Below are 57671 nucleotides of genomic sequence, written 5' to 3'. Positions count from 1 at the left end.
GTGGAGGGCCTTAGTACCAGCCACCCAGGGCTGGTAGAGGCGCTGTCGTCCGAGGGCGCCACGATCCTGGTGGGGGAGCGGGCCGCTGCGGTACCGGGACTGCTCACCGCCGTGGATACCCTGGCCAGGGCCACCAGTGCCCGGCTGGCCTGGGTCCCGCGTCGTTCCGGCGAGCGTGGTGGTGTGGAGGCAGGCCTGCTGCCGGGCCTGCTGCCCGGGGGCAGGCCCGTGGACGACACCGCTGCCCGGGCGCAGGTGGAGCAGGCGTGGGGCCTGGAGCAGGGCCACCACCTTCCCTGTGCACCAGGGCGTGACACCAGAGCCATCCTGTCCGCCTTGGAGGACGGCAGCCTCAAGGGCGCTGTCGTCGGTGGCGTGGACCTGCGGGACCTGCCCGACCCCGGTCTGGCTGACAGGGGCCTGAGCGGTGCTGGCTTCCTGGTGCAGCTGGAGGTGCGTCGCACCGAGGTCAGCAGGTACGCCGACGTCGTCCTCCCCGTCGCGCCGGCCGTGGAGAAGAACGGGACCTTTGTCAACTGGGAGGGGCGGGTGCGTCCCTTCGGCCAGGCCCACGTCTCTCGCGCGCGTACCGACCGCCAGGTCCTGGGCATGCTGGCTGCGGAGATGGGCTCGGACCTGGGCGTGGACAGCCTGGAGGCTGTCCACGCCACCTACGCCGAGCTGGGGCTGTGGGACGGGGTACGGCCTGACACTGTCAGCGTCCCTGAAACCCAGGGGCGGCCGGGGGACGGCGCCTCCCGCTCCTCCTCGGCGTCGTCGGCTCCCGCCGCCGTGGACGCTGCGGACCAGGTCTCAGCAGACGTGGCGCCAGGCAACGCCCTGCCTGCGGTGCTGGCCACGCACAAGCCCATGCTGGACGCCGGGCGCCTCCTGGAGGGCGAGCCCTTCCTGGCTGCCACCGCCATGCGCCCGGTGGCACGCGTGGGGGCAGATCTTGCTGCCGGGCTGGGGCTGGTCGGTGGCGAGCCTGTCACGGTCTCCACGGAGGCGGGGGCGGTCACGCTGCCGGCTGTCGTGGGTGGTGTGGCTGACGGCTCCGTGTGGCTGCCGGAGTGCTCAGCAGGCTCTGTCGTACACCAGACCCTGGCGGCAGGGCACGGTTCCTACGTGAGCGTCTCAACCAGTGCGGAGGTCCCCAGGTGACTACGACCCAGTTCCTCGCGACTGCCACCCAGCCGGGTGCCGGAGGCGTGGCCGCCGACTTCTCTCAGGAGACCTGGTGGCTCACCGTCATCAAGGCGGTCTTCATCGTCGCTTTCCTCATCCTCAGCGTCCTCATGGTCCTGTGGGTGGAACGGCGTGGGCTCGGCCGGATGCAGACCCGGCTGGGTCCCAACGTCAACGGCCCCTTCGGGCTGCTCCAGGCGGTCGCTGACGCGGGCAAGCTGATCCTGAAGGAGGACTTCTGGCTGCGGGGGGCCGAGAGAGCCATCTACCTCCTGGCTCCCGTCATTGCCGCGTTCAGCGCCTTCATGGTCTACGCGGTCATCCCCTTCGGACCCCAGGTGAGCATCCTCGGCCACACCACCCCCTTGCAGCTGACCGACTTCCCCGCTTCCGTCCTCTACATCCTGGCTATCACCGCCTTCGGGGTCTACGGCATCATCCTGGGGGGGTGGTCTGCCCACTCCACCTACCCCCTGTTCGGGGCTGTGCGCAGTGCCGCCCAGGTCATCTCCTACGAGCTGAGCATGAGCCTGTCTATCCTCACTGTCTTCCTGGTCTCGGGGACGATGTCCACCTCCGGTATCGTCTCCGCGCAGGAGAGGGTCTGGTGGGCGGTGGCCATGCTCCCCAGCTTTGTCATCTACGTGATCTCGATGGTCGGAGAGGTCAACCGTCTCCCCTTTGACCTGCCAGAGGCGGAGGGTGAGCTCGTGGCCGGGCACATGGTGGAGTACTCCTCCATGAAGTTCGCCTGGTACTTCCTGGCGGAGTACATCAACATGTTCAACGTCTCGGCGGTGTGCGTCACCCTGTTCCTGGGAGGCTGGAGGTCGGTGCTCCTGGCCAGCTTCTGGGAGGGGGCCAACAGCGGGTGGTGGCCCATGCTCTGGTTCGTTGCCAAGGTGTGGGTGGTCATGTTCTTTATGATCTGGACCCGTGGAACCCTGGTGCGCATCCGCTACGACCAGTTCATGAGGCTGGGCTGGAAGGTCCTCATCCCGGTGTCCCTGGCCTGGTTCGTGCTCGTAGCCGTGGTCCAGGCCTACCGCACCTTCTCCGGCGTCTCGGTGCAGTCGCTGCTGCTGGTGCTCGCCGTCGTCTTCCTCGTGGCCATGGTGGTTCTCTTCCTGCTGCCTGACAGCCAGGAGCAGGACGGGACTGAGGAGCCGCAGCTCATCGGTGCGCGTACCGGGGATGACAGCGACCTGGCCGAGGTGACTGTCCCCGGGGAGGAGCACCTGGCCTTTGTCGGCGGCTACCCTGTGCCGCCCCTGCCCGGCCAGCACCTTCCGCCATCCCCGCGAGCCCGGCGTGGCAGGGTGCGGGACCAGGACGGCCACCTCTCCTCGCACCGATCCTCCCAGGACGCAGCGGCACTGCCGTCGTCCACCACCAACCTCACGGCCGACGCCCAGGAGGGACCTGATGACTGACCAGCCCACCGCCCCTCGCGGCCCCTCCGGCCCGCAGTCCCAGGGCGGCTCCGACCACGACCGGTGGCAGCGTGACGCCCCCTCCCTCCTGGCACGGGTCTTTGCTCCCGTCGCCGGGTACGGGGTCACGATCTCCTCCATGTTCCGCCCGGTCGTCACCGAGCAGTACCCCCGTGAGCCGGCCCAGGTCATGCCCCGCTTCCACGGGCGCCACCGGCTCAACCGCTACGACGACGGCTTGGAGAAGTGCATTGGCTGCGAGCTGTGCGCCTGGGCCTGCCCGGCCGACGCCATCTACGTGGAGGCGGCCTCCAACGAGCCGGGGGCCCAGTACTCGCCGGGAGAGCGCTACGGGCGCGTCTACCAGATCAACTACCTGCGCTGCATCTTCTGCGGCATGTGTATCGAAGCCTGCCCGACGCGTGCTCTGACCATGTCCACCGACTTCGACGAGCTTGTCGGCCCCACTCGCACCGGCCTCATCTACGACAAGGACGACCTCCTGGCTCCCGTGCCCGCAGGCGCCGTGGCACCTCCGCACCCGATGGTGGAGGGGACCGAGGACGGCGACTACTACCGGGGCGCGGTCACCGGTCCCACCCAGGCGCAGATCGACTGGGTGAGACAGGCCCGCCCCCAGGACCCCACCCTGTCCACTGCCCGCCCGGTCGCCGGTGACGGTCCTGGCAGCGGGTCCGACGTGGCCAGGGAGGCCGCGCGATGAGCCTCCTTCCCGTCCTAGCCCTGGTCCTGGCAGCTGCCGTGCCGTCTGCCGCCTCGTCCCTCGTGTCGTCCCTGGCGTCGTCTATCACCGCCGTCACCGCCTCTGTCACGGTGCCTTCCTTTGTCTCAGCCGCAGTACCTACCGCCCTGAGCGAGGCTGGCACCCTGTCGGTAGGGGAGAGCGTCCTGCTTGTCGTGGTCGCCCTGGTCACGGTGGCCTGCGGCCTGGGGGTGCTCACCGCCAGGCGTGCCGTGGTGGCGGCTGTCAACATGATCGGCATCATGATCTCTCTGGCCGTCCTCTACATCGCCAACGAGGCGCCCTTCCTGGGCATGACCCAGGTGGTGGTCTACACAGGGGCGGTCATGACCCTGGTCCTGTTCGTCATCATGCTGGTGGGCGTGGGCGGGGAGGAGCCTGTGGCGGGTGCCGGGGGCTCCTACCAGCTCCCTCTCATCGGCCTGCTGGGCCTGGGGCTGGCGACCCTCCTGGCTGCCGTCCTGCACCGTTCCCCCCTCCCGGCTGCGACGGGCCTGCAGGGTGGAGACGCCTCTACTCCGGACCGGATCGCCGAGGTCCTCCTCGGGGACCACGTGGTGACCATGGAGCTGACGGGGATCCTCCTGGTTGTCGCTGCCGTGGGCGCCCTGACGCTGACGCACCGCCAGCGGGTCCGTGCCCGACGCGGCCAGGCCGAGATAGCCGAGGAGAAGATGCGGGCCTACGCCGCCACCGGGGCGCACCCGGGGCAGAAGCCGGTCCCGGGTGTCTACGCCTCGACCAATACCGTGGCCGCCCCGGCGCTGGGTGCTGACGGTCAGGAGGTGACTGAGTCCGTGCCGCGCGTCCTACGGGCCCGTGGCCAGGGCATGGAGCTGTCGGAGGTCTCCCCTGAGATGGGGGTGGCCCAGCGCGCGGGAGAGGTTCTTGAACGCCAGGCCGGCTCCCGGACCACAGGGAAGGAGGCCGCAGGCGGCTCTGGCGACGGCTCAGCAGTGGGTCGGTCCGGGATGTCCTCTATGCCGGGCCAGGCCCCGCCTGTCGTCGAGCAGCCGGTGGCACCCTCACCTGTGCTGCGTGACACCTCGCAAAGCCCAGCATCCGGGCAGGAGGCGGCCGAGGGTGCTGAGGCCGCTGAGGAGGACACCGAGGAGAAGGAGAAGGGGGACCAGTGACTCTTCCTATCGCTGCCTACATCGTCCTGGCCTGCGTCCTGTTCACCCTGGGTGCGCTGACCGTGCTGCTGCGGCGCAACGCGATCATCGAGCTCATGGGTGTCGAGCTCATGCTCAACGCCGTCAACCTCGTCCTGGTGACCTTCTCCCGTCTTCACGGCGACCTCACCGGCCAGGTCTTCGCCTTCTTCGTCATGGTCGTGGCTGCGGCGGAGGTCGTAGTGGGCCTGAGCATCGTCGTGTCCATCTTCCGTACCCGCAGGTCCACGTCGGTTGACGACGTCAACCTGCTCAAGAGCTGACAGGGCTGAGAGGACTGACATGACTGTTGCGACCGGTATCGCCTCCGCGGCGTCCTCGGCTGCCTGCGTCCCCGTGCCCCCCCGGGTCCTTACCCCGGTCTCTCCGGTGCTGGCGGCGGACACGGTGGCCGTGGCCCAGCCGGCCACCGGCCTGGCTGGGCTGGCCTGGCTTCTCGTCGCCGTGCCGGCGGCTAGCGCCGCGGTGCTCCTGCTGGCAGGACGGCGCAGTGACTCCTGGGGCCACTGGCTGGGTCTTCTGGCCTCGTTGGTATCCGCTTGCCTGGGACTGGGGCTCCTGGCCCAGGTCCTGGCCCTGCCCTCCCAGGAGCGTGTCCTCAGTGTGAGCCTGTGGCACTGGTTCTCCTCCGCGGACCTGTCCGTGGACGTCGGGCTGCGGGTGGACCCCCTGTCCCTGACCTTTGTGGTGCTGGTGACCTTTGTGGGCTTCCTGATCCACCTCTACTCCGTGGCCTACATGGGTCACGACCGCGACCGGCGCCGGTTCTTCGCCTACCTCAACCTGTTTGTCGCCGCGATGCTGACGCTGGTGCTCGGCGACAGCTACGTCGTCGTGTTCGTCGGCTGGGAGGGCGTGGGACTGGCCTCCTACCTGCTCATCGGCTTCTGGAACACCGCAGAGGCGGACGCCCCCCGTGCCCAGCGGGAGAAGGCCGTGGACAACGCTGTTGCCGCAAAGAAGGCCTTCGTCATGAACCGTGTCGGCGACCTGGGCCTGCTGCTGGCCATGATGGCCCTGGTGTCGCAGGTAGGCTCGGTCGCCTTCGACACCGTCCTGCCTGCCGCAGCCCGAGGAGAGGTCTCGTCCGGGTGGCTGACGGCGATCGGTCTGTTCCTCCTCCTGGCTGCCTGCGGCAAGTCGGCCCAGTTCCCGCTCCAGGCCTGGCTGGGCGACGCCATGGCCGGCCCTACGCCGGTCTCCGCCCTCATTCACGCTGCCACCATGGTCACCGCGGGGGTCTACCTTATGGTCCGCTCCGGGCCGATCCTGGAGGGGGCGCCGCAGGTGCAGGTGGCCGTAGCCGCTGTCGGCGCCCTCACCCTGGTGCTGGGAGCCGTCATCGGCTGCGCCAAGGACGACATGAAGAAGGTCCTGGCGGCCTCCACGATGAGCCAGATCGGCTACATGATGCTGGGGGCAGGCCTGGGACCCGCCGGCTACGCCGTCGCCGTCTTCCACCTGTTGACCCACGGCTTCTTCAAGGCGCAGCTCTTCCTGGGTGCCGGCAGCGTCATGCACGCCATGGGCGACCAGGTGGACATGCGGCGCTTTGGCGCCTTGTACCGGGTTATGCGGGTCACCTGGGTGACGATGGGTATCGGCTGGCTCGCCATCCTGGGAGTTCCTCCCTTCTCAGGCTTCTGGTCCAAGGACAGGATCATTGAGGCCGCCTTTACCGGGGAGGGTGCTCAGCCCTGGGTCCTGGGGACGGTCGCACTGCTGGGCGCGGGCCTGACCGCCTTCTACATGTCCCGCCTCTTCTTCATGATCTTCCACGGCAAGGCCCGGTGGACCACGAGCAGCGACCTGGAGGGAGAGGTCCACCCTCATGAGTCCGGATGGCTCATGACCCTCCCGCTTATCGTCCTGTCGGTCTTCTCCCTGGGCCTGGGAGGACTGCTCAGCCAGGGGGAGGCCTTCACCACCTGGCTGGAACCGGTCACCGGGCACGTGGACCACTCCGCCCACGAGCCGGTCCTTCCTGTGACGCTCATCATGGGAGGTACTCTGGCGCTGGTGCTCCTGGGGGCGCTGGTCGCCTGGGTCATGTACGCGCGCCGTGAGGTGCCCACCGTGGTCCAGCCGGGCAGCGTCCTGGTGGAGGCGGCACGCCACGACATGTACCAGGACGCCCTCAACGAGGCCGTGGCGATGCGCCCGGGCCAGGGGCTCGTCGCGGCCACGCGGGCCGCCGAGCGCTACGTCGTCGATGGGGCCGTGGAGGGGGCCGCCGTCACCGCCTCGGCCGCGGGCAGCCTTCTCCGGCGTACCGAGTCCGGGTACGTGCGCTCCTACGCCGGGTACATGCTGGGCGGGACCGTCCTTGCCCTGGCCGCCGTCCTGGCAAGCAGGCTCTGAGAGGACACCGCCACATGCAGACTCTTCCCGCAACGCTGCCCGTCCTGACCATCATGGCGGTCCTGCCCCTGGCAGGCGCTGCCCTCCTGTGGCTCCTGCCTCCTCTGCGCCGCTACGCCCGCCTCCTGGGCCTGGCCGTGTCCCTGGCCGTGCTCGCGGTGGGGGTGTGGGCGCTGAGCATGTTCGACCTGTCCCAGGCGGGGACGGTCCAGCTGGCGCAGACCACCCCCTGGATTCCCTCCTTCGGTGCCTACTGGGCTCTTGGTGTCAACGGTCTGGGCCTGTCCATGCTCCTTCTGGGCGCCGTCTTGGTACCGGTGGTGCTGCTGGCCTCCTGGAAGGAGGTCCCCCAGGAGCGTCAGGCCCTTCTCACTGGCCTGGTCCTGGCCCTGGAGGCCTTCGTGGTGGTCATCTTCAGCGCACGTGACCTGTTCCTCTTCTACGTCTGCTTCGAGGCGATGCTGGTACCGGTTTACTTCCTCATCGGGTGCCTGGGCGGACCAGGGCGTCAGCGCGCAGCCCTGAAGTTCCTCCTGTACTCCCTGGCGGGGGGCCTGGTCATGCTCCTGGGCGTAGTCATGCTGGCTATCTACACCTCCGAGAACCAGGTCGGCTTCCTCATCGACACCATGGCGGGCAATCTGACCCTGTCCCCGACCATGTCCCGTTGGCTGTTCCTCAGCTTCTTTATCGCCTTCGCTGTCAAGGCACCCATGGTCCCCCTGCACACCTGGCTGCCTGATGCCGCCGAGCAGGCCACACCCGGCACCTCTGTCCTTCTCATCGGTGTGCTGGACAAGATCGGCACCTACGGGATGGTCACCCTGGTCCTGCCCCTGTTTCCTGAGGCCTCCCGATGGGCCTCCCCGGTCGTGGTGGTGCTGGCCCTGGTCTCAATCATCTATGGCGGCCTGGCCGCTGTCGCCCAGGACAACCTCTACCGCCTCATCTCCTACACCTCTGTCAGCCACTTCGGGTTCATGGTGCTGGGTATCTTCAGCGGGAGCCAGGTGGCCGCCACCGGGGCCATGGTCTACATGGTCGCCCACGGCCTGAGCATCGCCGGCCTCTACCTGGTGACCGGCTTTGTCGCCCGGCGCACCGGGACCGTCAACATCTCCGAGCTCGGCGGGCTAGCCCGTGTGATGCCAGTGGCGGCGGGGACCTTCCTGGTCTCCGGGCTGGCCTCGATCGCCCTGCCGGGACTGTCCGGCTTCGTCCCGGAGTGGATGGTGCTGACCGGGACCTTCTCCGTGTCGGTGCCCCTGGGGGTGGTAGCGGTGACCGGTGTCGTCATCGCGGCCGTCTACGTCCTGCTGCCCTACCAGCGGGTCTTCACTGGCGCCCCCTCCCCGGACAGGACGGGGCTGGGGGACCTGGAGGGCCGTGAGAGGCTGGTGCTGGTTCCGGTCGTGGGGGCCATGCTGGCCCTGGGCCTGGTCCCGGCACCGCTGACCGACCTCCTCGACGACGTCGGGGAGCAGGCCAGCACGGCCGTGAGCCAGCCGACGGCGCAGGTCACGGCCTCCGCGGGGCAGCAGCCCCTGCACGAACACGCACCGCTGCCCGAGCCACGGAAGGGAGCCTGACGTGACCTTCACCGGTCCTGTAATCGGCTGGGGAGCCCTGACCCCGGTCCTCATCGTCCTTGGCGGCGGGGTCCTGGGGGTCCTGGTGGAGGCGTTCGTGCCACGCCGCGCCCGCCTGGCCACCCAGACCCTGCTCAGCGTGGCGGCTGTCCTGGCCTCCGGGGCTGCTTTGACCCTGCGCTTCGAGCAGATGAACCTCCAAGGTCCCTCCCGCACCGCGGCCGGGCTCCTTGAGGACCCCTTTGCCCTGTCCAGTCAGGCGGTTCTGCTGGTCATCGGGTTCCTGTCCGTCCTGGTCATGGCTGACCGCACCGAGGTCGGTGACGGTGCCTTCGCCGCCCAGGCAGCGGATCGTCCCGGTAGCGCCGAGGAGTCAGAGTCCCTGCACGCGGGCTGGACCACGACCGAGGTCTTTCCGCTGGCCCTGCTCTCGCTGGGCGGGATGATGCTCTTCGGGGCCAGCAGCGACCTCATCACCCTGTTCGTCGTCCTGGAGATGGTCTCCCTGCCGCTGTACATCATGGCGGCCACGGCCCGGCACCGCCGTCTGCTGAGCCAGGAGGCGGCGCTGAAGTACTTCGTCCTGGGCGCCTTCGCCTCTGCCTTCCTGCTGCTGGGGGCCGCCTTTCTCTACGGGCTATCCGGCGCCGTGGACTACGAGACGATCGCCCTAGCCGCCCAGGGCGAGGCGGGTGCACAGGAGGGGTGGCTGCTCCTGGCCGGACTGGTTCTGGTCTGTGTGGGCCTGCTGTTCAAGATCGCGGCTGTGCCCTTTCACGCCTGGAGCCCCGACGTCTACCAGGGTGCACCGACACCGGTTACCGGATTTATGGCCGCCGGGGTCAAGGCGGCGGCCTTCTTCGCGCTGCTGCGCTTCTTCTACATGGTGGTGGGTCCGCTGAGCGCACAGCTGGCCCCCTTCCTGTGGACGGTTGCAGTAGCCACGATGGTCCTAGGGACCGTGGTCGGTGTCGTCCAGAAGGACGTCAAGCGCATGCTCGCCTACTCGGCCGTCGCCCACGCCGGGTTCATGCTGATCGCTGTCATTACCGACAATCCTCTGGTTGTCGCGCCGCTGACCTTCTACGCCCTGACCTACGGGGTGTCCACCGTGGGTATCTTTGGCCTCATCTCCCTGGTGCGCACACGTCATGACGGTGCGGTGGGTGCCGAGGCCAGCGACCTGGACTCTTTCAGGGGACTCGCCCGGCGCAGCCCGTGGGCTGCCGGGGCGATGACGGTCTTCCTCCTGTCCTTCGCCGGAATTCCTCTCACCGCCGGGTTCATGGCCAAGTTCTACCTCTTCGCCGCAGGTGTCCTGGGCGGGGGCACCTGGCTGGTCGTCGTGGGCGTGGCCTGCTCAGCCGTCTCGGCCTTCTTCTACGCGCGTCTTGTCGTGCTCATGTTCTTCCACGCGCCCCGGGGGGAGGACGGGCAGGACACGGTCGTGGTGGACAGCCAGGGGATGGTGACCACGGCGGTGACCGTGTCCGTGGTGGTCACGGTGCTGCTGGGCGTGTTCCCGCAGGCAGCGTTCGGACTCTTCGCCTAGGCGGCTATGCTCCTGCTGTGATCGGATCGATGCCCCTGAGCGCCCCCCAGCTGGAGGGACGTATCACCCCGGCCCTGGAGGCTGTCGAGAACCGCCTCCTAGAGGTAGTCACCAGTGCAGACGAGACGATCAACCCGCCTACCTCCCACCTGGCGGAGGCGGGGGGCAAACGTCTGCGGCCGGTACTGACCCTCCTCACCGCACAGCTGGGGGATCCTGGGCTGGCGGCGGGTGACGAGGTCCGCGACGCAGGCGTCGCCGTGGAGCTGACCCATATCGCTACCCTCTACCACGACGACGTCATGGACGAGGCGCCGCTGCGACGGGGCGCCCCCAGCGCTCAGACGGTGTGGGGCAACTCTGCCGCGATCCTGACCGGGGACGTGCTGGTGGCGCGTGCCTCCCAGCTTGTGGCCGGCCTGGGACCGCGGGCGGTGCTCGCCCACGCCAAGACCTTTGAGCGCCTGTGCATGGGACAGCTCCATGAGACCCTGCCCCGCCCCGCCGGCACCGACCCGGTGGAGCACTACGTCCAGGTCCTGGCCGACAAGACCGGCTCCCTCATCGCTGTCTCCGCCCGCTACGGTGCCATGCTCACCCGCGCCGGCAGGCGCACCGAGCACGTGGTGGAGGCCTTCGGTGAGAAGATCGGGGTGGCCTTCCAGCTGGCTGACGACGTCATTGACATCATCAGCGACTCGGAGACGACCGGCAAGACCCCGGGAACGGACCTGCGCGAGGGCGTGGACACGATGCCCGTGCTGCTCCTGCGCCAGGCGCTGGCCGCAGGCGAGCTCGATGCCGCCGGGCAGTCGATCCTGTCCACCCTGTCCACCGCCGACCTGGGTGACGACACGGTGCTGGCCGACGTCGTCATGCGTCTGCGCAGCCACCCGGTCCTTGAGCGCACACGGAGCATGGCGATGGAGTGGGCCAGGGACGCCGTGGAGGTCCTGGGCGGGCTGCACGACGCCGTCCTGGAGGGCACCAGGCAGCGACTGGCTGCCGGCCAGGTCACCGACCCCCGCGCCGTGGAGGCTGCCGTGGCTGACGCCCAGGAGCGGGTCCGCCATGTGCGCGACAGCATGGAGCAGTTTGCCCGGCTCCTGGTGGACCGAGCCGCCTAGCATCCTCACCGGTATCGTCAGCGGCGACTATCGGCGGCGACTATCGGCAGCGACCGTCGACAGCACTGCCGGTCCCGCCGCCTGCTCTCTCCCTGGTGGACCCGGCCTCCGGAGGCGGCTCGACTGCCTATGCGCCTGTGGCACTGGCCGTGTCGGGCTGCAGGCCGTGTGACGGGGACCTGTCCGGGTAAGGCTGTCCTGAGCTCGGGTCAGTCCCTACACTAGGGAGGCCTCCGAGCCGTCTCGCGGTACCGCCCTCGTGACACGTTCGACGTGTTTGTGCAGCCCCTGACCTGGCGCAAGGACAGGAAAGACAGGTCTGTGCCCCGGGTACCTGCCCCAGGACGGTGAGGACCCTGGCCCCGTCCCACCTGACAGGAAACCGACATTGACGACACCGACGACACCGACTCCACGCCCATTCTCCGTTGCCGTTATCGGCGCAGGCCCCGCCGGGATCTACGCCTCAGACATTCTTGTCAAGTCTGGGCTGGACGTGTCCATCGACCTGTTCGAGCGTCTCCCCGCGCCCTACGGCCTCGTGCGCTACGGGGTCGCCCCGGACCACCCCCGGATCAAACAGATCATCGTGGCGCTCTACAAGATTCTTCAACGCGGCGACATCCGCCTGATCGGCAACGTGGAGGTCGGCAGGGACGTCTCCGTGGCTGAGCTGCACGAGCACTACGACGCCCTGATCTTCGCCACCGGGGCCGACACTGACGCCCCTCTGGACATTCCGGGCGTGGAGGCTCCTGAGTGCTACGGGGGCGCGGACTTCGTCTCCTGGTACGACGGGCACCCGGACCACCCCCGGACCTGGGACCTCAGTGCCACGGAGGTTGCGGTCATTGGGGTGGGTAACGTCGCCCTGGACATCTCCCGGGTGCTGGCCAAGCACCCGGCAGACCTCATGACCACCGAGATCCCGGAGAACGTGGCTGAGGTCCTCCGGGAGGCGCCGACCACGGACGTCCATGTCTTTGGGCGCCGTGGCCCGGCCCAGGTCAAGTTCACCCCCCTGGAGCTGCGGGAGCTGGGGAAGCAGCCCGGCGTCGATGTCCTCGTCGACGAGGAGGACTTCGAGTACGACGAGGGCTCCCAGGCTGCCCTGGCCGCCTCCAACCAGCAGCGCCAGGTGGTCAAGGCGCTGGAGGGCTACGCGATGCAGGAGCCGGAGGACCTCACTGCCCCCCACCGGATCCACATCCACCTCTTCCAGGCTCCCACTGAGGTTCTTACCGACGAGGCCGGGCACGTGACCGGTCTGCGTACCGAGCGCACTCGCCTGACCGGGGACGGCAGCGTCGTGGGAACCGGCGAGTTCCGGGACTGGCCGGTCCAGGCGGTCTACCGGGCCGTGGGCTACGCGGGCTCCCCGGTGGAGGGACTGCCCTTCGACCGCGAGCGCCACGTGCTGCCCAACGAGGGTGGACGGGTCATCGCAGAGGACGGCCAGCCGCTCGCCGGTGTCTACGCCACCGGGTGGATCCGTCGCGGGCCGGTGGGTCTTATTGGCTCCACCAAGTCTGACGCCCAGGAGACTGTCGCCAACCTGGTGGCCGATGCCCGGGCCGGGCTTCTCCACGCGACCGCGCAGGAGGACTCCCAGGTCGGCCACGACGCCCTGGTCGCCCTCTTGGAGGAGCGCGGCGTGCCCTATACCACGTGGGAGGGGTGGGAACTGCTGGACGCCTATGAGCGCGAGCTTGGCAGTGCCTGGGGTGAGGTCGAGGGCGGCCGGGGCCCGCGCGAGCGCGTCAAGGTGGTCTCTCGAGAGGCTATGACCGCGGTCTCGCGCTCCACGGAGGCCCCTGACGACCTGATCGGCCAGCCGGAGGCTGACCGTGTACCTCACCGCGTCGCCCACCGTCTCCAGGACAACGTAGAATCGGCTACCTGACCGCGCACCGGCCGCCTGGCGGCCGGTGCGCGGTCAGGACGCGTCATCCAGCCGCGCTGGCCGCAGGGGCCGGGTGTCGGCTGCCCCCCGCTGACGGAAGGCAGGCCCATGCGAGTCGGTATCCCCACTGAGGTCAAGGACAACGAGTTTCGCGTCGCGATCACTCCGGCCGGTGTCCACGCGCTGGTCCAGCGCGGGCACGAGGTCCGTGTCCAGACGGGTGCGGGCCTGGGATCGGCGATCGCGGACCAGGACTACGCTGCGGCAGGGGCGGTCCTGGTAGAGGGGGCTGCGCGGGTGTGGGCGGAGTCGGACCTGGTCCTCAAGGTCAAGGAGCCGGTGGCGTGCGAGTACGAGCACATGCGTCCCGGGCAGGTGCTCTTCACCTACCTTCACCTGGCCGCTGACCGACGGCTGACCGAGGAGCTCCTGTCTCGCGAGATCACCTCCGTCGCCTACGAGACGGTCGAGACTGACGACGGCTCCCTGCCGCTCCTGGCCCCCATGTCCGAGATCGCCGGGCGCCTGGCTGCCCAGGTCGGTGCGGACCAGCTGCTGCGGCCCAGCGGGGGCTCCGGGGTGCTCCTGGGCGGTGCCTCGGGGGTGCGTCGGGGACGGGTAGCGGTCCTGGGAGGTGGGACCGCAGGCCTGTGCGCGGCCCAGGTCAGCCACGGCATGGGTGCCGACGTCACCGTCTTCGACATCAGCCCGACCAGGATGCGCTACATCGAGGAGGTCTCCGGCAGACAGATCCGTACCCGCTTCTCCACGGAGCTGGACGTGGCCCAGGCCTGTGCCGAGTCAGACCTCGTCATCGGCGCCGCCCTGGTGCCCGGGGGGCGGGCACCCCACCTGGTAACCCGTGAGATGGTGGCTGCCATGCGCCCGGGCAGTGTCCTGGTGGACGTCGCCATTGACCAGGGAGGCTGCTTTGAGGACTCCCGCCCGACCACGCACGCCGCGCCCACCTTTGAGGTGGAGCAGGTCACCTTCTACTGCGTGACCAACATGCCCGGGGCCGTCCCCCATACCTCTACCTACGCGCTGACCAACGCCACCCTGCCCTACGTCACCGTCCTGGCGGACCGGGGCTGGCGGGAGGCCTGTACAGCCCGGCCGGACCTGGCCCGGGGCCTGACCACCTACGGGGGCGTCCTCTACACCCGTGGCGTGGGCGAGGCGCTGGGGATGGCCACCGGCTCCGTGGCCGACCTGCTCGAGGGTACAGAGGTATCCTGACGGCTTTCTGCCCGCGCACCAGGATCCCCTCAGGGCGCCAGGTCGCATCTGAAGACTCAGGAGACCTTGATGACCACACCGATCGGCTCCCTTGCCCCCACACACTGGTACAACCTCGCGGCGGACTTCCCTGAGCCCGTGCCACCTCCCCTGCACCCGGGGACGCGTGAGCCGCTGCGACCGGAGGACCTTGAGCACCTGTTTCCTCGCGAACTCATCAACCAGGAGCTTTCCACCGAGCGCTTCATCGAGATTCCCCAGGCAGTGCGTGAGGTCTACGCCAAGTGGCGTCCCTCCCCGCTTATCCGCGCCGACCGCCTGGAACGGGCACTGGGTACCCGGGGCAGGATCTTCTACAAGTATGAGGGGGTCAGCCCGGCTGGCTCGCACAAGCCCAACACCGCCGTCGCCCAGGCCTGGTACAACGCCCAGGAGGGAACTACCCGGCTGACCACGGAGACCGGGGCCGGGCAGTGGGGCGCCTCCCTGGCCCTGGCCTGCTCCCTGTTCGGGATGAGCTGTGAGGTGTGGCAGGTACGCTCCTCCTACGAGTCCAAGCCCTACCGGCGCTACCAGATGGAGGTCTACGGCTCGACCTGCCACTCCTCACCGTCTGACCTGACCCGGGCGGGCCGGGACGTCCTGGCCCGGGACCCGCAGACCACTGGAAGCCTGGGCATGGCCATCAGCGAGGCGGTCGAGGTGGCTGCGGCCAGCGATGACGTCCACTACGCCCTGGGGTCGGTACTCAACCACGTCATGCTGCACCAGACGGTGATCGGGCTGGAGGCTGTGGCCCAGTTGCGCCAGGCCGGGGTGGACCAGCCCGACGTCGTTTTCGGCTGCGCTGGTGGTGGCTCCAACCTGGCGGGCCTGTCCTTCCCCTTTATCGGGCGCAACCTCACCGAGGGCACCAGCAGCCGTGTCGTCGCCTGCGAGCCCGCGGCGTGTCCCACGATCACCCAGGGGGAGTACCGCTACGACGTCGGAGACGTCGCTGGCACGACCCCGATGATGAAGATGTACACCCTTGGGGCGGACTTCGTGCCGCCTGCCATCCACGCCGGGGGCCTGCGCTACCACGGCATGGCCCCCATGGTCTCCCACGCGGTCCACCTGGGCCTCATGGACGGTGTCGCTGTCTCCCAGGAGGACGCCTTCGCCGCAGGCCTGCTCTTTGCCCGCAGCGAGGGAATCGTCCCGGCCCCAGAGTCCACCCACGCCGTAGCAGCCGCTGTGGAGTACGCCCGCGAGGCGAGGCAGGGCGAGGTTATTCTCATCGGCCTGTCCGGAAACGGGGTCCTTGACCTGCCCGCCTACGAGGCCTATCTCTGACCGGCCTGCTCCTGACCGGCGTATTCCTGGCCGCTGTCCCTCGGCAGGAGCCTGTCGAGGACTCCCACCTGGACCCGCTGCTTTAACCTGTTCCTGGAGGCGTGGCAGGTGGTGCCTAGGAGCCTGCCGGAGGTTCGGACATTGCTGGCTCACAGGGAGGGGTCAGGATATACGTACAGGCTTTTGATAGCCTTCAACCATGAACGGGACGAGCCATTACAACGGCCTCAAGACCGCCATCCTCCTGGGTGGCATGTGGGGTCTGCTCATTCTGATCGGGTACGTCCTGGCCCAGGGCACAGGGTCGTCGGTCTGGCTGTTCGTCATGCCGCTTATCGGCGTGGCCCAGACGGTCTACGCCTACTGGAACTCCGACAAGATCGCGGTGCGCTCCATGGGGGCGATTGAGGTCTCCGAGGCCCAGTACCCGCAGATGTACGCCATCGTGCGTGAGCTGTCCACCTCGGCCGGGCAGCCGATGCCCAGGCTCTACGTGGCGCCCACGGTGAGCCCCAACGCCTTTGCCACCGGACGCGACCCCCAGCACGCCGCTGTGTGCTGTACCCAGGGCATCCTTCAGCTTCTTAACGACCGCGAGCTGCGTGGGGTGCTGGGGCATGAGCTGTCCCACGTGTACAACCGGGACATCCTTACCGGCTCGGTGGCGGCGGGGATCGCGGGAGTTATCTCCTCGGTCTCCACCATGGCGCTGTGGTTCGGGGGAGGCCGCGACCGCCGTGACGGCGGCAACGTTGTCGTCGTCATGCTGCTGGCCCTCCTCGCGCCGATGGCCGCCGCCCTCACGCAGTTTGCCATCTCGCGCACGCGCGAGTTCGACGCCGACCACGACGGTGCCGTCCTCACGCACGATCCGTTGGCGCTGGCTAGTGCCCTGCGAAAGCTGGAGACCGGCGTCAACGCCGCCCCGCTGGCCCCCAGCCCCAAGGTCGAGCCGGTCTCGGCCATGATGATTGCCAACCCTTTTGGCTCGCGCGTGCGCAACCTCTTTGCCACCCACCCGCCCATGGACCAGCGCATCGCTCGACTGGAGAGGATGGCCGGGTACTGACAGCGTACTGACAGCAAGGCGGCGGAGGCCTCCCCGCGTGCCTGCCTGGCATAAACGGCGGGGCCGTGGTGGGCCTGTGGTAGGACAGGGTGGGTGGATGGTGCCCGGACGCTGCCAGCCCTGACAGGCTCTGCTGACTTTTCTGCTGACTTCGCCTCACGTCTTGAGCGCGAGGCCAGGGCGGGGCGAGTCTCAGGCGTGGAGCCCGCAGCCGTGTCGGTCACCCGGCTGGGGGCTGGCGAGAGCTTCACCGCCTGGCTGCTACGGGCAGAGGAGGCTGCGCAGGGAGCGCGCCAACCGCCACGCGTGGTGCGAGTGGTGCGTCGTCCCGCCGAGGAGCGGCCCCGCTCCCTGAGAGGGGAGTACGAGGCGCTGTCACGTGTGCCACCGGACCTGGGGTCGCACGGTGTGGCCCTGGAGGAGGACAGTGACAACGCCCTGGGTGCCCCCTATGTGGTGACCACCTACGTGCCGGGGCGGGTCGTACCTGGGCAGGAGTGGACACCCCGTCTGGCCTGTGCCCTGGCAGAGCAGGTGGCCCGTCTGCACCACCTGCTGGGAGGGGCGCAGACGGCCGGGGAGGGGACGGCTGGATCTCGGCTCCAGCCCGGTCAGGCTCGTCACCCCGGTGCCCTGCGAGAGGCCGAGGCGGTCCTGGGGTGGTGGAGGTCCCACCACCCCGACGTGCTGAAGGAGCCGCGGGTGTCGCGTCTGCTTGCCCCGTGGTGGCGGGCGCTGGTCACCCTCGACCCGGTGACGGTGGGGGTGCCCCTGCACCCGCTCATCCACGGGGACCTGGTGGTCACCAACGTGGTCGTGGGCACCGGTGGTATCCCCCGGCTTATTGACTGGGAGTGGGCAGGGCCAGGGGACCCAGCCAAGGACCTGGCCCTCATCGGAGGAGAGGTGACGGGCGGGCCCTGGTACGCCCACCTGTCCCGGAAGGCAGTCACGGACATGGTCTCCTGCTACGTGGCGGCTCGCAGCCGACTGGCTCGGTCGCAGGCCGCGGACAAGGGCAGGAACCTGGTCAGGGACTGTGAGGGCGCCGGGGGCAGTGGCGAGAAGCATGACGAGCAAGTGCGCCGCCTGCTGGCTCGGCGTGACGCCTGGGAGCTGGTGGACCGGCTGTCCAACCTGCTGTACTGCCTGAGCCGCAGAGGGCAGGAGGACTACCTCCGGTGGGCCGGGCAGCTGGCAGAGAGCCTGGGGGCTCGCCTGACGGCACCGCCGGACGAGCCCCCAGGCTGAGGGTCTGGACTGGCTACATGCTGCACCGAGGTGTACCGGGTCCTCACAGAACGACGAGCACGTCAGTCATCTGTAAGGACCCGGTACACCTGTGAGGATTCATCCGTTATGAGAGGACGGGGCAGTAGCACCGGGGACGCCCAGGCGCCGCTGCAGCCAGACGAGCTAGTCCTGCGGCTCACCCAGGCAGAAGACGAAGTCGTAGTCGGTCTGGGAGATGCCGAACATGGTGTAGTGGTTGAACGACCACGCGAAGGAGCTCCCCGACTCGACTCCCGCCTCAGCGCATGGGTGCTCGGTGGTGATGCCTGCGGTCGCCAGGGAGAACTGGTCGATGTGGTGGAGGACAGCCTGCACCGGGTAGGCGCCTGGAACGCAGTCGCTCTTGGTAGCGTCAGGGGACTCTGCCTCAATGTCGTCAATGGTGAGGCAGCCCCCCTCCTCCACGGTGCTCAGCGCCTGCTCGGGGTCGTTGTCCTTGGGGATGAGGCAGAGCTTTTCGAACACGGCCTCCGTCCCCGGGGCGTCGACGCAGTCGGTCATGCCCTCTGACCAGAGGTTGGCTACCACCCGGTACACAGCGTCCTCGGAGTCGCAGTCAACCACGACGGGCTTCTCGTTTGAGGGGGAGTCGATGCACTGGTCGGCCTGCGCCTCCGTAGCAGGCACGGAGGGGGTACGGGTAGCCAGGTAGATGCCGCCTGCGGCGACTGCCCCCAGGACTAGCACGGCTACCAGAGTGACAGGTATCCACAGCCTGCGGCGCCTCCTGGGCGAAGCGGCTGCCGGAGAGGGCTGGCTGGCGGTGTAGGGAGGAAGGCCGCTCGGGCTGGGAGAGCCCGGGGGAGTGGGGTGAGTCATGGTGGATCTACCTGCTGATGCTGAGTAGGGACGAAGGGGGTCGGCCTGACGCCGAGAACCGGTTAGAGGTTATCTCTAAGGATCATCCTCTGCTTAGTGGTTTCGACGTGTGGTTGTGAGGTGCCCCCCACTGTCAGCGGTAGTTGACAAACTGCAGGGCGGCGTCCACGTCGAGCTCCTTGAGCAGGGTGATCACTGCCTGGAGGCTGTCGCGCGACTTGGAGGAGACCCGGACCTCGTCGCCCTGGATGGTGGCCTTGACCCCCTTGGGGCCCTGGTCGCGCACGGCCTTGGTGACCTGCTTGGCCACGTCCTGGCTCAGCCCCTCCCGCAGCGGGCAGACCAGCCGGTAGAGCCTGCCCTGGGGGCGGGGCTCGCGGTCCCCCAGATCGAGGGCCTTCAGCGAGACCCCGCGGCGGAAGAGCCGGGACTCCAGGACGTCCAGGATGGCCAGGACGCGCTCGGGGCTGGTGGCCTCCAGGGTGATGACGTCTCCGTCCAGGGAGACAGAAGCGTCCACGCCACGGAAGTCGTAGCGCTGGGAGATCTCCTTGGCGCACTGGTTGACGGCGTTGTCCACCTCCTGGCGGTCAAGGCGGGAGACGACGTCGAAGGAGGACTCGGATGCCATGGTGTGAGTGCCTTTCTGCGGGGACGGTGCGGAGCCTGTGCTGTGGCGGTTGCGGGCCTCTCCCGGGAGGTGGTGCCGTGGGGCGGCCCGGGCTGGTCGGGCCATCGTGCCATGGATCTGGCGGGTGTGAGAAGGGTCCCACAGCGCTGATTGGCGCCGCGTCTGCCGACCTTGTTATCCTTCCACAGCACCACGTGACCTGCTTCAGGGGAGCGTGGGTGACGGCGGGTTGCCCGAGCGGCCAATGGGAGCTGACTGTAAATCAGCCGCGGAATGCTACGGGGGTTCGAATCCCTCACCCGCCACTGTGGCCACCTCGGTGGTCATGAGCCACCCGGGTGAGGTGGTGCAGCAGTGAGCGAAGCCACGGGGAGCTGGATTGCGCGAGCGTTTCTGGTCTGCCTACGATTCGGCTCGTTGCCCCGATAGCTCAGTAGGCAGAGCGTCTCCATGGTAAGGAGAAGGTCAAGGGTTCGATTCCCTTTCGGGGCTCTGGCGCGGCGGGGCGGAGGGCTCCCGTCCGTGTCCGATTGGCGAGGTAGCTCAGCTGGTTAGAGCGCACGACTCATAATCGTGAGGTCGAGGGTTCGAGTCCCTCCCCCGCTACGTCAGCTTCGAGCGCGTCAGCAGCTGCTCGAGGATCTATGCAGAGGAGACAGCCGTGGCCAGCAAGTCCACCGACGTTCGCCCCAAGATCACTCTGGCCTGCTCGGAGTGCAAGGAGCGCAACTACATTACGAAGAAGAACCGCCGCAACACGCCAGACCGCCTTACCCTGTCCAAGTTCTGCTCCCGGTGTGGACGGCACACGCAGCACCGGGAGACCCGCTGAGCGCGTTCTTGTACCGTCCTTCGCCCCCTGCCGGGGCGGCGGGTAAGTGGGACCGGTCCCCCCAGCCCCAGGCTGGGGGGCCGTTCTTATTTCTGCGAGTTTTTGTCTCCCTTTCCCCCTGTGCTCGGGTGCACGTCCGCGTGGCTGGAAGAACACATTCACGCAGGTAGCAGGTGCTATAAAGGTAGGAATGGATGCTCGGCTCCGGGCGCGCTCCGGCAGGGGCTGCAGCGGGAGCTGAGCGGGAGAGGAGCGGGTACGTTGGTCGCGACCCAGACAGTGACCACGCAGACAGAGTCCCCTGCGCCCCCTGAGTCCTCTGACCAGGAGGTACATGAGCCAGAGGAGTCCTGTGGCCAGCAGCCCCCGTCTTCCTGGGGCCAGGGCGAGCATCGCTACCGTCGGCTGGACGGGGTGGAGATGGGGGCGTGGCGCTCCTTCCTAGCCGCCTCGACCTTGGTGATCGCCCGACTCAACCACGACCTTGAGGCCGAGTGCGGCATCTCCATGCACGAGTACGAGATCCTCGTGCGCCTGTCCGAGGCCCCTCACCGCTCGATGCGCATGTCGGCCCTGGCCGACGACGTCAGTCACTCCCGCTCGCGTCTGACGCACACTGTGAGGCGGATGGAGAAGGAGGGCTATGTGGTGCGCGTCGCCTGTCCCTCGGACAGGCGCGGCGTCAACTGCGAGCTGACAGAGGCCGGGTTGGCCTTCCTGCGCGAGGTGGCCCCGGTCCACCTCGACGGGGTTCGCCGTCACCTCTTGGACCGCCTCAGCCGGGACCAGCTGACGTTGATGGCTGAGTTGATGGGCGCCGTTGCCGACGTCTCCTGAGGTGCCCGCCCGCTCTTCCCGGGGCCCGAGCGCAGGGCACCGGGGAAGGGGTGACGTCTTGTCGCAGTGACGAGCTGCGCGCGCCACGGGTGCCGTGCTGCTACGGGGACTGCGCTGTCGGGTTGTCGTGTGTGCCTTGTGAGGCGCGCGGTGGCGGCAGGAGGGAGGCGAGCTGGTCCCACACGGCGGCCAGGGCAGGCAGCACAGGCATGTCACCCCAGGTCCGTGCCGGGCGCGGCACCTTCCAGGTGGTGCGGTCCTCCCGGGGCTCCAGACGGCTCCACGCCAGGGCGACGGACTCCGCGTCCGCCGGGGTCAGGTGGTCCCAGGCCCGGTCTGAGGGCGCCTGGGCCACAAAGGTGGTATAGGACCAGTCAGGGTGCCGCTGGGTCTGTGACCCGCCGAGAACCAGGAGCTGCGCAGGCAGCCCGGTCTCTTCCTGGCACTCCCGCAGTGCCGCCTGCGCGGGTGACTCGCCGTCAGCGACGGCACCGCCAGGCAGTCCCCAGGCACTGCCGTGGTGGGTCCATGGTGCCCGCAGCTGGAGCAGGACCTCCAGTCCCTGGGTGCCGGAGGTAGCGGCGCCCAGGCGCCAGACCAGCAGGCCCGCAGCGCCATTGACGCCCCAGTGGCGCTGTCCGCACCGGCACTGGACCCACCCGTCGCCGGGGTGGCGCGCACCGGAGGCACTCATCCCTGTGCTGCCTGCCGCTCCCATAGGTCCGTCCAGGTCACCCCTAGCCCGGCCAGGAGCCGACGCAGCAGCGGCAGTGAGATGCCCACGACGGCGTGCGGGTCGCCCTCGACGCTGTCGATGAACGCACCGCCCAGGCCGTCAATAGTGAACGCCCCGGCGCAGTCCAGCGGCTCGCCGGAGGCCACGTAGGCGTCGATCTCCTGGTCCGTGGGGCAGCCGAAGCGTACAAGGGCCGAGCCCACCGCGCCGGCCGTGGCGCCGTCGCAGGTGCGTACCAGGAAGTGGCCGGTGTGGATAACCCCGCTACGGCCCCGCATGGAGCGCCAGCGGTCCCTGGCCACGTGCGCGTCGGCTGGCTTGCCGACGACGGCCCCGTCGATCTCCAGCATGGAGTCGCAGCCCACGACGACCTGGGCCTCCTGCGGCAGCGTGCGCGCGGCCACCTCGATCGCCTTGGCCTGGGCCAGGGCCTGGACCTGGGCAGCGGGGGAAGGGTGTGCCCGGCCCTGGGAGGTGGTTCGCAGCTCCTCCAGCACCGTGTCCTCGTCCACGTGGGAGACTCGCACCAGGGGGTCGACCCCTGCGGCGCGCAGGGTGCTCAGGCGGCCGACGGACCGGGAGGCCAGGAGGATCACGCTGTCCACTCTAGCGGCCCGCTGCCGCTGGCGGCCACGTCCCCGGCGGGACTTTCTCGGTGGGACTTTCCCGGTGGGGAGGTAGGCGCTTAAGGTTGTGCCGTGGACCATGACCGCTCGGGCAGCAGAGGCTTTCGTCGGGTCGTGACGGTGCCGGAGACCGCTTCCACCCAGGACGACCTGCGTGATGCGCTCGTTCGCGGCGAGGAGGGGTGGCCGCACCTGTCTGCGCTGCGGGCGCTCCGGCAGACCGCAGGCAGGGGGCGCCAGGGGCGCTCCTGGCAGACGCCGGCTGAGGGGGCGCTGACAGTCTCGGTGGTCCTCAGGCCCCTGGTGGGAGCGGACCGGCTGGACTGGCTGCCGCTCGTGGCGGGACTGGCCGTGCGTGAGAGCCTGCTGCCGCTGACGGAGGGCGTGCCGTGGAGGCTGGGCCTGAAGTGGCCCAATGACGTCGTTGCCGTTCCCGAGGGCGCTGACGTCCCTGACGTGCCCGGGTGGGCGGGCACGCGCAAGGTCGCCGGGGTCCTGGCGGAGCTGGTGGTCCCCGGCGTCGGCCCGGCCTCCTCCGCTGAGGGAGCGGCTGCCGGGCGCGACGGCTCGCAGGGCGCTGCCGCGGACGAGGCCGCGGCCTGCCGGGTGCAGGCGCCTGGTGTCGTCCTGGGGATCGGGGTCAACGTCGGCCAGGACAGTGAAGGCCTGCCGGTGCCCTGGGCGACCTCTCTGCGCCTACTGGGCTCCTCGGCACGACCTGAGGACGTGATGGCGCTGCTGGGTCGCACCCTGGCGGCCCGTGTGGGGCAGTGGGAGGATGCGGGAGGGGACCCCGACGCCGGTGACGGCCACCTGGGACGGGAGCTGCGGGCGGTCTGCACGACCCTGGGTCAGCAGGTCAGTGTCCGGTCTCCTGCGGGGGTGGTACGTGGTACCGCCAGGGACGTCACTCCTGAGCTGGTGGTGGACACCCCCGACGGGCCGCAGTGTCTTCGCGCTGGTGAGGTCTCAGTACGGCGCCAGGACCTCTCGGAAACCACGTTGTGACCGCCACGGGCGAAATTCTGGATAACGTACTGTGAGGCTGTGGCGATGACAAGCATCGCCGTGTGACCCGCGCTACTCTGTCGTGGTGAGACGGGACGGACAGAGCCCCCGGGGCCGACAGCCGCAACTTTCCAGGGCTGAGGACTGGGCCACCCTTGCGGGCCACGAGAGGCTGCTGCTGGGTGAGCGCCCCAGCCTGACGCTCGCGCAAGTCGCCGAGCAGGCGGGCGCCAGCCTCGAGACAGCCCAGCGCTTCTGGCGGGCCATGGGGTTCGCCGACGTCGCCCCCGACGAGGTCTGCTTTACCCGCCATGACGTCGACGCCCTGCGTGACACGCTTGCCCTCATCAACGAGGAGGGCTCCTTCCGGATGCGGCTGCCCAGCGCCCTGGAGCTGCTGCGCGCGCAGTCCTACACGATGGACAGGCTGGTCCTGTGGGAGCTGGAGACTCTCGTGGCTGACATCGGCGACCGGCTGAGGCTGGACGACACCTCGGCGCGGCTGGTTGCGCTGGACCGTGTCGGGGAGATGATCGAGATCCTCTCCCGCCAGCTGACCTACGCCTGGCGGCGCCACCTGGCCTCCCTCATCGGCCGCACCGATGCGGAGGTCGCTACCCGCGGCCAGGAGGAGGCGGGTCCTGATCTCTACCCTCTGACCCGTTCCCTGGGGTTTGTCGACATCGTGTCCTTCACCCAGCGGGCCCAGCGGATGGGTAAGCAGGACCTCACCCTCATGCTGGAGGACTTTGAGAACACGGCGCGCGATGTCGTCACCTCCCGTGGGGCCAGGGTGGTCAAGACTATCGGGGATGCTGTGATGTATATCTCAGACGACTTGCCTACTGCGGCGGACGTGGTCACGTCCCTGGTCGAGGAGCTCCAGAGCGGTCCCGAGGCGATCCGTGTACGCGCCTCCCTGGTCCAGGGACGCGTGGTCTCACGCTCCGGGGACGTCTTCGGCCCTACCGTCAACCTGGCCTCCCGGCTGGTGGACGCTGCGGAGCCGGGGGGGATACGCATGGACGAGGCCACAGCCATGGCCATTCTTCACGGCCCGGTGGCCTCCCGCTACCGGGTGGGGCAGTGCCACGAGGTTGTTGCCAAGGGCCTGGGACAGATCATTCCCTGGTCCCTGGAGCGGGTCTGAGCGCGAGGCCGCGTCTGCCCGGCCCGGGGGCCTGACCCGCGCGTGTACTGATGCCGGGCGTCCTGTGGGCTCCTGGCACATTCTGCGCGGGCAATCCGGTTCCCACTGCCGTGAGGCGACCCACGTGTGTCTTTATCCGTCTCCAGGATGATGACGTCACGCCCCGTTGTCGCTTACGATCACTAGCGTGACCACAGTTCTGCTTGTCGAAGACGACCCCGCTATCTCCGAGCCGCTCGCCCGGGCCTTCGGTCGGGAGGGCTACGCCGTTCTCACTCACGGCACCGGCAAGGGTGCCCTGGAGGAGGTTGCCAGCGCTGACATCATCGTGCTTGACCTCGGTCTGCCTGACGTCGACGGCCTGGACGTCGCCCGGCAGGTGCGCGCCCAGGGACTCACCATTCCTATCCTGATGCTGACAGCGCGCAGCGAGGACACGGATCTCGTGGTTGGGCTCGACGCTGGTGCCGACGACTACGTCACCAAGCCCTTCCGCCTCGCCGAGCTCCTGGCCCGAGTGCGTGCCCAGGTGCGCCGCGCCTCCGGGGAGGCCACGGAGGACGAGCTGACCATCGGGGACATCCGGGTGGATGTTGCCGCCCACAGGGCCTTTGTTGCCTCTCGCGAGCTGCAGCTGACCACGCGTGAGTTCGAGCTGCTACGGGTGCTCGTGCGTGGCGGCGGTGCGGTCGTCCATGCTGAGGACGTCCTCAAGGAGGTCTGGGGGGAGGACCCCACGGGGACTCCCCAGACGCTCCAGATGCACGTCGCCTGGCTGCGGCGCAAGCTGGGTGACGACGAGGACGCCCCGCGTCGGCTGCTCGCCCAGGGCGAGGGATACTGCCTGGCCGAGGGGTGAGCAGTGTCCCGGCCACGTGCTGGCGGGTGGTGAGGCCGTCCGGGGCGGGCAACCCGCCCTGCGGGCGTCCTGCTGGGGCGGGCAGGGTTCGCGGATAATCGCCTTGGGAGGGCTGCCGAGCCACAGAGGAGGGGACGCGCATGCGCCGTCGAGCAATGGCGATGACTATGAGGACGGTCCTGGTGGCGGTGATCCTCCTGGGGGTGCCTCTGGGGGGTGCCTGGGTCATTATCGCCCTGCGGACCACGGCTGGCGGCAGCGCTCGGATCCAGGTGGTGGCTACGGTCCTGCTCACCCTGGTCGCCCTGAGCTCGGTGGCCGTAGCGGCGGCCTCCGTCGTGGCCTCCAAGGCGGCCCGGCGTATCTCAGCGCCGTTGATCTACCTGGCGGCCGAGGCGGAGCAGCTGGGCAGCGGCCAGGTCCGGCCCCGGCTGCGTTCCTCCGGGATCGAGGAGATCGACCTGGTCCAGGCTGAGCTGGTGCGCTCCGCCGAGCGTGTCGCGGGGCGCCTGGCCGCCGAGCGGCAGTTTGCCTCCGACGCCTCCCACCAGCTGCGCACCCCGTTGACCAGCCTGTCGCTGAGGCTGGAGGAGATCGAGCTTCTTGCCTCGGAGGAGGAGGTACGCAAGGAGGCCCGGGCCTGCCTGGAGCAGGTGGAGCGTCTGACGGGAGTGGTGGAGGACCTCTTGCAGGTCTCCCGCCGTACCGGGGGCGGGACCACGGAGGCCCTCCATCTCAGCGAGGTCTTTGCCCAGCAGGAGGAGGAGTGGGGTCCCGCCTTTGAGGCGGCGGGACGCAGCCTCACCTTCGTTGACGAGGTCCGCCAGCCTGTCCTGGCGACCCCCGGCTCCCTGGCCCAGGTGCTGGCCACCATCATTGAGAACTCCTTGCGCTACGGGGCCGGGACGACTGAGGTCAGCGTGCGCAGCGCTAACGGCGGGCACGGCGTCTTTATCGACGTGGCCGACCAGGGTGAGGGCGTGGCGGAGGACATCGCCCAGCACGTCTTTGAGAGGAACGTCTCCGGCCACGGCTCCACCGGGGTGGGGCTGGCTCTGGCCAAAGACCTTGTGGAGGCCGACGGTGGCCGTATCGAGCTCTCCCGGCGGTGCCCAGCCGTCTTCTCCGTCCTCCTCAACGCCGTGCCCAAGTCGCTGGACCCCAACAACGTGCTGCCGCAGGGCGCGCTGGTCTCAGTGGGACGTCGACGTCGGTTCTGAGCGTCGTCGTCGCGGGCCCGGTGAGTCCGCCGTCGGCTCCGCGTCGGTGCCGGGCTCCTCATGAGCACGGTTTTCCGACGGCTACCTCACCGGTGCCCCCCGGTGCCGAGGTTATGGCGAGGCAGCAGGCTCTATGAGGTGCCCTGTGAGAGGTGGTCTGCGCCGCTGGGTTGCTGGCTGGCAGCGGTGCCGGCCGATACCGGTGTAGCGTCGGATGGTCTGGTGCTGGCGGGCGTGGCGTCGGCTGAGGTCGGCGGGCCGGGGCGCTGCGGCGTCCCGGTGAAGACGACGTAGTGGTAGAACAGGAACCGGAAGGCTGTGCTCAGGACGAAACCGACGACGTAGGCGGCGATGTTGTCCGCCAGCGCGGAGGTCAGGCCCAGGAGGTGGTGCGTCGCCAGGAGGCAGGACTGGGTGATGACCAGGCCCCCGAGGTTGGCGCTGGCGAAGAGGAGCGCCTCGCGTGCCAGGTTGTCCTGAGTGCGGCCACGGTAGGTCCACATCCGGTTCGCTACCCAGGAGTACGCGGTCGCGGTTGCGGCCGCAACCGCGTTGGCGGTGTTGGGGTGGCCGGCCAGGACCGCGACGGGGCCGCGCTGGAGCAGGTTGAACAGGCTGATGTCGATAAGGAAGGCCGACGCGCCCACCAGACCGAACTGGACAAGCTCGCGCACCCACGCCACCACCCGGTCCCTGGCTGAGGTAGGGGGAGGTGCTGCGGACATGGAGGGCATCCTAGGGAAGATTTGGTGGACCGTGCGCCACCTGCTCGTGGGTGCCGTGTTGTCGGAAGGCACAGCGGCACGTGGCACAGGTGGGTTCACCGGGGCGGTGAGGCTGCTCTAGGGGACCCACTGGATCTCCACGCTGCCCAGGGCCCAGACCCAGGACACCCAGAACAACTGGCCGACAAGGCCAGCCAGCAGGAGTGCCGCACGCGCGCGCGTGGTCCGTGCTCGTCGTGCCAGGCTCCAGGCCACGGGAGCCAGAGGTAGGAGGATTCGTAGTACCGAGGACGTCGGGTCGAAGAAGGCCAGCAGGTAGAGGATGTAGCCCAGGCACCAGAACCAGGCCGCAGCCCCGAGGCGGCGCAGCGCAGGTGCGGTCAGGAGAAGGACCGCGCCTGCCAGGACCAGGAGGAGAAGCAGCCAGGACAGGTGGTGACCCACCCACCACCCTGAGCGTGTCAGCCAGGGTGTGAAGGGGACGAGGTCTCCGCCGCGCCAGGCCGTCTCCGTGGCTGTGTAGGCGTCCGCCCGCCCGGTTGAGGCCCAGGCCAGGGCGGGCCAGGCCAGGGAGGCGGCGCAGGACAGCAGGCTCAGGGCCAGCAGGCTGTGCCGTGACGGTGACTCGTCGGAAGGTCCCCCAACCGGCAGGCTCAGGCTCCGTCGCGGGATCCATCCGTGAGAGCACGCCTCCTGCCACGCCCACCACAGGCCGAGGGCTGCTCCTAGGGGGACACCCACGGGACGGGAGAAGGCGGCCAGGACGGTGAACGGTGCCGCTGCCAGCGGCCGCCCACGGTCTGTCAGGCCTAGTGCCAGGGAGACCGTCAGCAAGGTCAGTGCCTCTGCGTAGGGGACCTGGAGGACGGGCGCGCAGGGGGAGCCCCACAGCAGCGCCACCGCCCACAACGAGGCCCGGCTGCCCGTGCGGGGTGACAGCCACCAGTCCATGGCCAGGGCTGCTGCCGCAGAGGCGACGACGGAGATGAGCGCGGCACAGGTGTAGAAGGACCAGCCCGTCACCCAGGTCAGCCCGTGGGCCAGCGTGGGCAGTAGCGGCATGAAGGCCCAGGTGTTCTGTGTCACGTCTCCCTGGGCATCCACAGGGAGGCGACGCGGGTAGCCCTCTCGGGCGATCCTCTCGTACCAGCCCGCGTCCCAGAAGGACATGTGCTCCTGCCACCCGGGAGCAGCCCCGGCCCAGGCAGTTGCGGGCGTGTCCTGTGCGGACAGCCTCAGGACGAGGAAGGTCAGGGTGGAGCAGGCCGCCCACACCGCCAGGACCTGAGCGGGCCTGGGTAGGCCCACCAGGTGGCCCGCGAGCCTGCTGGCTGCCGAGGGCGCCTGGGAAGCGGCGGGACCGGACGGGACGGCGTCGGCAGGGTCCTCATCCGTGTGGGAGCGGGTAGGTGACGTCACCAGGCACACCCTACGGGTAGCCTGTGGGGCGTGACCACACCTGTCGTAGCTGTTGTCGGGGGCGGGCAGCTGGCCCGCATGATGCAGGAGGAGGCCAGTGCCCTCGGTATCCACCTGCGAGTACTGGTCGAGTCCGGTGAGGGCTCTGCGGGTCAGGTTACCGTGGACGCCCCGGTTGGTGCGGCCGATGACGCGACCGCGCTGCGCAGGCTCGTCTCAGGTCGCCACGGCGAGGAGGCCGAGGGCGCCCGTGGCTTCTGCGCGGGACAGGCCGCCGATGTCCTCACCTTTGAGCACGAGCACCAGGACACCTCCCTCCTGACGTCTCTGCAGTCCGAGGGGCTCAGTGTCCAGCCCTCGCCCCAGGCGCTCCTGCTAGCCCAGGACAAACGTGTGATGCGTCAGGCCGTGGCCAGGGCGGGGCTGCCGCAGCCAGCCTGGGCCGAGGTCGGGGCCATGGCTGGTGGGACGGTACGCCGTGCGGGGACGTCGGCGGCTGAGGCGGTGCCTGAGTCGACGGCTGGGGTGACAGCGGACACGATGGCTGCTGACGTACGTGCCTTCGCCGAGGTCCACGGGTGGCCGGTGGTGCTCAAGACTCCTCGTGGCGGCTACGACGGCCACGGTGTGCTGCTGGTCCACGACGCCGCAGCCCTGGATGAGGGGCCTGCCCGTGACTGGCTGACAGCCGTGGCCGCGGCAGCCGCTGGCGACACCGGGTCCTCGACCGGAGGCGGGGGCAGCCTGGGAGGAGGCGCGGTCACCAGCCTCCTGGTGGAGCAGGCAGTCCCGTTCTCCCGGGAGCTGGCCGTGCTGGTCGCTCGCAGCCCCCGAGGGCAGGTGGAGGCCTGGCCAGCGGTTCAGACCGTCCAGGCCTCAGGTATGTGTGTGGAGGCCGTGGCTCCCGCTCCTGGACTGGACCCCGTTGCTGCCGAGGAGGCGCAACGCATCGCGCGTACGGTGGCGGAGGAGTTCCAGGTTACCGGGGTGCTTGCTGTAGAGATGTTCTGCGTGGAGGAGCCGGACGGGCCTGCCCGTCTCTACGTCAACGAGCTGGCCACACGGCCTCACAACTCCGGACACTGGACGCAGGACGGTGCCGTGACCAGCCAGTTTGCCCAGCACCTGCGTGCCGTGCTCGGCCTTCCCCTCGGGTCTGCCGCGCTCACGGCTGCGGCTACTGTCATGGTCAACCTCCTCGGGGGACCTCAGCCTCCGGGAGAGGACGCCCTGGCCCGGGCGCTGGCCCTGGAGCCTCGTGCCCGCATCCACCTCTACGGAAAGAGCTGGCGACCGGGTCGTAAGCTCGGGCACGTCAACCTCACGGTGGCCCCGACCGAGACTCCGCAGGACGCCTTGGAGCGGGCTCGTGAGGTCGTCGCCGTCCTGCGTGGCGAGGGCTGAGCCTCTCCTGGACGGCTCCCAGGGAAGTGCAGCGAGGGCTGACCGGGGCTGCTACCGGGTGCTGCGACCCGATGCGGCTTGTAGTGTGGGGCCTGGAGTGTGAGGAGGGAAGGCTGATGACAGGCACGACAGCACAGGCTGCGCAGGCGCAGCGCACGGGTGGGTCGCAGGACGGCCCGGCGGGTGGCTCGCAGAGGGACGCGCCAGGGACGTCGGCCGGGGGGCAGGCGTCAGCGGCTGGTCCGGCCGCTGGGGCGCCACTGGTTGGTGTCGTCATGGGCTCGGACTCCGACTGGCCGGTCATGAGCGCTGCCGCAGAGGCTCTTGACGAGTTGGGTGTCCCCTACGAGGCCGACGTCGTCTCCGCCCACCGGATGCCCGTCGATATGCTCGGCTACGGTCAGGACGCCGCAGGACGCGGGCTGAGGGTCATCATTGCCGGGGCCGGGGGAGCAGCTCATCTTCCAGGAATGCTGGCGGCCGTCACCGAGCTGCCGGTCATCGGCGTGCCGGTTCCGCTCCGGCACCTGGACGGCCTGGACTCACTGCTGTCGATCGTCCAGATGCCCGCTGGTGTGCCGGTGGCCACCGTGTCGGTGGGTGGAGCCCGCAACGCCGGGCTGCTTGCGGCCCGGATCCTGGGAGCCGGCGAGGGGCCGCAGGCCCTGCGCCTGCGCGCGGCGACGCGGGACTACCAGGAGCGCATGAGGCGCGAGGCCCGGGCCAAGGGCGCCTCCCTGCGGGAGCCCAGCCCGTCCCGCTGACGGGGGTTTACCGTTTTCCGGGGATCGCTGTGTAACATGCTGGTATGAGCATTCTTGTTGCCGGTGGTGCCGGGTACATCGGTGCCCATGTCGTCCGACTTCTTCTTGAGCGTGGTGAGGACGTCGTCGTCGTGGACGACCTCTCCTACGGGGCGGCGTCTCGGGTGGAGGGGGCGTCTCTGGTCACTCTGGACGTCGCCGACGGTGAGGCTGAGGATGCGCTGACTGACCTCATGGCCTCCCGGGCAGTGACCGCCGTCGTCCACTTTGCCGCTCGCAAGCAGGTTGGGGAGTCGGTACAGCGCCCTGCCTGGTACTACCAGCAGAACGTCGGTGGCCTGGCCAACATGCTGGTCGCTATGGAGCGCTCGGGCGTGAGGCAGATGATCTTCTCCTCCTCGGCGGCGGTCTACGGGATGCCTCCGGTGGAGGTCGTGCTCGAGGAGACCGAGTGCCGTCCCATCAACCCTTACGGTGAGACCAAGCTTATCGGGGAGTGGATGCTGGCTGACGCCCAGCGGGCCTGGGGGCTGCGCTGGGTAGGCCTGCGCTACTTCAACGTGGCTGGTGCGGGATGGGAGGACCTGGGGGACATGGCAACTCTCAACCTTATTCCCATGGTGCTGGAGCGGCTCGCCAAGGGGGAGGCCCCTAAGATCTTCGGCACCGACTACCCCACCCCTGACGGCACGTGCATCCGCGACTACATCCACGTGCAGGACCTTGCTGTCGCCCACGTCGCCGCGCTGGACACTATGGTCACTGGCAAGGAGATGACCGAGCACGTCTTTAACGTCGGGACGGGCCAGGGGTCCTCCGTGCGTGAGGTGGTGAGTCGGGTCATTGCTGCCACGGGCCTGAATATCGTTCCCGAGGAGCTGGAACGCCGAGCAGGCGACCCGCCCCAGCTCATCGGCAACCCTGAGCGCATCAGGGCGATGCTTGGCTGGCGGGCTGAGCACGACCTTGACGACATCGTCGCCTCGGCCTTCGCTGCCTGGCAGGCGGACCCGGACCGCCCCCACTTCTCCTGACCTTCTGGGCCTGACCCGACCCGCCTGCTGGCTCTCTTCCTGGGCGCGCGCCGCTAGGTAAGGCCGTCTACGTCGGCCCGGAGCGACAGCTCCGGGCCGACGGTCGTGTTGTCACGACTGGTTAAAACTGTGTGGGGTCAACTCGCCGTCACGCAGGGCTGTGAAGAACTCCGGCGCCGTCGTGTCCTGGAGAAGCACGGACTCACCGATGCCGCCAGGGGCGTAGGCCAGGTCTGCGATCGGCGGGGCACCTGTCATCTCCTCACCTGAGGCAGAGCGGAAGGCGAGGACCATCTGCCCCAGGTCGACCACCCCGGCCTCCTCCTCCACCGTGAGGACCTGTGTCCCGGAGTCCACCAGTGCGTCCTGTCGTGAGAAGCTCACCAGGGTCGAGGCAGAGGCCGCCTTGCTCACCACTGCCGAGATAACCGCACGCTGACGCAGGCCGCGCCCGATGTCCCCGGTGGGGTCGGACTTGCGCATCCGGGCGTAGGCCAGGGCCTTGGCCCCGTCCACCTCCTGGCAGGTCCCCTGTGAGGTGTCCCAGACCAGGCCGGAGTCAGCGTCGTCGACGTCGTAGTCCATGCACACCTCGACCCCGCCGACCGCGTCCACCATCTGGGAGACGCCTCCCATCCCGACCTCGACGTAGTGGTCCACGGTTAGCCCGGACAGAGACTCGACGGTCTCCACCAGCAGCTGAGGCCCACCGAAGGCGTAGGCGGTGTTGATCTTGTTCCCGCCGTAGCCGGGGATCTCGGTGTAGGTGTCGCGGGGGAGCGTGGTCAGGCTGGCCTGCCCGTTGTCCGCCCTGTGGAGCAGCATGATCGAGTCGGCCCGTGCTCCCTCGGTGCCGTCCTGGACCGCGCCGTCAGCCCGGGAGTCCGAGCCGACGACGAGCCAGGTCTCGCCGGGGGTGTCACCAGCACCTGAGAGCGCCTCCACTCTCTGCAGGCCGGAGGAGACCCCGTGCCACAGCCAAGCCGCTCGGGCACCCGCCAGGACGAGGAGAAGAGCGAGGACGGCCGCGACCCAGCGCAGGGGATGGTGACGTCTCCCCCTGGTGGTGTCTCCTTCCTGTGGCGGGCCAGCCTCGTAGGGTGCGTCACCTGCGATGTCAGTGCGCATGCTGGCTGGCATCACCCGGGTGCCCGGGTCGCTGGACGCGGCGCTGGTGGCAGCAGGGCGGCGCCCAGGTGCTATGCCGGGGCGGGTCGATTGGCTGGGGGCGTCACTGCTCAGCGGGACAGCCCTGGAGCCAGCGCGGGCTCTGCTGCGGCTTGTAGCAGAGCCCGCGCTGGCTCCAGGGGCCGGGTGCGGGCGACGAGGCTGACGCCCCAGGGCGCTGCCTGCTTCGGGCTCCCTGGAGCCAGGGGGCTGGACGGCGGGGGACTGTGCCTGTGCTGCTGCGCGGCTGCTTCCTGCCTCCTGCCCGTGAGGACGTCTGGAGCGGGCTGAGGAGGCGCCGGGCTGGGGCTGCGAGGAGGCGCCGCCGCCACGGGTACTTGCAGGCCGCACCTGCCTACGGGGCTGACTGGGCTGCCCGGAGCCGGGAGCGATGGACGGAGGCAGGGAGTCGTCGCTGGAAGTCACGCGGTCGATCCTGCCCTATTCGCACTGCTGTGCGGCGGAGGCGGCTGCCGCAGCCTGTGCTGACTGCGAGGCCTGTGCCTGGGGGTCCTGCGTCGGTGTGGCAGCCTGGGTGGGCGTGTCGGCGTCCGCAGCGTCGTGTCCGTCGGTGCCCTCTTCCGTCTGGGGGTCGTCCGTGCTGCCAGTGTCCGGTGAGGCGGTGGCCGAGGGCGTGGCGCTATCGCCACCTGTGGTGCCGTCAGAGCCCTCGGAGCCATCGGGCACCGGCTGGTCGTTGCGCAGCGCCTCCCAGACGTCGTCGGCCTCGTCGGTGGGGACCACGCGGTTGGCGTCCCAGGGGGCCTCTGCGGTCGGCATTGCGACGAAGTTCATGTTGTCCATGCCGACCTGCTGGACGCTGGAGCCCAGTCCTGCCAGTGCCCCCAGGCTCAGGCCCTTGGAGACTGTCAGGGCCTCCAGGACGCTGGTGGCGAAGTCGTAGAGCTCGTTGGCGCCGAGCAGGTTCTTGGACTGGGCTGCCCGCGCCATGGCGCTCATGAGGTTCTGCTGACGACTGATGCGGGAGATGTCGGAGCCGTCCCCGACACCGTGACGCACGCGCGAGTACTGCAGGGCCGTGGCCCCGTCCAGGGTGTGGCAGCCCTGAGTCAGCTCCAGGCCGGTGTAGTCCGGGTCGGAGATCTCCTCCTCGACGTAGAGGTTGACTCCTCCCAGGGCGTCAACCATGGTGGACAGGCCGTCGAAGTCCACCACGACGAAGTCGTCGATGCGGATGTCGGTGAGGTCCTCCACGGTCCTCTGGGCGCAGGCGGCCCCTGAGACCACCGAGCTGGGGTCGGTGCCGGTGCCGGCGCCGTTGGCGAAGGCGGAGTTGAACTGCCCGTTGGTGACGGCCTGCGTGGTCTCGCCGTCCAGGGTGGTGCAGGAGGGGATGTCCACCAGGGTGTCGCGGGGGATGGACACGACGTCGATACGGCTGCGGTCGGCGGAGATGTGCATGACCATCGCCGTGTCCGAGCGGGCGACAGCCACGTCCTCACTGCCCTGGGAGTTGTCGACGTTGTTGTCGCCGGAGCGCGTGTCCGACCCCAGGACCAGGAGGTTGACGGCCCGGCCCTCATAGCTGTCCGGGAGGTCGTCACCGGGACGGTTAGGCCCCAGGATGCTGTCCGCGTCGAAGATGTTGATTCGAGACTGCAGGTCCTGCCAGGCGAAGCCGACTCCCGAGACCAGGAACAGGACCACTGCCAGGACGCACAGAGCGACCCGGCGCGCCAGGTGGCGGCCGAGGTCCTTTGACGAGTGCCGCGCGTGCGGCAGGGCGACCTTGGGCACAGTGCGATCATAGGTGGACTCCCGGGCTCCTACTCCTCCTGGGGGAGGATCCTGACGATGATCTTCGTCCGACCTCAGTGACTCCTCTCACGGCTCCCGTGACGCTAGGCTCCTGGTCGTGACCGTACCTGAAACTGTCCCTCAGCCCGCTCCGTCCGACGACCCCGCCACCGCGCCGGGTGGTGGGACGGTCCGTGTCGTCACGGTCGCCTACAACCCCGGGGAGGAGCTGGACCGCTTCCTCACCTCCCTGCGGACCGCGACCAGGCGGGAGGTGAGGACCGTTATCGCCGACAACGGCGAGGACCACGACGTCGTCGAGGCTGCTGCCAGGGCGCACGGGGCGCGGGTAGTGGGGGACGGGACCAACCGGGGCTATGGGGGCGGGGCGAACCTCGCGGCTGCTGACCTGACCGAGGACTGGATCGTGGTGGCCAACCCGGACCTGGTCTGGCAGCCGGGCAGCCTGGACGCCTTGGTGGACGTCAGCCTGGCCAGCCCCCGTGCCGGGTGCCTGGGGCCGCGGATACTCAACCCTGACGGCACCGTCTACCCCTCGGGACGGGCGCTGCCCTCGCTGGTAGGGGGTGCGGGGCACGCCCTCCTGAGCAGGCTCTGGCCCTCCAACCCGTTCTCCGCGGCCTACCACAGCCAGCCGCATAGCCAGCCGCATAGCCAGGCTGAGCCCAGGACCGGGGTGAGCGGTTGGTCTGAGGGCACCGAGGCCGACAAGAGCGCTGCTCCGGGCGGCAGGTCGGCGCTCATGGTGAGGGAGGTGGGCTGGCTCTCCGGTGCCTGCCTGCTGCTTCCTGCTGCGGCATGGCAACGTCTGGGCGGCTTTGACGAGAGCTACTTCATGTTCTTTGAGGACGTCGACCTCGGGCGGCGTGTGAGCGCGGCCGGGTGGGTCAACCTTCAGGTGCTGGACTGCGAGGTGGTCCACGAGCAGGGCGCGAGCTGGAGGTCCCGGCCCGAGCGCATGATCCGCGCCCACCACGCGTCGGCTCGCCGCTACATGGCTGGGCAGTACACAGCCCCCTGGCAGGCGCCGGTGAGATGGGCCGTTACTGGTGGCCTGCGCCTACGTGAGGAGATAGTCGCGAGGCAGGGGAGGCGGCGGCGCTAGCCTCGCTACCTCGGCGGCGCCTCAGGTGTCGTGGGTCGGGCTCCTCGGTGCCGCCCCGGGGTCGACCCCGGGGCTGATCGAGGTGGTGCCTGGTGGCTGCGGCGCCTGGTCCAGCGCGATCCGGCGCGCCAGTCGGGTGATCTGCCTCTCTCTGGCTGCGTTGCGCCTGAAGGCTGACAGGACCTGGGCGAGAAAGGCCACGACCAGGGCGTACAGGAGCAGGTCGGTGCCACGCCCGACCCCCACCATGTTCGCGACCCGGGTCATGAGGGAGGGAGTGACGATCGCTGCGACGGCGAACAGCACGAAGGCGAGTGTGGCCAGGCGGCGGGCGGCCTGGTTCCTGGCGCCGCCGGGGGTGCGCAGCATCATCCAGCCGACGGCTGCCACAGCCAGGATGAGAAGGGACTGGATAATGATCTGGGGGTTCACGGTGCCGCGTCCTCTGCAGGGTCAGGCGCTCAGGAGAAGAGCAGGTCGACGAGGATGTTGACGGAGTTCCACAGGGACTGGCCCTTGGCCCGGGAGTACTCTGTGTAGGTGATGGTGACGGGGAACTCCCGCCACGGCAGCGACATGGTGCCGATCTGGCGCACGATCTGGCTGGCGTGGGCCATGCGGTTCTGGGTGAGGTCAATGCGGGCCAGGGCGTCGCGGCGCAGGACCCGCAGCCCGTTGTGGGCGTCGGTCAGGCGCATCCCCGAGGTCCGGGAGCCGACCAGCGCCGCAGTACGCAGGATGAGCCGCCGCACCAGGCCCACCGAGGAGGCTCCCGCCAGGAACCGTGAGCCCAGGACGACGGCGAGGTCCTCCTCCCGGGCGGCGCGGACCATCGCGGCCGCGTCGGTCACGCAGTGCTGGCCGTCGGCGTCGAAGGTCACCGCGTAGGTGGCGTCGGTGCGCTCCAGCAGGTAGCTGAAGCCCGTCTGGAGCGCTGCGCCCTGGCCCAGGTTGATGGGGTGGCGTATGACTACGGCCCCTGCGGCCTCGGCCTCGTCTGCCGAGGCGTCTGCCGAGCCGTCGTCCACGACTACCACGAGGGGGAACACGCTGCGTGCCTGGGTGACGACCTCGCGCACGACCGGGGCCTCGTTGAACAGGGGGATGACGAGCCAGGCGTCGGTGACCGGGGCGGCCTCAGGAAGGTCCTGGGCCGGTGCGGTCCGGCTGGCGGTGTCGTAGGGGCTCACTGCTGCATTCTTGCATGCTCGTGCCTACGCCTATGACGATCCGGCCTGGACATGCTTAGATGGGCACCGGCCACCCGGTCGACGGTACCTGCGCCGTGCGGGCGGTCCGGACAGTACCTGCAGCCTCCGGGCTGCCGTCTCAGCAAGGAGCCGCCGTGGCAACACGTATCGCCCCCTCCGCCGACGTCTCCGAGGAGGCGACGATCGGTGAGGGCTCAAGCATCTGGCACCTGGCCCAGGTCCGCGAGAACGCCGTCCTCGGTGCGGGCTGCGTCGTGGGGCGCGGGGCCTACATCGGCGAGGGCGTGACCATGGGTGCCCACTGCAAGGTCCAGAACTACGCCCTTGTCTACGAGCCCGCCGTCCTTGCCGACGGCGTCTTCATCGGCCCCGCCGTGACGCTGACCAACGACCACTTCCCACGGGCGGTCAACCCGGACGGGTCGGTGAAGTCGGCCAGCGACTGGGAGCCTGTGGGGGTTACCGTGGAGGAGGGGGCCTCCATCGGTGCGCGTGCTGTGTGTGTGGCCCCGGTGCGTGTCGGTGCCTGGGCCACTGTGGCCGCAGGCGCTGTCGTGACCAGGGACGTCCCGGCCCACGCCCTCGTGGCCGGCGTGCCTGCCCGCCGGGTCGGTTGGGTGGGACGTGCCGGTCAGCCGCTGGAGCGCGTGGATCCTGCTGACCTTCCCGGCGGGGTCCCCTCCCGGGACACCGTCCTGTGGCGCTGCCCCGCCACCCAAACCCTGTATGAAGAGTCCGACAACACTATTCGAGAGGTCAGCCACTGATGCCACGCGAGTTCATCCCCGCCGCCAAGCCGCTTATCGGTCAGGAGGAACGTGACGCCGTCGACGCCGTCATCGCCTCTGGCATGGTGGTCCAGGGTCCTCAGGTCAAGGCCTTCGAGGAGGAGTTCACTGCTCAGGTGACACCCGGGGCGGAGTCGGTGGCCGTCAACTCCGGCACCTCCGCCCAGCACGTGGCCACCCTGGCCAGCAGGCTGCCCGAGGGCGCGGAGGTGATCGTGCCCTCCTTCACCTTCGCCGCCACCGGCAACTCGGTCGCCGTCGCGGGTGCCACTCCGGTCTTTGCCGACATTGACCCCGTCACCTTCACCCTGGATCCTGCATCGGTGGAGGCGGCTGTCACCGAGCGCACCGCTGCTATCGAGGTGGTCCATCTCTACGGTCTGCCCGCCAACATGCCGGAGATCATGGCGATCGCCCGGCGTCATGGCTTGCAGGTCTTCGAGGACGCCGCCCAGGCGCACGCGGCAGCCATCGACGGCAGGCCTGTGGGGACCTTCGGGGCGTGGGGCTCCTTCTCCTTCTACCCGACTAAGAACATGACCAGTATCGAGGGCGGGATGGTGACCACCTCGGACCCCGAGCTGGCCCGCCGCTGCCGTCTGATCCGCAACCAGGGCATGGAGAAGCAGTACGCCAACGAGGTGGTGGGACTCAACAACCGCATGACTGACGTGTCGGCGGCCGTCGGCCGGGTCCAGCTGACCAGGCTCGCGCAGTGGACCGCCGCCCGCCAGGACAATGCGGCTGCCCTGAACCAGGGGCTGTCAGGAGTGGACGGGGTGGTGACCCCGCACGTGCCTGAGGGCTACACCCACGTCTACCACCAGTACACCATCCGCCTGGAGGGGGCCGAGGCCGCGGAGCGGGACCGCGTCCAGGCGGTTCTGCGAGACGAGTGGCAGATAGGGACCGGCGTCTATTACCCGATCCCTAACCACAGGCTGGAGTCCCTGGCCCCCTACGCCCCGGGGCTGGAGCTGCCGGGGACGGAGAAGGCGGCCCGTGAGTGCCTGTCCCTGCCGGTCCACCCCTCGCTGACTGAGGGCGACCTCGCCCGCGTCGTGGAGGCCGTGAGCGAGACCGTGAAGGCAGGTGCCTGAGATGACTGCGACGAGCCACGCAGCGAGTGACGCGGTGAGTGACGCGGTGCCTGCTGGGCAGGCCCCCCTACGTGTGGGACTCATCGGCCTGGGCTCCATGGGCCGTCACCACGCCCGGGTCATCCGGGCTACGGAGGGGATGGACCTGGTGGCCGTGGCCGACCCCGGGGGTGACCGCTTCGGGGTCGCCGGGGACCTGCCGCTCCTGGACAGCGTCCAGGCGCTCATCGACATCGGCCTGGACGCCGCTATGGTGGCTGTCCCCACTGTCTTCCACGAGGAGGTGGCCCTGGCCCTGGCAGAGGCGGGGATCCACACAATGGTGGAGAAGCCCATTGCCCACGACGCCGCCGCTGGCCGTCGTGTGGCCCAGGCGTTCTCCTCCCGCGGGCTGGTGGGAGCCGTGGGCTACGTGGAGCGCTGCAACCCCGCCCTGCGGGCGCTGCGGGAGCGGCTCGACCGTGGCGACCTGGGGGAGGTCTATCAGGTGATCACCCGGCGACAGGGTCCCTTCCCGGCCCGGATCAGCGACGTGGGCGTGGTCAAGGACCTGGCCACGCACGACATCGACCTGACGGCCTGGGTGGCGGGGGCGCCCTACGCGCAGATCAGTGCGCAGGTGGCTCACCGCTCAGGCAGGGAGACCGAGGACATGGTGGTGGCGACCGGTCGCCTGACCAACGGCGTCATCGTGTGCCACGAGGTCAACTGGCTCACGCCCTTCAAGGAGCGGCTGACGATCGTCACTGGGGAGAAGGGCTCCTTCGTAGCGGATACCCTGACCGGCGACCTGACCTTCTATGCTAACGGCACCGTTCCCTCGACCTGGGACCAGGTGGCGGCCTTCCGCGGGGTCAGTGAGGGCGATGTCATCCGTTACGCCATCGCCAAGCGTGAGCCTCTGGCTGTGGAGCAGGAGGCCTTCCGCGACGCGGTGCGGGGCGTCGGCTCCAGGCACGTCACCATGGACGAGGGCGTGGCCACTCTCAACGTCGTCGAGGCGGTCCTGGCCTCGGCGGACAGCGGCCAGGTCATCACACTGTGACGCTGTCGCTGTGATGTCGGCGCCTGCTGCGCTTCAGGCCCTCTCCAGCAGCGCCTCGACCACCCGCTGGGCGGCGTGCCCGTCCCCGTAGGGGTGGGCCTGGTCCGGGAGCGGCTCTGTCGGGCGCGGACGTGAGGCCGCCGCGACCAGGTCCGGTCCGGGCTCGACCAGCACGTTCCACCCCAGCTCCACGGTCTCCACCCACTCGGTCTGCGGACGGACCGTGGTGCAGGGAACCCGCAGGAGGAAGGCCTCCTTCTGCAGCCCGCCGGAGTCGGTCACCGCCCCGCGCGCGTGCAGGGCGGAGGCGATAAGGTCCGGGTAGGCCAGCGGCGGGTGCACCAGCAGGGAGCCGCGCACGCCCTGCACTGGCAGATCCAGGCCGTGGGCGGCGCACCTGGCTGCCAGGCGCGGGTGCGCCAGCAGCACCACCGGGTGGTCCACGCTGGCCAGGGAGTCAAGCACGCTGGCCAGGCGCTCGGGGTCGTCGGTGTTCTCAGCCCGGTGGATTGTCGCCAGAGAGTACCCGCCCTCCTCCAGGCCGAGCCGGGTCATGACCGGGGAGGGGGCGTCAGCCACACGGTCACGTACCTGGAGAAGCACGTCGGTCATGACGTCACCCACCACCACGGTGCGCTCGGCGAGCCCCTCGGCCGCCAGGTGGTCGGCGCCCACCGCCGTAGGGGTCAGCAGCAGGTCAGCCGCGTGGTCGGTCACGACCCGGTTGACCTCCTCAGGCATGGAGCGGTTGAAGGAGCGCAGGCCTGCCTCCAGGTGGGCGACGGGAACGTGCAGCTTGACGGCGGACAGGGCACCGGCCAGGGTGGAGTTGGTGTCCCCGTAGACCAGGACCCAGTCGGGGCGGTGGGACTCGATGGCCTCGTCCATGGCTGCCAGCATCGCTCCCGTCTGGCGTCCGTGGGTGCCTGAACCCACCCCCAGGTGCACGTCGGGCGAGGCGATCCCCAGGTCGGTGAAGAAGACGTCGGAGAGCATCGGGTCGTAGTGCTGGCCGGTGTGGACGATCCGGTGGTCGATGCCCGCCGCCCGGAAGGCGGCGTCGACAGGAGCGAGCTTGACGAACTGGGGCCGGGCCCCGACCACGGAGAGGACACGCATGGGACCAGGGTATCCGCACGTGCGGACCCGGCGCCGACTTGGTGCGGGAGCCGCGCAGGAGGCAGCCAGCGCCCCGTCGCGGCGTCCTGTCATGCGTCCTGGGACGTCCTCGCCCTACAGTAGCCCCATGCGTGTGACCGTTGTGACGACCTGGCTGCCCACCACCGTCGCCCCCTCCTCCGGCTCCTTCGTGGTCAGGGACTGCCGCGCGATTGCCCGGGCGGGCCAGGAGGTTCGCATCGTCCACCTTGTGCCGCCCCACCAGGACGACGGTACCCGGCGCGTCACCGTCGAGGGGCTTCCCGTGGTCCGCGTGCCCATGCGGCCCGCCAGCCCCGCCTCGGTCGCCAAGGCGGCGGCTGCCCTGCCACGGCTGGTCGAGGGCACTGACGTCGTGCACTCCATGGCCATGAGCTCCCTGCTGCCACTGACCCTGCTGGACTGTGCCGGGGTGCTGACTGCGCCGTGGGTCCACACCGAGCACTGGTCGGGCCTGACCAACCCCGGCACGCTGAGCCTGCCGCTGAGGGCGGGGCGGGTCCTGGTCTCCTCGGCCCTGCGCCGTCCCGACGTCGTCACGGCAGTGTGCGAGTACCTTGCCGCCCCGGTCCGGGCTTGCCGGGCGGAGGCCCCCGTGGTCGTTGTCCCCTGCATCGTGGATCCCCAGGGGGAGCCCGTGCCGCGCCGGGGGGAGCGTCCGGGCGGGGACTTGGACGGGACCTTGCGCCTGGTGACCGTGGGCGGACTGGTGGAGCGCAAGGACCCTCTTGCCTGCCTGGAGGTCCTCGCCGGGCTCGTGTCCCGGGACGTGGAGGCCACCATGACCTTTGTGGGGGAGGGGCCGCTGCGGGCCGCGATCGAGGCCCGGGCCGCCCAGCCTGACCTGGCCGGGCGGGTGCGCCTGACCGGCACGCTGGACGCTGCCGGGGTGCGTGAGGAGCTGGCCCGGGCTGACCTGTTCCTCGGCCCCACCAGGGGGGACAACTTCTTCGTCTCCGCTGCCGAGGCCATCGTCGCGGGGCGTCCCGTCGTGGTCTCTGACGCCGGGGGGCAGACGGAGTACGTGGAGGAGGGCAACGGCAGCATCGTGGCGGCGGGGGCGGCTCCCGCCGCCTGGGCCGACGCCGTGGTGGAGACCCGTGACCGGCTGGCAGGTGCCAGTGCGGCCGAGGTCGCCGCCACGATCGGTGAGCGCTTCTCCACGCCTGTGGTCGGGGCTGCCTACCGGGCTGTCCACGAGCAGGTCGTGGGGTCCTGAGGCGGCAGGAGCCTGTGCGCTCCTGCTACACTGCGAGGTAGCCGGGATGTCCCCCCGGGTGACCAGTTAGAATTTAGGGGAGGCCATGGCGAGGAAGTACCAGGCTGCCACGTATCTCGGTCTCGCTCAGGGGCAGGATCTTGACGCTGCTGCAGACCTGCTGCGTGATACTGCTCGTCGGCTTGAGGAGCAGCGGCCTGACGTCGATGTCATCGAGATCCGCAAGGCGCCGACCCTGCACTCCGTCCGGGTAGAGCTGGTCGTTGAGGCAGAGGGTTTTGCTGCGGCAGCCGAGGTCGCCGAGTCCTTCATGAACGGTGCTGTTGTCAGCCTCTCCGGCAGAGTGGATCTGACGGTAGCCAAGGACAAGAGACGCCTCGCGTACGCGACCGCCTGAGCCGCCCCGTCATGGTTACGGGCAGGCGCACACCCAGGGAGTGGATGGTCCTCCTCAGACGGAGTTGGCCAACCCTGGGCCAAGGGGCCGGTGCGATCCTGCTCGGTATCTGGTCCGTTCAGACGGAGCCGCTCTTGTTCCTGCCCGGTTACACCTTTCTGGTCGTCGGTGCTGGCATGTCAGTCGTGTCGCTGGTCTGGGGAGTTGTCGCAGGGGCTCGTCACGACGACCTTCGGAAGGAGATCCGGTGGTCCGAGGAGCGGGAGAAACAGTACCACCAGATGATTGGCGCTGTTATGAAGGTTCAGGCGCACCGTCTGTTGCGTCTTCTGGTGCTGGAGAGCGATTCGGGCGGGCGCGAGGACGTGCTGCTCTCGGCGTCACGCGTTACCTTCTACTACTGTTATGACAGTCGGCTCTACGCGGTAGCGCGATTCTCTCGGAACTTGGAGTTGGACAGACCAGGGAGGCTCTCGTATCCTCCCGGCGAGGGGTGTATTGGATTCGCTTACACCAAGGGGCGTGTCGCGTTTGAGCGCTTTCCGTCTGACGATGAGGAATGGGTGAGGTATAACGTGAGCGCTTACGGGATCAGCAAGCACGAGTGTCGGGGAATGGCAATGAAGAGTCGCGCCATGCTGGCTGTGCGCATGGAGCACGCTGACCGCCCAATGGGGGCGGTTGCCGTCGAGACTCTTGATGAAAACTTTATTGACGAGTCCCTTGTTGACCGGGTCAATGGTGGTGAAGACACAGTCGTGCGGTGGGCGATAGAGACGGCGTCCGCAGTCATGGACTCGATGAAGGACGACATCGAGCGGTGGATCGCTGGGCGGGGCGCCGGCGTCCACCATGAGGGGCCAGCCGGGCCAGGGGCATCGCGGTCCTCGCAGTCGCCCGGCTCGCCCGCGCTGCTCCTCTGACGTACTGTCTGCCTTACTGCCTGCCCGGCGGCCCCGCCGCCGCTGGCCGTCGTCGCAACCAGCCGGGAGGAGCGGAGGAGCACTGTGCAGGACTACCGGGAGGTACCAGAGGGCCGCGCCCGCCCCCTCATGATCTTCCACGCCCCCTACCCGCTGGTGGAGCGGGCGGCTGCCTCCCGCCTGCGACCGGTGCGCATGCGCCAGGCCTTTGAGGCCCTGGGCTTCGAGGTGGTGACTGTCGCGGGCTACGCCTCGCAGCGGCGGCGTGCGATGAGGCGTGCGCTGCACCGGGTAGACCAGTACCTGTTCGAGCGTGGGCACCTGCCTGACGACGTCCAGGCGTCCCCTATGCCTTTCCTCTACTCGGAGAACGCGACCATCCCCAGCGCGTTGACCGAGCCCCGGCACATGCCGGTGCACCCTCGGCTTGACACGGCACTCTTCTCCCGGCTCATCCGCCGGGGCGTGGCAGTAGGCTCCTTCTACCGCGACCTGTACTGGCGCTTTCCCCGGTTCCGCCAGGGGATCCACCCGGCGGTGGACAACGCGCTCAAGGCTGCCTACACCGCCGAGCTGTGGTCCTGGAGACGGCTAGGAGTGCAGGTCTACCTACCCAGCCAGGCGATGGCCCCCCACCTGCCGGTGATCCGGCCGGAGCGCATCAAGGCGCTGCCCCCTGGAGCCGACCCGCAGGCTGTGTCCCAGGTGTCACGGCCCCGCCCCGGCAGCCTAGAGCTCCTCTTCATCGGTGTCCTGGGGGACAACTACGTCCTGGACGCCGTGGCCGAGGCCGTGGGACAGGTGCCCCAGGTCCGGCTCACCCTGTGCGTGCGCCAGGAGACCTGGCAGGCCACGGCGGACCACTACGCGCCTCTCCTGCCTCCGGGGCGTCACGAGGTCATCCATACCGAGAGGCAGGGCCTGGAGCCGCTCTACGAGAGGGCCAGCCTGGGCGTGCTCCTGGTGGAGCCCAGCCCCTACTGGGACTTTGCCGTGCCCTACAAGCTCTACGAGTACCTGGCCCACGAGCTGCCGGTGGTGGCCACCGCCGGTACCGAGACCGGGCGCATCGTCGAGGAGCTGGGGATCGGCTGGACCCTGCCCTACAGCGCTGAGGCCCTGGCCGCTCTGCTGCGTCGTCTTGCTGACAACCCCGGGGAGAGGCTGGCTGTCCAGGAGAGGATGCGTCAGGTCCTGGCCCAGCAGACCTGGCAGGCCCGGGCGCGGCAGGTTGCCGCCGACCTGTCCCCGCGCAGCCTGGACCTGCTCGACAGCCCCGACAGCGGGGAAAGTGGGGAGAGTAGGGAGAAGGTATGACTCTTGTCATCGGTCTTCTCGGTATTATCGGCCGGGGACTGGGAGGAGGCGCCCGGGCGCGCACAGCTGGTCCTCGACCAGCGGTGCGCCGCGGGGGAGTGCTCCTGGCCTCGCGTATCCACCTTCCCGAGGCCGCTGCCGCGTCCTTCCGGCTCGACGGGGTCGAGCGTGCCCTGGCGGGCCGGGGAGTGCCAGTGCGAGTACTGACTACCACACCTCCCCGGCCCGGGGCAGCTGGTAGCCAGGAGCCCGCTGGGAACCAGGGCGGCGGGGCGCTCGGCTCCGCCCCTGCCAGAGTGGCTGACACTCCTGCTCCCCCCGACCCTCAGGGTGTTACTGTCTCGCGCTGGCCCGCCCTGCGGGACCGCTCGGGCTACCTGCGCGGCTACCTGCCCTACATGTCCTTCGACGTGCCTCTGCTGCTGCGCGCGCTCACCGCCCCCCGTCCCGACGTGGTCCTGGTGGAGCCGCCTCCGACGACTGGTGCGGTCGTGCGCCTGGTCTCCACCCTGCGCCGCCTGCCCTACGTCTGGTACGCCCCGGACGTGTGGTCGGCCGCAGCCGCCTCCACCGGTGCACCAGGGCTGGTGGTCCGGGCGGTACGTGCCCTGGAGTCCTTCGCCGTGAAGGGAGCCAGCAGCGTCGTGGCCGTCAACGAGGACGTGGCGCAGGCAGTGCGCGACCTGGGCGCCCGACAGGTCAGGGTTGTGCTCAACGGTATCGACACCTCGGTGTTCAGCGCTGACGGCCCTGCCCCGACTCCCCAGGAGAAGGAGGAGCTGGGGATCACCGGCCCCTACTTCGTCTACGCGGGGACCGCCTCGGAGTGGCAGGGAGCAGGTGTGTTTGCCCAGGCCGTGGCCCGGGTGCGCTGCGTGCACCCCACGGCCCAGGTCCTCTTCCTGGGGCAGGGCTCCGACTGGGAGGCCATCAGCGAGACGGCCGCGACGATCCCGGTCGGCCCGGACGGCGCCCCTGCCGTGGTTATGCACCCTCTCATGCCGCCGACCCAGGCAGCCCGCTGGCAACGGGGCGCCGTGGCCTGTCTGGTGTCGATCAGGCCCGGGCTGGGCTACGACTTCGCCTACCCGACGAAGGTCCTGGCCGCCCTGTCGTGCGGCACGCCGGTGCTCTACGCCGGCCGGGGGCCGGTGGTCGAGGACGTGACTGGTCACGACCTGGGGTGGGCCTGCGACCACGATCCACAGGCGGTGGCCTCGGCCATGGCTGAGGCGCTGGAGGAGGACACGCGTCTGGCGTCGACGCAGGAGCGCGCTGGGAGGGCACGTCGCCTGCACCGCTGGGTGGAGGAGTACCGCTCGATGTCAGCCACCGGTCGTGCTGTGGCTGATCTTCTACGCACCGTGGTCCTGGACGCGCGGAGCCTGTCGCGCTGACCGGCCCGCTCTGCCGCCCGGAAGGCCGGACAGTCCTGGGCCCTCCTGGTCCGGCCGGGCCGTCCGTCCTTGGGGAGTATGTCCTTCCTCATCGGGAGGACGGGTGCCCCCACCGGGAGGAGGCGGCTATTCTTGACGGGACCTGCCTGCTGTCCGGCAGACGTTGAGAGGAAGGAACCCGCGCATGCGTATCGCCGTCGTCGCCCTGGGCAAGATCGGCCTGCCCCTGGCCGTCCAGTACGCTGAGAAGGGCCATGAGGTGATTGGGGTGGACGTCAACCCCACGACTGTCGAGGCTGTCAACGCGGGTCGCGAGCCCTTCCCCGGAGAGGCGCACCTGGGAGAGAAGCTGGCCGCCCTCAGCCCGGCTACCGGCTCGGGCGCCCTGCGCGCCACCACCGACTACGCGCAGGCCATTCCCGGCGCGCAGGCCGTTGTCCTGGTGGTCCCGCTCTTCGTGGACGACGCCACCTGGGAGCCTGACTTCGCCTGGATGGACGCAGCGACGGCGTCCCTGTCCGAGCACCTGACTCCCGGCACCCTCATCTCCTACGAGACCACTCTTCCGGTGGGGACCCTGCGTGGCCGGTGGAAGCCCATGATCGAGAGGATCTCCGGGCTGTCCGAGGGCCGGGACTTCCACCTCGTCTTCAGCCCCGAGCGGGTGCTGACCGGGAGGGTCTTCGCCGATCTGCGCCGCTATCCCAAGCTGGTGGGAGGGCTCACCGAGGACGGCACGCGCGCTGGCATCAGCTTCTACGAGCAGGTGCTGGACTTCGACGAGCGTGACGACCTGCCTCGCCCCAACGGAGTGTGGGACATGGGCACGGCCGAGGCCGCTGAGATGGCCAAGCTGGCGGAGACCACCTACCGTGACGTCAACATCGGCCTGGCCAACCAGTTCGCGGTCTATGCGGACAAGGCGGGCTTTGACGTCGAGAAGGTCATTGAGGCCTGCAACTCCCAGCCCTACTCCCACATCCACCGCCCCGGTATCGCGGTGGGCGGGCACTGTATCCCCGTCTACCCGCGCCTGTACCTGTCCACCGACCCTGACGCCTCGGTGGTGCGTACAGCACGGACCTTCAACGCCACCATGCCCCGCTACGTGGTGGACCGGGCGACCGAGGTCCTCGGCTCGCTGGAGGGGCTGCGCGCGGTGGTCCTGGGCGCCTCCTACCGCGGCGGGGTCAAGGAGACAGCTTTCTCCGGGGTCTTCCCCACGGTAGAGGCGCTGCGTGAGGCCGGTGCCGAGGTCAGCGTCCAGGACCCGATGTACACCGACGAGGAGCTGTCCGCCTTCGGCTGGACCCCTTACCACCTGGGGGAGCCAGCGGACGTGGTGATCGTCCAGGCTGACCACGCGCAGTACCGGGACCTCTCCCCGGAGGACCTTCCTGGCACCAGGCTCCTCCTTGACGGGCGGCGCGCTACGGATCCCGCCCGGTGGGCTGGCACGCCCCGTCTGACGATCGGCGGCGGGGAGCGCACGGGGCAGTAGCCCACCCGCTGGCACGGCGCGGAACTTGGCTCTGCCCACACTCTGGCCGCAGGCCGAGGGCGCTCGTGCCAGCTAGACTCGCGGCGTGAGCATGCTGCTGGGTACCGTCAGAGACCTCCTGGGCGTCCTGCCACCAGGGGCCAAGAGATTCATCCTCACGTTCGCGGGGCTGTTCTCCGCGCTGGCCCTCCTGGACGTGGCGGCCATGGGGCTGCTGGCTCTCCTGCTGACACCGCTCATGTCCGGGACCAGCATGACTATCCCCCTACTGGGAGTCACTGTCCCGCCCAGCATGCTGGTCTGGCTCCTGGTGGTTGTCTGCGTTCTCTACGTGACCAAGGGACTGCTGGCGATTGTCCTCCAGCGCATCTCCACCAGGCGCTTCGCCAGCTTTGAGCAGGACCTGGGTGCCCAGCTGCTGGACTCCTTCTTCTACGCGCCCTGGGCTGACCGCCTCAAGCGCCATTCCACGGACCTGGTCCGCTCCACCGACGTGGGTGTGGCTTCCACGGTCTCCGGCGTCCTCATCCCCTTCACCCAGCTTGCTGGTGAGATCTGCACCTTCGTCGCGGTGATGGCGGTCCTGTTCGTGTCACGTCCGGTCATGGCCGCGGTCACGGTGGTCTACTTCCTCCTGGTCGCCGTCATCATGTACCTGTGGGTCCTGCGACGGGCCTTTGCCGCGGGGCAGGACAACCGCGTCTACTCCGTCAAGGCAGTGCGACTGGTCACCGAGATGGTCCACTCGCTCAAGGAGATCACCCTGCGGGACAAGGCTGCCGAGCTGGAGCGCGTGGTGCTGGCAGAGCGCAGCCGTGCCTCCCGCGCCCGTGCGGACCAGGCCTTTCTGGGGGCGGTCCCGCGCTACATGCTGGAGATGGCCCTGATCGGGGGGCTCGTCATCGCTGCGGTCATGGGCTTCATGCAGGGTGGCCAGGGTGAGGCGCTGTCCTCCCTGGCGCTCTTCGGCGTCTGCGGCTTTCGTATCGTGCCCTCCATCACTCGTTTCCAGACGATCATGGGACAGACCGGCTCCAACATCCCCCATGCCGAGCGGGTCCTCGCCGAGATCGAGGAGGGCCGGGCCAACCGGGAGCGCCACGCCGAGATGAACGCTGGAGCCGACCTGCCGCAGGGTGCTCGCGCCCTCGTCGTCGACGACGTCACCTTCAGCTACGCGGACTCCGAGGAGCCTGCGGTGAGGAACATCTCCCTGACCTTGCCCTTTGGCTCCTCCATGGCGCTGGTGGGTGCCTCCGGATCGGGCAAGTCCACCCTGGTGGACATCATCCTGGGGCTGCAGGAGCCCTCCTCGGGGACGCTGCGGGTCGACGACGTCCCTCTCAGCGACGTCCTGCGCTCCTGGCGATCCCGCGTGGGCTACGTCCCCCAGGAGGTCTCTCTGTTTGACTCCACTGTCGCCCACAACGTGGCTCTGTCCTGGGACACTGACTCTATCGACGAGGACCGTGTCCGCCGCGCCCTGGAGCGGGCGCAGCTCCTCGACGTCATCGAGGAACGGCCAGGAGGCATCTGGGCGGAGGTCGGCGAGGGCGGTATGAAGCTGTCCGGGGGCCAGCGCCAGCGCCTGGGAATTGCCCGGGCTCTGTACTCCGAGCCTCTTGTCCTCATCATGGATGAGGCCACCTCTGCTCTGGACACCGCCACCGAGGCCGCGGTCACCGAGGCCGTCGCGGGGCTCTCGGGCGAGGTGACCGTCATCGTCGTCGCCCACCGCCTGGCCACGATCCGTCACAGCGACCAGGTCTGCTTTATGCGGGAGGCCGAGCTCGTGGCCTGCGGTACCTTTGACGAGGTCGTGGCCTCCGCTCCGGACTTTGCCCAGCAGGCGGCGCTGGCCGGGCTGCTCGACAACGGTTCCGCCGCTACGGTGGGTCCGGTGAGCCCAGGTCGGTCGGCGTCGGCCGTGCCGTCCGCTGTGCCAGACGACGTTGCTGTGTCCGCCGCTGTCTCGGAACCGGGTCACGCCCAGGAGGAGAACGTATGAACCGCCAGACCGGATCGGCACCGGCCAGCCTGCGCCTGCCTACCCGGGGCGGACGGGGGCCACGTGTGGCCATGCTTGTCTTCAATGACGCCCACAACGACTCTCGGGTGCTCAAGGAGGCCGCGACCCTGAGGGACGCCGGGGCAACGGTGCGCATCTTTGCCGTCTCGCGTGCTAGCGCAGGCTTCTCCGAGGGACGTGAGCCGGTCTCCTCCGGGGTGGACATCCACCGCAGCCAGGAGTTCTCACTGGAGCGAGTGGCTCCGGGTGTGGCTCGGATGCGGTCCTGGTTGAACGGGAACAGCGTTGCCGAGGGCGTCCACGAAGGGGGCGTGTCGTCGGCCGCGGCCGTGGAGGCGGTTGGTGCGCTGTCTGCGGTGGCGCCCGACTCCGGGCACGGCACTGGTGGTAGCGGTGGTGGTCTCGGGTCCGCAACGATGGGGCAGCAGAAGGAGGCGTCGGCCCCCTCGGGTACGGGCAGGGTGCCGGGCACCTCCTCTCTGCTCGGCCGGGCGCGCCGGGTGCTGCGTGAGACCTCCTCCTCCGTGGTGGCGCTCCAGGCGGACATGGGGATGCGCGCCTACAAGACCCTTGCCCTGTCCACCTACTGGCTTCGTACTGCCCGCGCCGCCCTGGACTGGTCTCCGGACGTGGTGCACGCCAATGACGGCAACACCCTCGCTCCAGCACTGTGGATCGTGGAGCGCTGCGGCGCCAGGCTCGTCTACGACGCCCACGAGCTGTGGCTGGACCGCAACGTGCGGGCTGACCGTCTTCTTGCCCCCCGGGTCGAGGCGGCTATCGAGGCCCGCGGGGTCGCGCGCGCTGACGCGGTCATCACCGTGTCCCCCTCGATCGTGCGCTGGATGGCGGAGCACTACCAGATGCCTTCGCCGCCGGTCCTGGTGCGTAACGTCCCGGTGGCCGGCCCCGCCCCGGACCGCTCCCGGGGACGGCTGCGCGAGCTCGCCGGGCTGGGACCTGACACGCAGGTCATCGCCTACGGGGGACGCATCACCACCTCACGGGGCATTGAGGAGACGATCGCGGCTCTGCCCGCGCTCCCAGAGACCGTCCACCTGGTCATGCTGGGATACGGGGAGCCTGACTACCTGCCCACGCTGTGGGACCTTGCGGCCCGCCACGGAGTCACCCACCGGGTCCACCAGGTCGGGCCCGTGGCTCCCCACGCGGTCTCCGAGGCGCTATCCGACGCGGACATCTCTGTAGTCCACGTCCGTCCCACCTGTCTGTCCTACCGCTACGCCCTGCCCAACAAGCTCTTCGAGTCGATCCGAGGAGGTGTGCCGGTGGCCGCCGCTGACCTGCCGGACATCCGCTCGGTGGTCGAGCGCCTCGGGGTCGGCGAGGTCTTCAGCGGTGAGGATCCGGCGGACCTCGCCCTGACCATCCGTCAGATCCTGGCGGACCCGCAGCGGTACCGGGATGCGGCCCTGGCGGCGGGGCAGCACCTGACCTGGCAGAGCGAGAGCGTCGCCCTGCTCGGCGCCTACCGCCGGGCGCTTCTGGGGCCGGCCCGTGCCCGGCTGGACAGCAGGTCCTCGTCAGGCTCCCGGCGCGCTCGGGTGTTGATTCTCTCCTTCTCCCCGATCGTCTCCGACGCTCGTGTGCTCAAGCAGGTGCGCCTGCTGTCGCCCACCTACGAGGTCACCACCTGTGGCTACGGACAGGCCCCTGAGGGTGTGGTTGCCCACGTGCAGATCCCTGACGAGCTGGTCTCGTGGCGCCTGGACCGCGCCAGCCTGATAGCCCGGCGCTTCTCCCGGGTGCAGGCGACACAGGAGGTGGTCTCCTGGGCGCGCAAGCACCTGCCGGTGGGAGCCTGGGACGTGGTCCTGGCCAACGACGCAGAGACCGTCCCCCTGGCACTGTCCCTGCGTCCCCTGGGGGGTGTCCACGCCGACCTGCACGAGTACGCGCCCCGGCAGAAGGAGGGAGTGCTGCGCTGGCGGCTTTTCGTGGCTCCCTACGTGCGCTGGCTGTGCCGACGCTACGTCGCCCGGGCGGACTCCGTGACCACTGTGGCCCAGGGGCTGGCGCAGGCCTACAGGCGCGAGTACGGCATACGGGCCGGGGTGGTGACTAACGCCACCCCCTATCATGACACCGTCGTGACCCCGCCCTCCCGTCCCCTGCGGCTGGTCCACTCCGGAGCGGCTCTGCCGGACCGCCACCTTGACCGCATGATCGAGGCGGTGGGGCGCACCCGCAGGGAGGTAACCTTTGACCTCTACCTCACCAGGAACGACCCCGACCTGATCGAGCGACTGCGCCAGCAGGCGGCGGAGCTGCCGCCCGGGCGCGTGCGGGTCCTGGACCCGGTTCCCTACTCCCAGCTGGTGGAGACTCTCTCGGGCTACGACGTCGGTGTCTTCTGCCTACCGCCGGTGTCCTTCAACTACAAGCACGCCTTGCCCAACAAGCTGTTCGACTTCGTCCAGGCACGTCTGGCCGTCGTCGTGTCCCCGAGCCCGGAGATGGCTCAGGTGGTGAGGCAGCACGGTCTGGGCGTCGTCACGGAAGACTTCTCCGCCTCCTCCCTGGCTGAGGCTCTGGACACCCTGACGGACCAGGACGTGGCCCGGGCCAAGCGGGCGAGCGACCAGGCGGCTCGCCTGCTGAGCGCTGAGCAGCAGATGGCTGGCTGGACGCAGGCCGTTGCGGTGCTGGAACGACGTGCTCGCGCCCAGGACCCGTCGCTGCTACCGTCCTCCGGCCTGGCCGGGCTAGCGGAAGGGGAGGACCGATGAGAGCGACGACAACCTCCGTCGGCCAGGTCACTGTGCTGTCAGCGGGTGGGTGGTGGCGTGACACCGGCACGGCTGCCCCGCCTGGAGCGGGTCGTCCCGGTACGGTAGTAGCCCGTCGTGGTCCAAGGCTCCTGGGCGTCCGCGCGGGCGGCAGGAGACTTGTGTTCCGGGCACGGGACCCGCGTCCGTGCGCGCGGCACCGTCTAGGCTGCGCTGTGCCACGGTGCTCAGGTCCTCGCGGGAACGGATCCAGTGCGGGAGCGCCGCAAGGGGAGGAGGTCGCCGTGATGAGGACATGCCTGACCTGTTCGTGGGCAGCCGGTCACGGTGCCGTGGTAGCTGCGGCTTCCGGCAACCTCGGGCAGTCGGCCACAGACACGGCTCCGGGGGCGCCGACGGTGTGGTTCGCCTCGTCCTGGCGTACCAGGACGTCCGCCGGGGCTGGGGTATACCTCGGTTTCTCCGCCGACGAGTCCTGGGGGCGCTGATGGCACGCAACGCTACTGGTCTTGTGGGTCTCATGGCCCGAGCCGCCACCACCAGGCCGGGGATGGCTGTCCTGGAGACTGTCGTCCTGTCCAGGCTCGACGTCTCGCTGCGCAGGAACGCCCTGGCGGGTGCGCTGGAGGTCGCCCGGCGGGCGCGCTTCCTGGCTGATCGTCACCGCTTCCCCCAGGCGCGCAGGCTGCTGCGCCGGGCCGCCTCCCAGATGGGTGAGCGTCCTGAGGTCTCGGTGCTGCGCCTGGAGGACTGCATCATCGACCTGGACGTCGACGACGGTGACTCACGTCGTGCCGCGACAGCCGCCCAGTACGTCCTTGACCTGGCGGACCAGGCCTGGGCGGCGGAGGAGGACGCCTGTGTGGCGGGCCTGCTCGACCTGGTGCTGCGGCTGATGTTCCATCCCCAGCTGCACTTTGGCGCCACGGACTCGGCCCTGTCGGTGGATCCCCACGGCTTCCTGGCCCCGTTACGTGCCTCCAGGGCCTTCCAGGAGGTGACTCGCCCTGTCGCCGTCGTGGCTGAGCAGCAGCGTGGGTCTGCGGTTCTGGACGACGACAACGATGACAACGACGACAACGACGACAACGCGGCCTTCTCGGCCACCCGGGAGCGTCCGCGCCGGGTCCTCTTCCTGTCCCTGAAGAACTGGAACTTCGTGACAGACATCATCGCGGACTACGATGCTGACGAGCGCTTCGAGGTCCGGTGTCAGGATCTGGGAGACCTGCCTGTCGTCCCCGAGCAGAGCACCGTCCTGGCGCTGCGTGTGGAGCTGGCGCGTGGTCGGGGTCACCGGGTTGCGGTACCGCAGAAGGTCGCTGACGACCTCGCCTGGGCGGACACCGTCTTCGTTGAGTGGGGGAGCGCTGCCGCGGTCTGGGCCAGCCTCGTGGTCCCGCTGCTGGCTCCCCAGGCCCGGCTGCTCATCCGCATCCACTCCTACGAGGCGTCTACCGCGATGCCCCAGCTCGTTGACTGGAACGCGGTCAGCGAGCTGGTGACCGTGTCCCCGGCGATCCGCAGGATGCTGGAGACGACGGTGAGGCTGCCTGGCCACGTCGTGGTCTCCACGGTCCCCAACCGGGCGCTACTCACCCGCTTCCGTCTGCCCAAGACCGCCGGGTCGGCCAGGACAATCGCCCTGGTCGGCTGGGCCGCCCGGCGCAAGGACCCCGCATGGGCGCTCGACGTCCTGGACCTGGTGCGTCAGGATGACCCCTCCTGGTCGTTGCTCCTGATCGGTCCCGACTTTCCTGAGGACATGTCGGAGGCTGAGGCAGCCTATGCGGAGGCGACCAGGGCCAGGATCAAGGCGCTTGGCTCCTCGGTCAGGATCACCGGGCGCACCAGCCAGGTCCCGGCCTTTCTCAGGGAGGCGGGGGTCATCCTGTCCTCCTCCCGCCGTGAGGGGACGCACGAGGGCTTCATTGAGGGGGCCGCCTCCGGGGCGCTGCCGGTGGTGCGTAACTGGCCCGACGTCGCTCGGTGGGGAGGGCCCGGCGCGCTGTTCCCCGCGCAGTGGGTCGTGGCAACACCCCAGGAGGCTGCTGCGCGCATCCTCGCCCTGGGCGACGACGAGGCCTACCGGGTGCAGCAGGCTGAGTGGATGGTCTCCCACGCGGACTGGAGCGCGGTCCGCCCCCGCTACGACGCCCTGCTCCTGGGGCGGGGCCGGGAGGGGCGGTCTGACGACGATGACGGTACTGCCGGGGCCGTTGGCAGGAGCAGGCAGAAGGAGGCGAAGACAACCAGAGCAGAGGACGACGAGCATGACTAGGGCGGTGCAGGTGAGCCCGATACCTCGTCGATACCGCCCGCTACCACTCGTCCACGCCTGTGTCGCGGACATATGCTGGTGCGGTTGCCGTGCGGCACTGTCCTGACAGTCATTCTCAACGTAAAGGCGTAGCTCCTGGAAACCGCGACCTGGGCTGAGGCGTGTACCGCCGCCCTCTTCGTCCTGATCATCCTGTTCGTCCCCGGCTACCTCCTGCTGCGGGGTCTGCGGGTGCTGCGCCTGCAGGCGCTGGCAGCCGCTCCCTCAGTCGCCTCTGCGGGCATGGGTGCGCTGGTGGTCCTCTACCACCTGCTCTCCCTGCCCTGGAACACGCTGACGGCCAGCCTCGGGCTCCTGGTGCTCCTGGGGGCGGTCCTGGCTGTGACCAGGCTGGTGCGTCGACGCTGGCCTGGAGCGCCGGAGGCCCCTCCACCAAGGATCTGGTGGCCGCTTGTCGCAGCCCTGGCCCTGGCCTGCCTGCTGTCGGCGCAGGCGGTGCTGCGCGGCTTCGGCGGAATCGACACCCCGATGCAGGCCTCTGACGGGGTCTGGCACCTCAACGCGGCGACCTACGTGCGCAGCCAGGCCAACGCCTACCCGGTGGGCTCCCTCGACCCTATGTACTGGGGAGAGACGCACTACTACCCCACGGGGTGGCACGCCCTGGTGGCGGTGGTGCCGACCTCTGTCCCGGTAGCCGCTAACGTGGTGGCCCTGCTGGGGGCCTGCGTCATCTGGCCCCTGGGGTGCGCCTCGCTCCTGTCGGCCCTCTTCCCGGTGGCCTCACGCCGCGTCCGTGACGGGCTGCCGCTGCTAGCAGGTACCGTGGCCTCCGCCATCGCCTCAGGCCCGTTCTCCATGCTGACCACCTTGTGGCCCTACGCCTGGGCAGTGTGTCTGCTGCCAGGGGCGGTGACTCTTGTCCTGGTGTGCCGCCCACAGCGGGGTCCTGCCCCCAGGAGGACCACTACGTGGCTCCCCGGGACCGTGGCCGGTGGGGTCCTGGCCGCTCTGGGGCTGGTCTTCGTCCACGGGACCTCGGTCTTCAACCTGGCTGTCATCGCCGTGCCCGCACTGCTCCTGGTCCTCCTTCACGAGGTGCGACGCCGCTGGCGGGCAGGCGGGCGCCTGCGCACCAGCATGCTGGCGCTGGCTGGAGGCCTGGTCCTGGCAGTCGTCGTGGGCGCCGTCCTCTTCGCCGACCAGCTCATCATGCTGGCCCGCTTCACCCGGCCGGGGGCGATGGTGACCACCATGCTTATTGAGGCGTGGCGGGACAGCCCCATGCTTGCCAACATCTCCGACCGCTCCCTGGGAGCCACGGTACTCACCCTGCTTGCCGGTGTCGGCTTCCTCGTCTCCCTGGTGACGCGCCGCCACCGCTGGGCCGCGCTGTGTCTGCCCCTGGTGCTGGTGCTCCTGGCTGCCTCCGTGCTCACCTGGACTCCGCTGAGCCTGCTGGCCTCGCCCTGGTACCTTCAGCGGGCCCGGATCCTGCCGCTGCTGGAGATATCCACCCTGGTGCTGGCAGCCACCACGATCGACTGGCTTGCGGGGCTGGCCCGGAGCCGCTCAGGAGCACCGCGGGCTGTCGCCAGCGTTGTGGCACTGGTCTGCTCAGTGGCACTGGTCGTCAACGCCGTCGGCCGGGCCGGGATGCACGAGAGGGTGGTTGCTGTGGCCTACCAGCCTCAGCACCTCACCTGGACAGCCATGCTCTCCCCAGGGGAGGCGGACTTTATCCGGGAGGCGGCGAGCCAGCTGCCCCCCGATGCCGTCGTCCTGGGGCAGCCGACCAACGGGTCGGCCTACTTCTGGTCGCTGACGCAGACGCCGGTGGTCTTTCCCACCCTGCGCTTCTACTCCGAGGAGGACCGGCGCTACGTGGCTGCCCGAGCCGCTTACGTCCAGGTTGACCCTGAGGTCTGCCAGGCTCTGGACCGCCTCGGGGCGCACTACTACTACTACGACGCCGACCCCACGGAAGGTGACCCTCCGGGGGGCGGCAAGGCGCCCCAGTGGCACAACCAGCTCAACCTGATACCCGATGAGGCCCTGACCCCGGTGGCCAGCGACGGTGTCCACACGCTGTACGTCATCAGCGCCTGTGGATGGAGCCCGTGAGCCTTCCCGACCTTCTTGGCACCTGCGGGCTGGCTGTCCTCTTTGCCCTTCTGCTGTGGGTTCCGGGGTGGTGCCTGACCCGCGCGGCAGGTGTGCGCGGGTGGTCGGCGCTGGCGCTGGCTCCCGGGCTCACCGTGGCACTGGTTGCTGTGGCCACTACTGTGGCCCAGGCACTCGGCTGGCGGTGGGGCACGGCCGCGCTGCCTCTCCTGGGGGTGCTGACTGCGGTACTCACCGGGCTCGTGGCGGTGCTGTCACGGGTGCCAGGCAGCACCGCCAGTCGGCTCGG

49 protein-coding genes and 3 tRNA genes (2 of these 52 only partly in view) are annotated in these 57671 nt (G+C 69.4%); 41 read left to right on the top strand and 11 right to left on the bottom strand.

Going from position 1 to position 57671, the window contains the following annotated elements; all coding sequences use genetic code 11:
* The 14 genes from D4740_RS09305 to D4740_RS09240 all read left to right on the top strand — a co-directional run.
* Positions 1 to 1164: the end of an NADH-quinone oxidoreductase subunit G gene (locus D4740_RS09305; RefSeq protein WP_119836648.1), read on the top strand. Its footprint begins 1659 nt before the window's first position; only the last 1164 of its 2823 coding nucleotides appear in the window; the start codon falls outside the window, past its left edge; the stop codon is at positions 1162 to 1164.
* Positions 1161 to 2621 (top strand): NADH-quinone oxidoreductase subunit NuoH, encoded by a 1461-nt coding sequence (nuoH, locus tag D4740_RS09300; RefSeq protein ID WP_119836647.1) that lies wholly within the window; start codon positions 1161 to 1163, stop codon positions 2619 to 2621. The genes D4740_RS09305 and nuoH overlap by 4 nt, the downstream gene beginning before the upstream one ends.
* Positions 2614 to 3345 carry an NADH-quinone oxidoreductase subunit NuoI gene (gene nuoI / locus D4740_RS09295; protein WP_119836646.1) on the top strand — a complete coding sequence of 244 codons (732 nt, stop codon included), beginning with the start codon at positions 2614 to 2616 and terminating at the stop codon, positions 3343 to 3345. Before nuoH ends, nuoI begins: the two co-directional genes overlap by 8 nt.
* Entirely contained in the window at positions 3342 to 4520 is a 1179-nt protein-coding gene (locus D4740_RS09290) for an NADH-quinone oxidoreductase subunit J (protein ID WP_119836645.1), read from the top strand. The genes nuoI and D4740_RS09290 overlap by 4 nt, the downstream gene beginning before the upstream one ends.
* On the top strand, positions 4517 to 4822 hold the full coding sequence (nuoK, locus tag D4740_RS09285; protein ID WP_119836644.1) for an NADH-quinone oxidoreductase subunit NuoK: 306 nt from the start codon (positions 4517 to 4519) through the stop codon (positions 4820 to 4822). The genes D4740_RS09290 and nuoK overlap by 4 nt, the downstream gene beginning before the upstream one ends.
* Positions 4823 to 4841: 19 nt before the next feature.
* Positions 4842 to 6920 carry an NADH-quinone oxidoreductase subunit L gene (nuoL, locus tag D4740_RS09280; RefSeq protein ID WP_119836643.1) on the top strand — a complete coding sequence of 693 codons (2079 nt, stop codon included), beginning with the start codon at positions 4842 to 4844 and terminating at the stop codon, positions 6918 to 6920.
* Between the two features lie 14 nt (positions 6921 to 6934).
* Positions 6935 to 8509, top strand: a complete 1575-nt coding sequence (locus D4740_RS09275) for an NADH-quinone oxidoreductase subunit M (RefSeq protein ID WP_119836642.1) — start codon at positions 6935 to 6937, stop codon at positions 8507 to 8509.
* A 1-nt stretch (position 8510) separates the two neighbouring features.
* Positions 8511 to 10061, top strand: a complete 1551-nt coding sequence (nuoN, locus tag D4740_RS09270; protein WP_119836641.1) for an NADH-quinone oxidoreductase subunit NuoN — start codon at positions 8511 to 8513, stop codon at positions 10059 to 10061.
* Positions 10062 to 10078: 17 nt separating this feature from the next.
* Positions 10079 to 11188 (top strand): polyprenyl synthetase family protein, encoded by a 1110-nt coding sequence (locus D4740_RS09265; protein WP_119836640.1) that lies wholly within the window; start codon positions 10079 to 10081, stop codon positions 11186 to 11188.
* 388 nt (positions 11189 to 11576) lie between these two features.
* Positions 11577 to 13091, top strand: coding sequence for an FAD-dependent oxidoreductase (locus tag D4740_RS09260; RefSeq protein WP_119836639.1), 1515 nt, complete (start codon positions 11577 to 11579; stop codon positions 13089 to 13091).
* A gap of 108 nt (positions 13092 to 13199) precedes the next feature.
* Positions 13200 to 14330, top strand: a complete 1131-nt coding sequence (ald, locus tag D4740_RS09255; RefSeq protein WP_119836638.1) for an alanine dehydrogenase — start codon at positions 13200 to 13202, stop codon at positions 14328 to 14330.
* 69 nt (positions 14331 to 14399) lie between these two features.
* A complete protein-coding gene (locus D4740_RS09250; protein WP_119836637.1) occupies positions 14400 to 15665 on the top strand; it encodes a TrpB-like pyridoxal phosphate-dependent enzyme in 1266 nt (421 codons plus the stop codon).
* Positions 15666 to 15864: 199 nt separating this feature from the next.
* The gene (gene htpX, locus D4740_RS09245) at positions 15865 to 16734 is read left to right on the top strand and encodes a zinc metalloprotease HtpX (protein ID WP_119836636.1); all 870 of its coding nucleotides are present in this window, start codon (positions 15865 to 15867) and stop codon (positions 16732 to 16734) included.
* A 93-nt stretch (positions 16735 to 16827) separates the two neighbouring features.
* Positions 16828 to 17985 (top strand): aminoglycoside phosphotransferase family protein, encoded by a 1158-nt coding sequence (locus tag D4740_RS09240; protein ID WP_259390766.1) that lies wholly within the window; start codon positions 16828 to 16830, stop codon positions 17983 to 17985.
* A gap of 165 nt (positions 17986 to 18150) precedes the next feature.
* On the opposite strand, the gene D4740_RS09235 is transcribed toward D4740_RS09240, so the two are convergent.
* Both D4740_RS09235 and D4740_RS09230 read right to left on the bottom strand, forming a co-directional pair.
* Positions 18151 to 18846 carry a hypothetical protein gene (locus tag D4740_RS09235; protein ID WP_147392892.1) on the bottom strand — a complete coding sequence of 232 codons (696 nt, stop codon included), beginning with the start codon at positions 18844 to 18846 and terminating at the stop codon, positions 18151 to 18153.
* 133 nt (positions 18847 to 18979) lie between these two features.
* Positions 18980 to 19477, bottom strand: a complete 498-nt coding sequence (locus D4740_RS09230) for a YajQ family cyclic di-GMP-binding protein (protein WP_119836634.1) — start codon at positions 19475 to 19477, stop codon at positions 18980 to 18982.
* Positions 19478 to 19700: 223 nt separating this feature from the next.
* Between D4740_RS09230 and D4740_RS09225 the strand changes: the two genes are divergently transcribed.
* The 5 genes from D4740_RS09225 (at position 19701) to D4740_RS09205 (ending at position 21146) form a co-directional block, all read left to right on the top strand.
* A tRNA-Tyr gene (locus tag D4740_RS09225) sits at positions 19701 to 19782 on the top strand.
* A 114-nt stretch (positions 19783 to 19896) separates the two neighbouring features.
* Positions 19897 to 19969, top strand: a tRNA-Thr gene (locus D4740_RS09220).
* Positions 19970 to 20009: 40 nt separating this feature from the next.
* A tRNA-Met gene (locus D4740_RS09215) sits at positions 20010 to 20083 on the top strand.
* A gap of 55 nt (positions 20084 to 20138) precedes the next feature.
* Positions 20139 to 20309 (top strand): 50S ribosomal protein L33, encoded by a 171-nt coding sequence (rpmG, locus tag D4740_RS09210; RefSeq protein ID WP_119836633.1) that lies wholly within the window; start codon positions 20139 to 20141, stop codon positions 20307 to 20309.
* Positions 20310 to 20570: 261 nt separating this feature from the next.
* Complete coding sequence (locus D4740_RS09205; protein ID WP_243106713.1) at positions 20571 to 21146, top strand: MarR family winged helix-turn-helix transcriptional regulator; 576 nt, start codon at positions 20571 to 20573, stop codon at positions 21144 to 21146.
* Positions 21147 to 21246: 100 nt separating this feature from the next.
* On the opposite strand, the gene D4740_RS09200 is transcribed toward D4740_RS09205, so the two are convergent.
* Both D4740_RS09200 and D4740_RS09195 read right to left on the bottom strand, forming a co-directional pair.
* Positions 21247 to 21840 carry an NUDIX domain-containing protein gene (locus D4740_RS09200; protein ID WP_119836694.1) on the bottom strand — a complete coding sequence of 198 codons (594 nt, stop codon included), beginning with the start codon at positions 21838 to 21840 and terminating at the stop codon, positions 21247 to 21249.
* A complete protein-coding gene (locus D4740_RS09195; protein WP_119836693.1) occupies positions 21837 to 22478 on the bottom strand; it encodes a nucleoside triphosphate pyrophosphatase in 642 nt (213 codons plus the stop codon). Before D4740_RS09195 ends, D4740_RS09200 begins: the two co-directional genes overlap by 4 nt.
* Positions 22479 to 22580: 102 nt before the next feature.
* Here D4740_RS09195 and D4740_RS09190 point away from each other — a divergent pair, with 102 nt between their 5' ends.
* The 4 genes from D4740_RS09190 to D4740_RS09175 all read left to right on the top strand — a co-directional run bounded on the left by D4740_RS09190 (position 22581) and on the right by D4740_RS09175 (position 26745).
* Entirely contained in the window at positions 22581 to 23516 is a 936-nt protein-coding gene (locus D4740_RS09190; RefSeq protein ID WP_119836632.1) for a biotin--[acetyl-CoA-carboxylase] ligase, read from the top strand.
* Between the two features lie 85 nt (positions 23517 to 23601).
* Positions 23602 to 24666 (top strand): adenylate/guanylate cyclase domain-containing protein, encoded by a 1065-nt coding sequence (locus D4740_RS09185; protein WP_396027239.1) that lies wholly within the window; start codon positions 23602 to 23604, stop codon positions 24664 to 24666.
* A gap of 187 nt (positions 24667 to 24853) precedes the next feature.
* Positions 24854 to 25525, top strand: coding sequence for a response regulator transcription factor (locus tag D4740_RS09180; protein WP_119836630.1), 672 nt, complete (start codon positions 24854 to 24856; stop codon positions 25523 to 25525).
* A 140-nt stretch (positions 25526 to 25665) separates the two neighbouring features.
* Positions 25666 to 26745, top strand: a complete 1080-nt coding sequence (locus D4740_RS09175; protein WP_119836629.1) for a sensor histidine kinase KdpD — start codon at positions 25666 to 25668, stop codon at positions 26743 to 26745.
* A 131-nt stretch (positions 26746 to 26876) separates the two neighbouring features.
* Here the strand turns inward: D4740_RS09175 and D4740_RS09170 are convergent, their stop codons facing one another.
* Both D4740_RS09170 and D4740_RS09165 read right to left on the bottom strand, forming a co-directional pair.
* The gene (locus tag D4740_RS09170; RefSeq protein ID WP_396027238.1) at positions 26877 to 27470 is read right to left on the bottom strand and encodes a GtrA family protein; all 594 of its coding nucleotides are present in this window, start codon (positions 27468 to 27470) and stop codon (positions 26877 to 26879) included.
* A gap of 117 nt (positions 27471 to 27587) precedes the next feature.
* Complete coding sequence (locus D4740_RS09165; protein ID WP_396027237.1) at positions 27588 to 28889, bottom strand: hypothetical protein; 1302 nt, start codon at positions 28887 to 28889, stop codon at positions 27588 to 27590.
* 30 nt (positions 28890 to 28919) lie between these two features.
* Here D4740_RS09165 and D4740_RS09160 point away from each other — a divergent pair, with 30 nt between their 5' ends.
* The 3 genes from D4740_RS09160 to galE all read left to right on the top strand — a co-directional run bounded on the left by D4740_RS09160 (position 28920) and on the right by galE (position 32091).
* Positions 28920 to 30293, top strand: a complete 1374-nt coding sequence (locus D4740_RS09160) for a 5-(carboxyamino)imidazole ribonucleotide synthase (protein ID WP_119836627.1) — start codon at positions 28920 to 28922, stop codon at positions 30291 to 30293.
* A gap of 275 nt (positions 30294 to 30568) precedes the next feature.
* Positions 30569 to 31057: a 5-(carboxyamino)imidazole ribonucleotide mutase gene (gene purE / locus D4740_RS09155; protein ID WP_119836691.1), complete on the top strand. Its 489-nt coding sequence runs from the start codon at positions 30569 to 30571 to the stop codon at positions 31055 to 31057.
* A gap of 44 nt (positions 31058 to 31101) precedes the next feature.
* Positions 31102 to 32091 (top strand): UDP-glucose 4-epimerase GalE, encoded by a 990-nt coding sequence (galE, locus tag D4740_RS09150; protein WP_119836626.1) that lies wholly within the window; start codon positions 31102 to 31104, stop codon positions 32089 to 32091.
* A gap of 111 nt (positions 32092 to 32202) precedes the next feature.
* Here galE and D4740_RS09145 read toward each other — a convergent pair whose 3' ends face one another.
* Entirely contained in the window at positions 32203 to 33684 is a 1482-nt protein-coding gene (locus D4740_RS09145; protein ID WP_259390765.1) for an LCP family protein, read from the bottom strand.
* A 15-nt stretch (positions 33685 to 33699) separates the two neighbouring features.
* Positions 33700 to 35016, bottom strand: a complete 1317-nt coding sequence (locus D4740_RS09140; protein ID WP_119836625.1) for an LCP family protein — start codon at positions 35014 to 35016, stop codon at positions 33700 to 33702.
* A 118-nt stretch (positions 35017 to 35134) separates the two neighbouring features.
* Here D4740_RS09140 and D4740_RS09135 point away from each other — a divergent pair, with 118 nt between their 5' ends.
* Positions 35135 to 36142: a glycosyltransferase gene (locus D4740_RS09135; protein WP_119836624.1), complete on the top strand. Its 1008-nt coding sequence runs from the start codon at positions 35135 to 35137 to the stop codon at positions 36140 to 36142.
* 21 nt (positions 36143 to 36163) lie between these two features.
* Here the strand turns inward: D4740_RS09135 and D4740_RS09130 are convergent, their stop codons facing one another.
* Both D4740_RS09130 and D4740_RS09125 read right to left on the bottom strand, forming a co-directional pair.
* Positions 36164 to 36574: a DUF2304 domain-containing protein gene (locus D4740_RS09130; protein WP_119836623.1), complete on the bottom strand. Its 411-nt coding sequence runs from the start codon at positions 36572 to 36574 to the stop codon at positions 36164 to 36166.
* A gap of 29 nt (positions 36575 to 36603) precedes the next feature.
* Entirely contained in the window at positions 36604 to 37332 is a 729-nt protein-coding gene (locus tag D4740_RS09125; protein ID WP_119836622.1) for a glycosyltransferase family 2 protein, read from the bottom strand.
* A 155-nt stretch (positions 37333 to 37487) separates the two neighbouring features.
* On the opposite strand from D4740_RS09125, the gene D4740_RS09120 reads away from it, so the two are divergent.
* The 3 genes from D4740_RS09120 to D4740_RS09110 are packed head-to-tail and all read left to right on the top strand — an operon-like array spanning position 37488 to position 40286.
* Complete coding sequence (locus tag D4740_RS09120) at positions 37488 to 38120, top strand: acyltransferase (RefSeq protein ID WP_119836621.1); 633 nt, start codon at positions 37488 to 37490, stop codon at positions 38118 to 38120.
* Positions 38120 to 39241 carry a DegT/DnrJ/EryC1/StrS aminotransferase family protein gene (locus D4740_RS09115; RefSeq protein WP_119836620.1) on the top strand — a complete coding sequence of 374 codons (1122 nt, stop codon included), beginning with the start codon at positions 38120 to 38122 and terminating at the stop codon, positions 39239 to 39241. Before D4740_RS09120 ends, D4740_RS09115 begins: the two co-directional genes overlap by 1 nt.
* Before the next feature lies 1 nt (position 39242).
* Positions 39243 to 40286: a Gfo/Idh/MocA family protein gene (locus D4740_RS09110; RefSeq protein ID WP_119836619.1), complete on the top strand. Its 1044-nt coding sequence runs from the start codon at positions 39243 to 39245 to the stop codon at positions 40284 to 40286.
* A 33-nt stretch (positions 40287 to 40319) separates the two neighbouring features.
* On the opposite strand, the gene wecB is transcribed toward D4740_RS09110, so the two are convergent.
* On the bottom strand, positions 40320 to 41405 hold the full coding sequence (gene wecB, locus D4740_RS09105; RefSeq protein ID WP_119836618.1) for a non-hydrolyzing UDP-N-acetylglucosamine 2-epimerase: 1086 nt from the start codon (positions 41403 to 41405) through the stop codon (positions 40320 to 40322).
* 127 nt (positions 41406 to 41532) lie between these two features.
* Here wecB and D4740_RS09100 point away from each other — a divergent pair, with 127 nt between their 5' ends.
* The 11 genes from D4740_RS09100 to D4740_RS09050 form a co-directional block, all read left to right on the top strand.
* A complete protein-coding gene (locus tag D4740_RS09100; protein ID WP_119836689.1) occupies positions 41533 to 42663 on the top strand; it encodes a glycosyltransferase family 4 protein in 1131 nt (376 codons plus the stop codon).
* An 85-nt stretch (positions 42664 to 42748) separates the two neighbouring features.
* Positions 42749 to 43060 (top strand): hypothetical protein, encoded by a 312-nt coding sequence (locus D4740_RS09095; RefSeq protein ID WP_119836617.1) that lies wholly within the window; start codon positions 42749 to 42751, stop codon positions 43058 to 43060.
* A 614-nt stretch (positions 43061 to 43674) separates the two neighbouring features.
* Positions 43675 to 43983, top strand: a complete 309-nt coding sequence (locus D4740_RS12755; protein ID WP_139738509.1) for a hypothetical protein — start codon at positions 43675 to 43677, stop codon at positions 43981 to 43983.
* Between the two features lie 84 nt (positions 43984 to 44067).
* A complete protein-coding gene (locus tag D4740_RS09085; protein WP_259390764.1) occupies positions 44068 to 45300 on the top strand; it encodes a glycosyltransferase in 1233 nt (410 codons plus the stop codon).
* Positions 45297 to 46697, top strand: coding sequence for a glycosyltransferase (locus D4740_RS09080; RefSeq protein ID WP_119836615.1), 1401 nt, complete (start codon positions 45297 to 45299; stop codon positions 46695 to 46697). The genes D4740_RS09085 and D4740_RS09080 overlap by 4 nt, the downstream gene beginning before the upstream one ends.
* A 184-nt stretch (positions 46698 to 46881) precedes the next feature.
* A complete protein-coding gene (locus D4740_RS09075; protein ID WP_119836614.1) occupies positions 46882 to 48198 on the top strand; it encodes a nucleotide sugar dehydrogenase in 1317 nt (438 codons plus the stop codon).
* Positions 48199 to 48289: 91 nt separating this feature from the next.
* A complete protein-coding gene (locus tag D4740_RS09070; protein ID WP_119836613.1) occupies positions 48290 to 50206 on the top strand; it encodes an ABC transporter ATP-binding protein in 1917 nt (638 codons plus the stop codon).
* The gene (locus tag D4740_RS09065; protein ID WP_119836612.1) at positions 50203 to 52977 is read left to right on the top strand and encodes a glycosyltransferase; all 2775 of its coding nucleotides are present in this window, start codon (positions 50203 to 50205) and stop codon (positions 52975 to 52977) included. Before D4740_RS09070 ends, D4740_RS09065 begins: the two co-directional genes overlap by 4 nt.
* Positions 52978 to 53464: 487 nt before the next feature.
* A complete protein-coding gene (locus tag D4740_RS09060; RefSeq protein ID WP_182911380.1) occupies positions 53465 to 55258 on the top strand; it encodes a glycosyltransferase in 1794 nt (597 codons plus the stop codon).
* 135 nt (positions 55259 to 55393) lie between these two features.
* Positions 55394 to 57382, top strand: coding sequence for a DUF6541 family protein (locus D4740_RS09055; protein ID WP_310732079.1), 1989 nt, complete (start codon positions 55394 to 55396; stop codon positions 57380 to 57382).
* Positions 57379 to 57671, top strand: partial view of a DUF6541 family protein gene (locus D4740_RS09050; RefSeq protein WP_147392891.1) — the beginning only. The gene runs 1900 nt beyond the window's last position; only the first 293 of its 2193 coding nucleotides appear in the window; the start codon lies at positions 57379 to 57381; its stop codon lies off the right edge, out of view. Before D4740_RS09055 ends, D4740_RS09050 begins: the two co-directional genes overlap by 4 nt.

Origin of the sequence: Actinomyces sp. 2119 (genome assembly GCF_003591215.1) — a bacterium.
GTDB lineage: Bacteria > Actinomycetota > Actinomycetes > Actinomycetales > Actinomycetaceae > Actinomyces > Actinomyces lilanjuaniae.
The sequence above is the reverse complement of the archived record's forward strand: the minus strand, read 5'-3'. Positions and strand labels throughout refer to the sequence as shown.

Bases quoted from the DNA above. Each gene is read 5' to 3' on its own strand.
- nuoI (WP_119836646.1), top strand. From the start codon at position 2,614: ATGACTGACCAGCCCACCGCCCCTCGCGGCCCCTCCGGCCCGCAGTCC.
- D4740_RS09290 (WP_119836645.1), top strand. From the start codon at position 3,342: ATGAGCCTCCTTCCCGTCCTAGCCCTGGTCCTGGCAGCTGCCGTGCCG.
- nuoL (WP_119836643.1), top strand. From the start codon at position 4,842: ATGACTGTTGCGACCGGTATCGCCTCCGCGGCGTCCTCGGCTGCCTGC.
- D4740_RS09275 (WP_119836642.1), top strand. From the start codon at position 6,935: ATGCAGACTCTTCCCGCAACGCTGCCCGTCCTGACCATCATGGCGGTC.
- ald (WP_119836638.1), top strand. From the start codon at position 13,200: ATGCGAGTCGGTATCCCCACTGAGGTCAAGGACAACGAGTTTCGCGTC.
- D4740_RS09250 (WP_119836637.1), top strand. From the start codon at position 14,400: ATGACCACACCGATCGGCTCCCTTGCCCCCACACACTGGTACAACCTC.
- htpX (WP_119836636.1), top strand. From the start codon at position 15,865: ATGAACGGGACGAGCCATTACAACGGCCTCAAGACCGCCATCCTCCTG.
- D4740_RS09235 (WP_147392892.1), bottom strand. From the start codon at position 18,846: ATGACTCACCCCACTCCCCCGGGCTCTCCCAGCCCGAGCGGCCTTCCT.
- D4740_RS09230 (WP_119836634.1), bottom strand. From the start codon at position 19,477: ATGGCATCCGAGTCCTCCTTCGACGTCGTCTCCCGCCTTGACCGCCAG.
- D4740_RS09200 (WP_119836694.1), bottom strand. From the start codon at position 21,840: ATGAGTGCCTCCGGTGCGCGCCACCCCGGCGACGGGTGGGTCCAGTGC.
- D4740_RS09175 (WP_119836629.1), top strand. From the start codon at position 25,666: ATGCGCCGTCGAGCAATGGCGATGACTATGAGGACGGTCCTGGTGGCG.
- D4740_RS09170 (WP_396027238.1), bottom strand. From the start codon at position 27,470: ATGTCCGCAGCACCTCCCCCTACCTCAGCCAGGGACCGGGTGGTGGCG.
- purE (WP_119836691.1), top strand. From the start codon at position 30,569: ATGGGCTCGGACTCCGACTGGCCGGTCATGAGCGCTGCCGCAGAGGCT.
- galE (WP_119836626.1), top strand. From the start codon at position 31,102: ATGAGCATTCTTGTTGCCGGTGGTGCCGGGTACATCGGTGCCCATGTC.
- D4740_RS09115 (WP_119836620.1), top strand. From the start codon at position 38,120: ATGCCACGCGAGTTCATCCCCGCCGCCAAGCCGCTTATCGGTCAGGAG.
- D4740_RS09110 (WP_119836619.1), top strand. From the start codon at position 39,243: ATGACTGCGACGAGCCACGCAGCGAGTGACGCGGTGAGTGACGCGGTG.
- wecB (WP_119836618.1), bottom strand. From the start codon at position 41,405: ATGCGTGTCCTCTCCGTGGTCGGGGCCCGGCCCCAGTTCGTCAAGCTC.
- D4740_RS09100 (WP_119836689.1), top strand. From the start codon at position 41,533: ATGCGTGTGACCGTTGTGACGACCTGGCTGCCCACCACCGTCGCCCCC.
- D4740_RS09095 (WP_119836617.1), top strand. From the start codon at position 42,749: ATGGCGAGGAAGTACCAGGCTGCCACGTATCTCGGTCTCGCTCAGGGG.
- D4740_RS12755 (WP_139738509.1), top strand. From the start codon at position 43,675: ATGGCAATGAAGAGTCGCGCCATGCTGGCTGTGCGCATGGAGCACGCT.
- D4740_RS09080 (WP_119836615.1), top strand. From the start codon at position 45,297: ATGACTCTTGTCATCGGTCTTCTCGGTATTATCGGCCGGGGACTGGGA.
- D4740_RS09075 (WP_119836614.1), top strand. From the start codon at position 46,882: ATGCGTATCGCCGTCGTCGCCCTGGGCAAGATCGGCCTGCCCCTGGCC.
- D4740_RS09070 (WP_119836613.1), top strand. From the start codon at position 48,290: ATGCTGCTGGGTACCGTCAGAGACCTCCTGGGCGTCCTGCCACCAGGG.
- D4740_RS09065 (WP_119836612.1), top strand. From the start codon at position 50,203: ATGAACCGCCAGACCGGATCGGCACCGGCCAGCCTGCGCCTGCCTACC.
- D4740_RS09060 (WP_182911380.1), top strand. From the start codon at position 53,465: ATGGCACGCAACGCTACTGGTCTTGTGGGTCTCATGGCCCGAGCCGCC.